This window comes from Pseudomonas sp. GW821-FHT09C10 (assembly GCF_059418085.1).
In genome coordinates, this window is the sequence record NZ_JBWKPE010000009.1 from 57,268 (window position 1) to 104,332 (window position 47,065).

Genomic DNA, 47,065 nt, shown 5'->3' on the forward strand with positions numbered 1-47,065 from the left:
AGCGCAAACAGCGGTGCATCCGCCGCCACCAGCGCCGGCAACTGCACCGAACTGCTGAGCATCACCGGATCGCCCGCCGCCGAAATCATCGCCCAGCCCAGCAGCGGCAATACCAACATCAACCCATACAAGACCAGATGGGACGCCTTGGCTGCCAGCACCTGCCACAGCGGCAAGTCAGACGGCAACGGCGGCTGGCGGGTGGAGAAGCGCACCGCCAGGCGCACGATCACCAGCACCAGGATCGCGATCCCCAGCGGCTTGTGCAGGTGGATCAACCACTCATGCCGCTCCGACACTGACGCCGCCAGGCCTGCGCCGATAAACAACATGGCGATGACCATCAGCGCCATCAACCAGTGCAGCAGGCGCGCCAGGGGCGTAAAAAACCGTGGTTGGGCATTCATGGCTTCGACTCCGCTGGGGCACTGTGCAAGGGGCTGACTTCACCGGCACGGCGCAGGTACGAACTGGCATACGCCGCCGAACGTGCAGCCAGCAGCGGATCATTGGAGGCTTCGATGCCGCTGGGCAAAATCAACGGGTCGAAATTAATGTCGCGACAATCACCGTCGGCCTGGGGCTGGCTGCTTTGCAGCACCAGGGTGCCGGCATTCAACACCTTGTGCTCACCGCTCCAGGGTTTGCTCGCGTCCTCCAGCGGGTCGCCGGGGTTGGCCAGGGTCATGTTCAATTGCCAACGCAACGGCCCTGAGGCCAGGCGTTGCACCAGGTCTTTCTCTAGAAAGTCGCTGCCCGCCGGTGCGGTCTCCCCCGCTGCATCCTGACTCTGGGGCACTACGCCCCAGCGCACGGCCTGGCGCTTGCCCTCGGCACTCACCAGGTAAAACGCGTTGATACCGTTATAGGTTTCGGTCGCATAACTGGCCGATGGCCTGGCCGTCTTGACCCACGCCAGGAATGGCGCCGCCTCAGGGTGAGCGGCAAAAAACGCCGGCATATTCGCCGGGTTCGGCTTGCCGGTGGCCGGGTCCGGCGCGCCGGCCTTGAGCAACTGGTAGAACGCCTCGGGCGTGCCCACCGGGAATACCGGCATGCTGTTCATGCCGGTGCGCCATTGCTGGCCGTTGTCCAGGCTGAACTGCACGGCAAAGCTGCGGATCGGCACACTGCTGTCCGGCGCATAGGGGTTGCCGCTGGGCAGGGCGAAGCGGCCGATCAACGGCGTCCTGGCCGCGCTGAACACCTCGGCGCGGGAGTAGGCACGCGCCTCGGCACTGCTTTCGAAATACCCGGCCACGCACACGCCCTTGGCATGGTTACGCCGGAATCCCGGGTGCACGCCGTTGTTGGTTTCCAGGGCATTGACCAGGGTTTTCGGGCGCAGGCGTTGTGGGTCGAGGCTGCCGTTGACGTAGGCAAATGCCCCGGCCATAACCGCAACCACGGCACCAATACCCGCAAGCCGCGCGATCAGGCTCGCCGTGCTTAACGGAGGACGTGGCGGTGATGAGTGATCTACCATGAACAGACTCCAGGGCCTGAAGGCCTTTGGGGGTAACCATAAGGTCGGAGCATTAAGACGAACGCCGATCCGCTCTATTCCCAGGCCCTGGATTTATTTTCCACGGCCGGGAATAACCGTTCACGCCGGACGTCTCTCTAGTCCCAGCGTAGTGACCAGCCAGACGCCCATGCATGAACTCGACGAACCGTTACGTGAACTCATCCCCAGGCTGCGGCGTTTCGCTGTGTCCCTGACCCGTAACGCCAGCAGTGCCGACGACCTGGTGCAGACGACCCTGGAGCGAGCGATCACCCGCTGGGCCGACAGGCGCGTCGAGGGCGATCTGCGCGCGTGGCTGTTCTCGATCCTCTACCGGCAGTTCCTCGATGCCCACCGCCGCACCCGGCGCTATGCACGCATGCTGGAATTCTTTACCGGCCGCGATGATGCGCAGCCGTCGGTGGAGCGCACCGTCATCGCCCAGGCGACCCTGCAAGCCTTCGACCAACTCAACACAGAACAACGTGCGCTGCTGTTGTGGGTGTCGGTGGAGGGTTTGAGCTACAAGGAAGTCGCGCAAATACTCGAGGTGCCGATCGGCACCGTGATGTCGCGCCTGTCCCGGGCGCGCCAAGCGTTGCGTCAACTCAGCGATGGCGACATCGCCAGCCCTTCCCTGCGGATACTCAAATGATCAGCCTGCCCCCCAGCGAACGCGACCTGCATGCCTACGTCGATCACCAACTCCTGGACAGTGATCGCCGTGTGCTCGAAACCTACCTGGCCGCCCACCCCGAGGTCGCGGCCCAAGTGCAGGCGTGGCAGCAGGACGCGCAATTGCTGCGCGCGTCCTTGAGCGGCGCCCTGCAACAGCCGGCCAACCCGGCGCTGGACCCGGCGCTGATTCGCCAGCGCCTTAAGCACCAGACGCGCCGCCACTTTGCCACCGCCGCGGTGCTGCTGATGGCCGTCAGCCTCGGTGGCCTCGGCGGCTGGCAGGCCCGTGAAGCCACGCAACCGCCGCTGCTGCCGATGGCCGATGCGATGCAAGCGTTCCGCCTGTTTGCCCAGGAGGGCATCATGCCCGCTGACTACAACGGCCAGGACCTCGGCACGATGCAGGCGTGGCTCGACCGCTACTTCAATCAAGCCCATCGCCTGCCGGACTTGAGCCAGGAGGGCTTCACACCCGTCAGCGGGCGACTGCTCACCACTGATCAAGGCGCCGCCGCCATGGTGCTGTACCAGGACGCACAAGGTCGGCGCATCAGCTTCTACATCCGCCCACCTGGCCCGGACAACGGTTTCCTGCCCCGTGGCGAGCGCACGGCGGATGGGTTGCAAGCGCAATACTGGTCCGGCGGCGGCTACAACTATGCGGTGGTCAGCCCGACGGACCAGCCGACGCCGCCCCTGCAGCCGTTCTAGATTGGTCAAATCGCCACGGGCGCCCTAAAGTAAGCGACCACCGCACTACAGAGTGACTCGCATTGGCCGTGCTCCCCCTTATCCGTCGTTTGCTCGGTAAAAAAACCGACACACTGGACGACACGCCCATCCAGACGTTCTTTCAGGACAAAGCCCGGCAACTGGGTTACACCCTCAGTGCAGGCCAAACCCAGGCCATCGCCGCGATGGCGCGCCAGACCCACCACCTGCTCGCCAGCCAGCCTACCCGCAGCCTGTACCTGCACGGCCCGGTGGGGCGCGGCAAAAGCTGGCTGCTGGACGGTTTCTTCCAGGCGCTGCCCATCGCCGAAAAGCAACGCGTGCATTTCCATGAGTTTTTCGCCCGACTGCACCGCGGTATGTTTACGCACCAGGCGACGGACGATGCCTTGGCCATGACCCTGGACGAACTGCTCGACGGCTGCCGCGTGCTGTGTTTCGACGAGTTCCACGTGCACGACATCGGCGATGCCATGCTGATTACCCGGTTGTTCAAGGCCCTGTTCCAGCGTGGCGTGTGGGTGCTGGTCACCTCCAATTATCCACCCGAAGGGCTGTTGCCCAACCCGCTGTACCACGAGCGTTTCAAGCCGGTGATCGACTTGATTGCCGCGCGTATGGACGTGCTGGAAGTCAGTTCGCCCGAGGACTTTCGCAGCCTGCCCCAGGCCCATGCCGCGCAACGCTTTACCACCGGTTGTTACCTGTGGCCGGGCACGCAGGCCCAGCGTACAGCGCTCGGCCTGCCGGTCAGCGGCGGCCCGCCGCAGACGCTGACGGTGGGCAACCGCACATTGATCTGCCGCCAGCATCACGCCCGCACCATCGTATTCACCTTCAACGACCTGTGCGAACAGCTGACGGCGGTGATGGACTACCTATTGCTGTGCGAGGCGTTCGATCGCTGGGTCATCGACGGCCTGCCCCGCCTGGCAGACTGCCCGATCGCCGTGCAGCAGCGGTTTATCAACTTGGTGGACGTGCTTTACGACAAGGACAAGCACCTGATCCTGATCGGCGAACAACCGCTGGCACAGGCCATGAGCGGCCAGGCCATCGACCTGGCGCGCACCGCCAGCCGCCTGAACCAATTGCAACAGGCCGACCCGCAACGGGTGCGCGACCCGGTATCATGAGCGCCATTTACGCCCCCTTGCCGAGTGACCGCGCCGTTCATGAATACCCTCGCCCAACTCAAGGCCGGCCACTTGGCCGGCATTACGCGCCTGGACCTGTCCTGCGGGCTCACCGAATTTCCTGAGGAAATCTTCGGGCTGGCCGACTCCCTGGAAATCCTCAACCTCAGCGGCAATGCCCTGAGCCGCCTGCCCGACGACCTGCACCGCCTGCCGCACCTGCGTGTGCTGTTCTGCTCGGACAACGCCTTTACCGAACTGCCGGAATGCCTGGGCCAATGCGCCAAACTGAGCATGATCGGCTTCAAGGCCAACCAGATCAGCCACGTGCCCGCCGCCGCGCTGCCACCGTTGCTGCGCTGGCTGATCCTCACAGACAACCGCATCAGCCAGTTACCCCGCGAGTTGGGCGAGCGGCCGCTGCTGCAGAAACTGATGCTCGCCGGGAACCAACTGACGCAGTTGCCGCAGAGCCTGGCCAACTGCAGCAACCTGGAGCTGATCCGCATTGCCTCCAACCGCCTCACGCGCCTGCCCGAGTGGCTGTTGACGCTGCCGAGCCTGACGTGGCTGGCCTATGCGGGCAACCCGGTGGAAATGGCCGTGGATGTGACGGTAGACGACACGACAGCGGCTATTCCCTGGACGGAACTGGAACTGGCCGAGGTGCTGGGCGAAGGTGCCTCGGGGGTTATCCGCAAGGCCCTGTGGACACCCACCGCCAAGCCCGTCGCCGTCAAGCTGTACAAAGGCACGATCACCAGCGACGGCTCGCCGCTGCACGAAATGCAGGCCTGCATCGCCGCCGGGTTGCACCCTAACCTGATCAAGGTGCAAGGCCGCGCGGTGGGTGCCCCCGAGGACCAGGCCGCATTGGTCATGGACCTGATCGACCCGAGCTACCGCAACCTCGCCGCCCTGCCGAGCCTGGCCTCCTGCACCCGCGACGTCTACGCCCCCGCCACCCGCTTCAGCCTCGACGTAGCCTTGCGCATGGCACGGGGCATCGCCTCCGTGGCGGCGCATCTGCACCGGCACGGCATCACCCATGGCGACCTATACGGGCACAATATCCTGTGGAATGAAGCGGGCGATTGTTTGCTCGGGGACTTTGGCGCGGCGTCGTTTCATACCAAGGCAGACACCTTGGAAACACGAGCCTTGCAACGCATTGAAGTGCGCGCGTTCGGGGTGCTGCTGGGGGAATTGCTGGAGCGGGTTGAGGCGGGGTTGATTGACGAGGCGCTGTTGGATTTGCAGAAAAGCTGTTGCCAGCCCGACGTGTTGGCACGGCCGAGCTTCGAAGAAATCAACGCCCTGCTGCAATCCATCCAACACCGCTAAACAAATGTGGGAGGGGCGGTGCGACGACTCGACTTGCCCCCTCCCACATTTGGATCGCGTTTCTTCAGTTGATAAATCAGACGGCCAGGCCGACGAACATGTCCTGCACGTCGTCGTGGTTGTCCAAGCCTTCGAGGAAGGCTTCGACTTCAGCCATCTGCTCATCGGTCAGGCCGCTTACCGGGTTCTTCGAGATGTAGCCCAACTTGGCCGACAGCACGGTGAAACCCTGTTCCGGCAGGGCCTTTTGCACGGCGTCCAGGTCGGTGGTCTCGGTGATGAACAGGGTGGTGCCTTCTTCTTCGCCGTCTTCAAAGTCCTGCGCACCGGCTTCGATCGCGGCCATTTCCGCATCGGCATCCGGGGTGTCCGGCGAGGCTTCGATCAGGCCGACATGGTTGAAATCCCAGGCCACGGAGCCGGAAGCACCCAGCTGCCCCTTGCGGAACGCCACGCGGATTTCCGCCACGGTGCGGTTGATGTTGTCGGTCACGCACTCGACGATCAGCGGTACCTGGTGCGGGGCGAACCCTTCGTAGGTCACGCGGTGGTATTGCACGGTTTCACCGAGCAGACCGGCGCCCTTCTTGATCGCGCGTTCCAGGGTTTCCTTGGGCATCGAGGCCTTTTTGGCCTGTTCCACCACCAGACGCAGGTGGGCGTTGGTCGCGGTGTCGGCACCGTTGCGGGCGGCGATGGTGATTTCTTTCACCAGCTTGCCGAAGATCTTGCCCTTGGCATTGGATGCCGCTTCTTTATGTTTGACTTTCCACTGTGCGCCCATGACTCACTCTCTTCTATACATCGCGCCGAAACGTCTACTGGCCGGCGCTTTGGGGGCAGAGTTTATAGGGCAAAAACGCTCTGATCCACCAAAAAACCGGCCATACCCCTCAGGTTCGCAAGGGTTTGATCGCCCCACGGCAGTCCGGCACGAAATCCCCGACCTGGGCCAGCACGGCCGGCCTGGCGTTCCAGTAGGGCATCAGCACCAGCGAGGAAAACAGCGCGGCACCGGCAAACACGATAAACACCGTCACCGTATCGAAGTAACCCGGCAGCAACCCGCCGAGGATCGCCCCCACCGAACCGCAACCGTTCACAAAGCCTGCGGCCGTCGCCCCCGCCTTGGCGGTGCCGAAGTCGATGGCGGCGGTGCTGCTGATCATCGAGTCCGGCCCGTAGAGGGTCAGGCCCATGACAAACAGCAACGCCATCACCAGCACCACGCTGCCGGTGTGCAGTGCGCCCATGAACAGCGCCAGGGCCACGGTCAGGGCCAGCAGGCTGAGCACGCAGGCCGGCATGCGGCGGGCGCCGAACAGTTTGTCGGACGCCAGCCCGATCAGCACTGGCCCCAGCAAACCGGCCAGTTCGAACGCCGTCGGCACGATGGCCGCGCCGACCTTGCCCACCGACGGCATCTGCTCATACACGATCACCGGCCCCCACAACAGGATTGCGTAGCGCGCCGGTTTCAGCAGGAAGTACGCCAGCCCCAGGGTCAAGACAGTGCGGTTACGCAAAATCGCCCGCAGCGGTTCCAGCACGCTGATGCGTTTCTCGGCGGCGGCCTCCTCGGCGCTCAACAGCGGCTCTGGTTCCACGGCCGGCAAGCCCACGTCCTGGGGCGTGTTGCGCTGGAAGAGAAAGAACAGCAGCGCCACACACGCCACCACCGCCGCACTGGAGATAAACGCCGCATGCCAGCTGCCGATCAGGGTGTAGGCCCACCACCCGGCAAAGGGCGACGCCACCAGGCCGCCGAAGGCGTAGCACGAACTCCATAGCCCCAACACTCGCCCGCGCTGCTGCGCCGGGAAGAAACTGCCGAGGTTCTTGCACAATCCCGACCAGCCGGTGGACTGCGCCAACCCCTGGATCAACATGCAGCTGATAAAGATCGGCAAGGTGGCGAACGTGCCCATCACCAGCGCCGCAGCGGCAGAAATCAGTAACCCGCCGAGCACCACGACACGCGGCCCGAAGCGATCAGCCAGCATGCCCCAGGTAAACTGCCCGACGGCATAGGCCGCCAGGTAAATGCCATCCAGGTTGGCCATCATCATTTTGTCGAGGGGGAAACTCGGGTCGTCGACGATCCCCAGCTTGGCCACGGAAAACGCTTTGCGAGTGAAATAGAACGCGGCGTACGCCAGCCAGGTGATGGCGAAAATCTGCACGCGCCAACGCTTGATGCTACCCATAGGGATATTCATGGTGGTTCTGACCTCAGGTGAGTGTGCCGGCAGAATCGAGAAGCGAATGCCTGTTGTTTTTATGGTTGAGCACTGCAATGCCGAGCCGTGGATGGCGCGGCATTGGTCAGATGGGTTCGGTATCCAGGAGCCCATGGCCCCGTAGGTTGTAGGACTCAACCTACGGGGGTTGAGGCGTATCAAAGCAATGGCTGACTAATAGGTAAAATCGATTTATCGTATTTCAAATATAAGTTCAGCTTGTAAGAGGATTCGCGATGTCGGTGTCCCACGCACAGCTCAAAGCGTTCCATGCCGTCGCCGTCCACGGCAGTTTCACCCAGGCCGCCGAACGGTTGTTCCTGACGCAACCGGCGATTTCCGACCAGGTGCGCAAACTCGAAGAGCGCTTCGGCGTGCTGTTGTTTCATCGCAACAAGCGCTCGGTGCGCCTGACCGACCTGGGCGAACGCCTGCTGAGCATCACCCAGCGCCTGTTTGTGATCGAAGCCGAAGCCGAGGAACTGTTGCAGGACTCCCGCGCGCTGCTCACCGGCACCCTCACCCTCGCCGTGGATGCCCCGGTGCATGTGCTGCCGCAGATCGCGCGCTTTTGCCAGCTGTACCCGGGGATCAGCGTGAAGATCGAAACCGGCAACACCGATGAATCGCTGTCTCGCCTGTACAACTACCAGGCCGACCTGGCCTTGCTGGGCCGCGACGTCGACGATGAGCGCCTACTGTCGCTGCCGTTGCCCGACGACCAATTGCTCGCCTTTGTCGCGCGCAACCACCCGTGGGCCGGACGCGCGTCCATCTGCCTGGCCGACCTGGACGACACGCCGCTGGTATTGCGCGAAATCGGCTCGGTCACCCGCCAGACCCTGGAGCAGGAAATGAGCCAGGCAGGCTTGCGCATTCGCCCGGCGATCCAGGTGGAGGGCCGCGAGGCCGCCCGTGAAGCGGTGGTGGTGGGCATCGGCGTGGGCGTGGTCTCGGCGGCGGAGTTCGGCGCCGACTCGCGGGTATACGCCATGCCGATCCGCGATTGCAGCCAGCGCATGAAAGAAACCCTGGTGTGCCTCAAGGAACAGAGTTCACGCCGGGTGGTGGCGACATTCCTGGAGATCGTGCGCGACAGCCTTCAGCCCGGCGCCAACTCGAAGAACGCCTGAATCAGGCGCAACGAGCGCCGCCGCTCCATGCAACCGAGCAGGTGCCGGTTGACCAGCCCCTCGCCCTGAATCGGCACCGCCTGCACCCGTGGGTCGGGGCTGACTTCCATGGACGAGACCACGCCCACTCCCAGCTCAGCGGCGACGGCTTCGGTCACCGCCTCGCGGCTGTCCAGCTCCAGCAGCACCTTGGGCTGCACATTCGCGGCCATGCAGGCCTCATCGAAGGTACGCCGGGTGATGGAACTGGGCTCGCGCAGCACCATGATCACCTCGTTGAGTTGCTCAAGGCGAATACCCTCGGGTTGCTGCGCCCACGCATGGCTGGCCGGCACCAATGCGCACATCCGCGACTCGCTCAACGGTTGCAGGTGCAGACCGTTGCGCGGTTCCACTTCGGTGAGTACCGCCACATCCGCATGTTCAGACAAGAGTGCGGCAAGGGTTTCCTGGGCATTGCCCAGGCGCAGGTTGACGGTAATCCCGGGGTAGCGCGCGCGCAGGCTGGCAATCATCGGCATCACCAGGTGCGGGCCGTCCGCCGCGACTTCCAGGCGCCCGGTCAGCAGTTGGCGGTTGGCCTCCAGCATCGTCTGGGCTTCGTCCACCAGGCCAAAGATCGCCCGCGTGATCGCCGCCAGCCGCGCGCCCTCTTCGGTCAACTCCACCCGTCGGGCGGTGCGGCGCAGCAATGGGATCTGGTAGTGCTCCTCCAAGGCCTTGATATGCCCGGTCACCGCCGGTTGGCTGATGAACAGCCGCGCGGCAGCACGGGTAAAGCTGCCCTCGCGGGCCACGGCATCGAATGCGCGCAGTTGGAACAGGTTCATGGTTATCGGTCTCACTGATAGCTCGCATAACAACAAACAATTTGATTGATGACAAGCCAAACTGCAATTTAGGCGCCGTAGCTTCAACCCCGATGTCTTGCGAGGACTTGAAATGACCACTGCCGCGCCGATCCTGCTGACCCCTGGCCCCCTGACCACTTCCAACCGCACCCGTCAGGCGATGATGGTGGACTGGGGTTCATGGGATGACCGTTTCAACCAACTCACCGCCAGCGTCTGCGAGCAATTGCTGGCGATCCTCCACGGCGAAGGCAGCCACCATTGCGTGCCGTTGCAAGGCAGCGGCACCTTTGCGGTCGAAGCCGCCATCGGCACCCTGGTCCCGCGTGACGGCAAGGTACTGGTGCTGATCAACGGCGCCTACGGCAAGCGCCTGGCCAAGATCTGCGAAGTGCTCGGCCGTGATTTCAGCACCTTTGAAACCGCCGAGGACGAGCCCACCACCGCCGCCGACGTGGACCGCCTGCTGGCGGCAGACAGCGCCATCACCCACGTTGCGTTGATCCATTGCGAAACCAGCACCGGCATCATCAACCCGCTGCCGCAGATCGCCCAGGTCGTGAAAAACCATGGCAAGCGCCTGATCGTCGACGCCATGAGCTCCTTCGGCGCGCTGCCGATCGATGCCCGCGAGGTGCCGTTCGACGCACTGATCGCTGCCTCGGGCAAGTGCCTGGAAGGCGTGCCGGGCATGGGCTTCGTCTTTGCCGACAAACAGGCGCTGGCCGCCGCCCAGGGCAACTGCCACTCCCTGGCGATGGACCTGTTCGACCAGCACAGCTACATGCTCAAGACCGGCCAATGGCGCTTTACCCCGCCAACCCATGTGGTCGCCGCCCTGCACGAAGCGCTGCTGCAATACCAGGAAGAAGGCGGCCTGCCCGCGCGCCACCGACGCTATGCCGACAACTGCCAGGCATTGCTCGACGGCATGGCCGCACTGGGCCTGCGCAGCTTCCTGCCGGCGGCGATCCAGGCCCCGATCATCGTGACCTTTCACGCACCGCAGGACCCGCGCTACCAGTTCAAGGACTTCTACGAACGGGTCAAGGCCAAGGGTTTCATTCTGTACCCCGGCAAATTGACCCAGGTGGAGACGTTCCGCGTGGGCTGCATCGGCCATGTCGATGCGCAAGGGATGCGCGCAGCGGTCAAGGCGATCGCCGAGGTGCTGGAAGAAATGGAAGTGTCGGACATCTGATTGCCCCTTACCCACAGGATCTGAACCATGAACTATCAAAACCCCAACACCCTCCAGGCCGTCATCCTCGACTGGGCCGGCACCGTGGTCGACTTCGGCTCTTTCGCCCCCACGCAGATTTTCGTCGAGGCCTTCGCCGAATTCGATGTGCAGGTTTCCATCGAAGAAGCCCGTGGCCCGATGGGCATGGGCAAGTGGGACCATATCCGCACCCTGTGCGACCAGCCGCAAGTCGCCGAGCGCTACCGCCAGGCGTTCGGCCGCACGCCCACCGATGACGACGTGACCGCCATCTACCAGCGCTTCATGCCGTTGCAGATCGAGAAAATCGCCGAGCACTCGGCGCTGATCCCCGGTGCCCTCGAGACCATCGGCCAGCTGCGCGGGCAAGGCATCAAGATCGGCTCCTGCTCGGGCTATCCCAAGCAAGTCATGGATAAGGTGGTCGCCCTGGCCGCCACCAACGGCTACGTCGCCGACCACGTGGTCGCCACCGACGAAGTGCCCAACGGCCGCCCATGGCCAGCCCAGGCACTCGCCAACGTGATCGCCCTGGGCATCGACGATGTGGCGGCGTGCGTCAAGGTCGACGACACCGTGCCGGGCATCCTCGAAGGCCGTCGCGCCGGGATGTGGACCGTGGCCCTGACCTGCTCCGGCAACGCCCTGGGCCTGACCTACGCGCAGTTTCGCGCCCTCGACGCCGCGACGCTGGCCAGCGAACGCACGCGTATCGAAGCGATGTTCGCAGGCTCCCGCCCCCACTACCTGATCGACACCATTACCGACCTCCCGGCCGTCATCGCCGACATCAACCAGCGCCTGGCCCGCGGCGAAATGCCGCAAAGCGACTGATAGAGGTCAAGACAACGACATCGCACCGGGCAAACCGCGCAAAACAGGCTTACAGTAAAAGGACTTCGTCGCCAAAGAACGAAGGTTCGCCCTGATGAGTGAGGAACCCAGCGATGCCGTGGAAAAATTCCGATACGCGCTACAGCACCATGTCGATTGCGCTGCACTGGTTGATGGTGGTGCTGCTGGCGGTGGTCTACGCCTGCATTGAGTTACGCGGCCAGTTCCCCAAAGGCAGCGGTGCACGGACGTTGATCGTCGAGATGCACTTCATGTTCGGCCTCACCGTGTTTGTGCTGGTGTGGCTGCGCCTGTTCGCGCGCAGCCTGGGGGTTGCCCCCAAGATCGTCCCCGCCCCGCCGCAATGGCAAAGCCTGCTGGCCACGCTGATGCACGTCGCGCTGTACGCCTTGATGATCGGCATGCCGATTGCCGGTTGGCTGATCGTCAGTGCCGAGGGGCATTCGGTGATGTTTTACGGGATCGAGTTGCCGCCGCTGATCGCTGAAAACAAGGCGCTGGCCAAAGAGATTGAAGGCTGGCATGTGTGGTTCGGCAAGGTCGGTTACTGGCTGATTGGCCTACATGCGTTGGCGGGGATCTTTCATCATTATGTGATGCGTGATAACACGGCGCTGCGGATGATGCCGGGCAGGCGTGGCGGATCCTTCACCCAGTCGGCTGACTGATCCTTTAGCAAATAGCCAAAGCCCGCAGGGCCTTCCATGCGGGCTGCGGATGCGCCGCGGTCTATAACAAAGCAATTGACTCACGGCTGACTGCGCGTGCCTGTTCGTCCTTGTCCAGAATATCCTCCAGTGAATCAAGCGTTGTCGCAGTAACGCGCTGCAAGGTACGGCGAATAACCCTTTCGATATCCGTAAAACGAATGCGTGAAGACAAAAAGGCGTCCACCGCTACTTCATTGGAAGCATTTAATATAACGCTGGCCTCTGGATGCTCATTAATCACCGCCATTGCCAACTCAAGACAGGGAAACCGTTGCAGATCAGGCTCTTCAAACGTCAACCCGGATAATTGGGTCAAATCCAACGAGGGCACGCCAGACAGCACGCGATGGGGATAGCCCAATGCATGGGCAATGGGAGTGCGCATATCCGGGCGACCCAACTGAGCCAACACGGACTGATCTCGAAATACCACCATGGAGTGAACGATACTCTGGGGGTGTATCAAGGCTTCTATGCGGGATGGCGCAATGTCAAACAGCCAACGAGCCTCAATGATCTCCAGGCCTTTGTTAATCATCGTCGCCGAATCAACGGAAATCTTACGGCCCATCACCCAATTGGGATGCGCACAGGCTTCTTTTGGCGTGACGTCCTTCAGAGAGGCAACGGAGCGCGTCCTGAACGGGCCTCCCGACGCCGTGAGGATCAAACGATCCACCCCGACCAGGCCATCACGGCTGCCTTGCAGGCATTGGAAAATTGCATTGTGTTCGCTGTCGATTGGCAAGATAAGCGCGCCTGACTCACGGGACGTGTCCATGAACAATGCGCCTGACATAACCAGCGCTTCCTTGTTCGCCAGCAGTATTTTTTTACCGGCCCTGGCCGCACTCAACGTGGGCAGGAGCCCGGCCGCCCCGACAATCGCAGCGACCACCGTATCGCACTCTCCGGCGCTGGCGGCACATAAGGCGTCCAGGCCACATCCGACCTCTGTGGGCAATTGCGCCGCTTGAAGATGGGCCTGAAGCTCAATGGCGTGATGCGGCTCACTGACAATTGCCAGCGCGGGCTTATACCTCAAACACTGCTTAAACAACTTTTCGATATTACGATGCGCACTTAACGCATACACGACAAATGCATCCGGATTACCTGCGACTACCGCTAAAGTACTGTCGCCAATGGCCCCGGTAGAACCGAGAATACAAAGGCGCTGCAACATAGCTCCACCCTCTAGCTTCTTTACACGCAAAACTTACCCTTTCGATTTTGGCACCTGCACCTTAACCGCCTATAAAATTTAGCTATATATTTTCATATAAAAAACAATAAACCCGTCACTCAACGCGCACAACACCATATATAACAACTCGCAATTACTTAAGAAAAACACAGCAAATCCATTCTAAAAAAATGCTTGAAAAGTAAAACCCCACCCACTAAGTTTCGCCCTACCCGTGTACATGTCTGCTGTTCACTACATTATCTTTCTCGCCGTAACCCTGTAGCGAAGACACAATGGATGGAGCCTTCGTTATGAGCGAGTTACTGATTCTGGTCGATCGACACGACCGTAAAAAAGGCTGTGCCTCCAAATTGGAGGCACATCGCACAGGCCAACTGCATCGAGCGTTTTCGGTGTTCATCTTCGATGACGCGGGCCGTTTATTACTGCAACAACGGGCATTCGGCAAATACCACTCTCAAGGCTTGTGGACCAACACCTGCTGCGGTCACCCCCGCCCCGGCGAACGGACCAAGACGGCGGCAGAACGCCGCCTGCGGGAAGAGATGGGAATAACCTGCTCCCTGCGCAAAGTCTCCACCCTGCTTTATCGCGAGCCGGTTTCAAACCAGCTCATTGAGCATGAGTTCGATCACATCTTCGTTGGCGTCAACCCTGGCGATCCAATTGCCAATCCCAACGAAGCCCATGCGTGGCAATGGACGACGCTTACACAGATCCATGCACGCATCAACGCCGCTCCCGGCACCTTCACTGTCTGGTTCCGACGGATATTCGAGTCCATTGGACTGGCGGGCGTGCACGCCTGGAAAGAGCTGGCGCCCGCCAATCGTTAGGGCTAACTGGCGCCAACCGGAGTGTTCACCATGTTCGAACTACTCAATACCATCGACATACCCGAAGATTTACGGGCACTGCACCCCAATGCGCTTGGGCCTCTGGCCGATGAGCTGCGGGCCTTCATACTGCATAGCGTTGCAAAGACCGGCGGCCATCTGTCCGCGAATCTGGGCACCGTCGAATTGAGCATCGCCTTGCATTATGTGTTCGACACCCCCACGGACCGGCTTGTATGGGATGTGGGGCATCAGGCCTACGCGCATAAAATCCTCACCGGTCGCCGTGAAGCCATGGCGGGCATCCGTCAGTCGGGTGGTATCTCGGGGTTCCCGAGGCGCAGCGAATCGCGCTATGACGCCTTTGGCACCGCACATTCCAGCACTTCGATTTCGGCGACCCTGGGCATGGCATTGGCCGCCCACCTCAAAGGCGAGCGTCACCACTGCATTGCGGTGATCGGCGATGGCGCCCTGTCGGGCGGCATGGCGTTCGAAGCCATGAACAATGCCGGGCTGTACAGGGACTTGCCGTTACTGGTGATCCTCAATGACAACGCCATGTCGATTTCACCTGCCGTCGGCGCCCTGTGTTCTCACCTGGGCCAACTCCGGTTCAACCGCTGCGCCATCAAGCTCGAAGGGCTCGCTGCTCCGGCACCGATGTTCGAGGCGCTGGGATTCCAGTATCACGGTCCCATCAACGGGCATGATCTGGACGAATTGCTGCCCGCCCTGTCAGCCATGCGTAACCTGCGCGGGCCGCAACTGCTGCATATCATCACGGAAAAGGGCCACGGCTATTCACCGGCCGCCACTGACCCGGTGCTCTATCACGGCCCCGGAAAGTTCGAACCGGCTCAAGGCATCCTTCCCGGCACGCCAGGCAGCCCCACCTATACACAGGTATTTGGCCAATGGCTGTGTGACGAGGCGCAAAACGATCCGCGCGTCGTCGCCATTACTCCCGCCATGCGCGAAGGTTCGGGGCTGGTTGAATTTGAACGACGTTTCCCGGATCGCTACTTCGATGTCGGCATCGCCGAGCAACACGCCCTGACCTTCGCCGCCGGGCTTGCTGCCGAAGGCATGAAGCCAGTAGTCGCGATCTACTCGACCTTCCTGCAACGCGCCTATGACCAGTTGATTCACGACATCGCCATTCAAAATCTGCCGGTGGTATTCGCCATCGACCGGGCAGGTATCGTCGGTGCCGACGGCGCCACCCACAACGGGGCCTTTGATATTGCTTATCTGCGCTGTGTGCCCAACCTGACGATCATGGCGCCTGCCGATGAAAATGAATGTCGACAGATGTTGCATACCGCGTTGCTCCTGAAGGGGCCGAGTGCTGTGCGCTATCCACGAGGAACAGGTTGCGGTGCGACTGCGGCAATAGCACTGCAGACAGTGCCGGTGGGGAAAGGTGAGATCCGCAGAACATCCACTCAACCAGAGGGGTACCGCATCGCTTTCCTGACGTTCGGCTCACTGTTGTCGCCGGCTCTTGAAGCCGCCGATACGTTCGATGCGACGGTGGCCAACATGCGTTTTATCAAGCCCATTGACACTGACCTGATTAAACGCCTGGCGTTTACCCATGACTGGCTTGTAACCCTTGAAGAAGGTTGCGTGACAGGGGGGGCCGGCTCGGCGTGTATTGAGCAATGGGTGAGCGCGGGCCACTCACCCCCCGTGCTGCAATTAGGGCTCCACGATCACTTCATCGAGCATGGCCCCCCCGAAAAAGTGCTTGGCCTATGCGGACTGGATACGCCCGGAATCATCCATGCGGTAGAGGCGTTTCTGAAGCCGCACGGAATAGCGTTTTCCAACAACCGCGCGATAACAGGCGACGTTTCAGTCTTGGCAACAGCCTGAACGCCTGCCCCAAGGAGGCACCCTGTGAACAAGCACACAGCAAGTACCCTAGCCGAGGCTGAGCGCCCTTATAAAATCATACGGGGCCCCAGTATCAATCCCTATCAAGAGCGAGTCGTACGCGCCTATGGCGACAGTCCTGATGATTGGCGCAAGGCGATTGGCAATGCCTTGTGGTTCCAGTTTGGCGTCTACGATGACACATGTTCCGCGCCACCTCTTACGCTTGATGAGTCAGGCAAACGGTACTTCGAAAGACAATTGAAACTGGCCGGCCTTGCACCAACTGAAAAACCGACTATCAACCGTATTCTCGATGTTGGCTGCGGCTGGGGTACTGCTTTGAGGTATATGGCTGAACACTTCCCCGATTGCCAGCACTTGGACGGCGTCAATATCAGCGGGCGCCAGCTGCAGCACAGTGCCAAACTGCATACAAAACAGGGATTATCCAAGCGTATTCATTTATATCAATGCAACGCACATGACATCGATTTATTACCCGATTTGGATAGCCTCTATGACGTGGTGATTATGCGTGGTGTTATCTCTCACTTCCCCAATGATTTATACGAAACCGTCATGAAAAAGTTATGGCAGCGCATGGCCACGGGTGGCACGATCATTATTTCCGACAACCTCTACAACGTAGCATTGGATAAATATACCTCTGACATACCTGATCTGGTTGACAGGCTCGCCTGCCAACACCGCAAAACAGCTGATTATTTTTCGAGCGTACTGGAGCGCAGCAAATTCACCATCCAGGACATACGCGTACTGCCCAGCAATGCTGACGCCGTACATTGGCTGCTCGATATAAAGTCAAATATCGAACAGCACTTTCCGAACGGAATCACCGGTGCGCTGGAAGAGCTACACGTGATGTGCGAGAGCCTGGCGGTTGCCCTCGTCAAAAACAAACTTTCAATCTATAGCACGATCGCAAAGCGGTTCTAGTACAGCCATATCACCCAACAACGGCTATAGAGGAGTGAATCATGCAGCGCTCGCCCAACTTCGTATCCCACTTAGCCAACCTCCCGAAACTGGGAGACACCCTTTATCACCCTGACTTCAACTTAACCCTCAAGCCTATGTGGCATCCGGCTCATGCGGAAACGGATAGGCTGGTCGCCCTCACAGATAGCCCCTATATGCTGGCCCACTACGGTAGCCAGAAAGCCGTTGACCACTATTTATCTATGGAAATGACGGCCTATGGCGGTCTCGCGTACCCGCATACTAAAAACGACAGGATCTATAATCTGGAAAGAATGATGAGTATCACCACACTCATCGACGACACGACCACACGGCCTGAAATCCTTGGTAACCATGCACTGCAAGCTGAACTTCGCCAACATTACTTCGACGCAATTGCCGGCATTAAGCCTCCCGCAAAATTTCCTATCGCTCAACTGCTGTATGAGGGGCTGATCCCCATCAAGAAACAGCTGTTATCCAAACCACAAGTATGGAAACGCATGGAGGACTCGCTCAATACCCTCATTAGCCGACAGACCCACTCGCTGGCGTTAGAGATGAACACACTCACCTTCGAACGTTATCTGGAACTACGACGCGTTGATAATTATGGTGAGTGGGCAGCCATGATGACTGAATATGCTATCGACGTAGACATGACCGAAGCATTGGCAATCGATGAATCACTCGTTACGGTAAAAACAGCCGCTATCGACTCGATCACACTGGTGAACGACCCCTATTCGTTCCGCAAAGAATTACACATCACGGACTCTGTCAATTCCGTCTGGTTGTTCATGCACCTTGAGGGGCTCACGCTTCAGCAAGCGATCGACAAACTGGCTGGCATTGTTCAGGACAATGAGAAGAAACTCATTGCAGCTCGCGACAAGGTGCTTGCCGGGCCGCTCGGCAATCGCAGCGACGTACGAGAATACCTCACGGAACTGGAGCATCTGGCCTCGGGCAATGCTGAGTTCCATGCAGTCAGCACGCGTTACCACGGGAGCGATTTCAAAGGAAAACGATTTATCTGCGGGCAAGTGACCATCAGGCCGCTTCCCTCTACCGATGAAATCGCCGCTGCAGATATTGCAGAACAACAGGCCAATCGTACGAAACAGTGACGTCAATGCTTGGGCGGGAAAGTTGGGCTCCGCCGGAAGCGGATCGACTCGCTGCGGGCAGCGCCCCATTGTCCACGCCTTGTAACCCACTGGTGACCAAGGTGCACAATCACGGCCTTCAATACGCCGCCCAGGGCAACCCGCAGATCGTCGGTCCCGATACCCGGGACATCTGTTATGCCGTACAGAATCGCCAGAGGAGCCGAATCGATGAACAGTGCACGCCCCCGACGCCGCACTACACAAGTCACTGTAGGCCCGGTGACACTGGGCAGCGATAACCCGATCGTCGTGCAAGCCATGACCAATACCGACACCGCAGACGCCCAAGCTACAGCGCGTCAGGTCGAGAACCTGGCGTTGGCCGGTGCCGAAATGGTGCGGATCACGGTCAACAGTCATGACGCCGCCGCTCAGGTAGCAAACATTCGAGAGCTGCTAGACCGCCGCAACGTCAGCGTACCGCTGGTGGGTGACTTCCACTTCAATGGTCATCGCCTGCTCGCAGCCTACCCTGAATGCGCCGAAGCATTGGGCAAGTACCGAATCAACCCGGGCAATGTCGGCAAAGGCGCCAAGCGCGACGAGCAGTTTTGCCAGATGATCGAGATCGCCTGCCGCTACGACAAACCCGTAAGGATCGGGGTCAACTGGGGCAGTCTCGATCCCGACTTGCTGGCGCGCATGATGGACGCCAACGCGGCGCTCGCCCACCCCCTGAGCGCCGGCGCGGTGATGCGCGAGGCTTTGGTGGAATCGGCATTGGAAAGCGCCCGGCGCGCGATTGAAGTCGGCCTGCCGGCAAATCACATCGTGTTGTCGGCCAAGGTCAGTCAGGTGCAGGACTTGATCACGGTGTATCGCGACCTGGCCGGCCGCTGCGAGTTTCCGCTGCATCTGGGGCTGACCGAAGCAGGCATGGGCTCCAAGGGTATCGTCGCCTCTTCCACCGCATTGGCGGTACTGTTGCAGGAGGGTATCGGGGACACACTGCGCATATCCCTTACCCCAGAACCCAACGGTGAGCGCACACGGGAAGTGCTGGTTGCACAACACATCCTGCAGGCCATGGGCTTGCGGGCGTTCACTCCGACGGTAGTCGCATGCCCTGGCTGCGGGCGTACAACGAGCAGCTTCTTTCAGACGCTGGCGCAAGACATCGAGGGCTTTATTCTGACTCGAATGCCGGACTGGAAAGCCCGGTTTCCCGGCGCGGAGCACCTGCATGTCGCCGTCATGGGGTGTGTTGTGAATGGGCCAGGCGAGAGCCGCCTCGCCGACATCGGCATCTCGCTTCCGGGCGCGGGAGAACACCCCAGCGCCCCGGTCTATATCGACGGCGAGCGGGTAGCGACGCTAAAGGGCAACAGCATTGCCGCGGAATTCACTCATCTCCTTGAGGTGTATGTCGCGACGCGATACGGTGAGAATCCCCAAGATAGATCCAAACTGCTGGAGCTGTTGAGGCCATCCGATTTGATCAAGCACGATTAAAAACCTCGGCGGCCCTGCAAGCCGCCGGTATGCACGAAGATCAGGCGAGTGCCGGGCACGAACCGCCCGGCCTCGATCTGCTGCTTCAACGCCAGCAGCGCCTTGCCGGTATAGAGCGGCTCCAGCGGTACACCGCAGGCCTGTTCGGTGGTGTCGATAAACTCGAGCAACAGCGAATCAACCTTTCCAAAGCCACCCCGGCTGGCGTCCAGCAATTCATAACCGCCCTGCACCAGGGCACTCACGTTCTGCGCCACGCCATGATCATCCGGTACCGCCATGGCGCCATACACCGGATGTGCGCCCGCCTCTGCCAGGACCAAACCCGCCAACGTCGTACCGGTACCTGCCGCCAACCACCATGCGTCGTAATCGGCCCAGCCCACGGTGTTCAGTTGCCGGCGTGCCTGCTCGACCAAGACCCCGCAACCCAACGCCCCGGCCATCCCGCCGCCGCCTTCGGGCACGGGGTAAAAATCGGGATAGTGCGCGCGCCACGGCAGCCAGAAATCCTCCGCGTGGCGCGCGCGGTAGCCGGCATAGCCCAGCCAATGCAACTGCATGCCAAAAGCTTTCAGGTCGAGGACGGTGGGGGTGTCTTGAGGGTGACCACGCAACAGGCCGACAGTGGGGAAACCAAAACGCTTGCCCGCCGCTGCCAACGCGTGCAGATGGTTGGAGTACGCCCCGCCAAGGCTGATGACGCCGCTGGCACCGGCCTGTCGTGCCTGGGCCAAATGTTCGGTGAGCTTGAACCACTTGTTGCCGCTGATCAGCGGGTCGATGCGGTCCAGGCGCAGCACGGCCAGTTCGACGCCATTGAGCCAATCGAGCCGCATGGCTTCAAGGGGCGCGTGGGGAAGCCAGTCAAAGGGACCCATCGGGCGGCATCTGCATGGAAAAAGGGGCGGTAGTCTAACACCGCCCCTTGCGTCGTCTTACAGCTCGGCGGCGAGGCGCGAGCCTTGGTTGATGGCGCGCTTGGCATCCAGCTCGGCCGCCACATCGGCGCCGCCGATCAGGTGCACGTTCTGCCCTGCGGCGACCAGGCCGTCCTGCAACTCGCGCAGCGGGTCTTGCCCGGCGCAGATGACGATGTTGTCCACGGCCAGCAGCTGCGGCTCACCCTCGGCGCCGATGCGGATATGCACGCCGTCATCGTCGATCTTCAGGTACTCGACGCTGTTAAGCATCTGCACGCGCTTGTTCTTCAAGCCGGTACGGTGGATCCAGCCGGTGGTCTTGCCCAGGCCGTCGCCGACCTTGGAGGTCTTGCGTTGCAGCAGGAACACCTCACGCGCCGGTGCATGGGGTTGCGGCTTGATCCCGGCCACGCCGCCACGGGCTTGCAACTGGGTATCGATGCCCCATTCCTTCCAGAACGCTTCGCGGTCGAGGCTGGTGGACACGCCTTCGTGCACAAGGAATTCCGACACGTCAAAACCAATGCCGCCGGCGCCGATCACCGCGACGCGCTTGCCCACCGGCTTGCGCTCGAGGATCACGTCCAGGTAGCTCAGCACCTTGGGGTTTTCAACGCCCGGAATCGCCGGCGTGCGCGGCGCAATGCCGGTGGCCAGGATGATCTCGTCGTAACCGCCCGCCACCAGCTGTGCGGTGTCGACCCGGGTGTTGAGGCACAGCTCGACGTGGGTGGTCTGCAACTTGCGATTGAAGTAGCGCAGGGTCTCGAAAAACTCTTCCTTGCCCGGTACGCGCTTGGCGATATTGAATTGGCCGCCGATCTCACTGGCCGAATCGAACAAGGTCACCTGGTGGCCACGCTCAGCCGCCACGGTGGCGGCGGCCAGGCCTGCGGGGCCGGCACCGACCACGGCGATTTTCTTGATCTGCTTGACCGGTAGGTAGTTGAGTTCGGTTTCATAGCAGGCCCGCGGGTTGACCAGGCAGGTGGTCAACTTGCCGCCAAAGGTGTGGTCCAGGCAGGCCTGGTTGCAGCCGATGCAGGTGTTGATTTCATCGGCGCGGCCGGCGGCGGCCTTGTTGACGAACTCGGGGTCGGCGAGGAAAGGCCGCGCCATCGAGACCATGTCGGCATCGCCTTCGGCGAGGATCTGCTCGGCAATCTCCGGGGTGTTGATGCGGTTGGTGGTGATCAGCGGGATCTGCACCGCACCGCGCAATTTGGCCGTGACTTTGCTGAACGCGCCACGGGGTACTTTGGTGGCGATGGTCGGGATACGCGCTTCGTGCCAGCCGATGCCAGTGTTGATGATAGTTGCGCCGGCCTGCTCGATGGCCTTGGCCAGTTGCACGATTTCTTCCCAGGTGCTACCGCCTTCCACCAGGTCGAGCATCGACAGGCGGAAGATAATGATGAAGTTCGGGCCAACGGCTTCGCGCACCCGGCGCACGATTTCCACCGCCAGGCGCATGCGGTTTTCGTAGCTGCCGCCCCAACGGTCGGTGCGGTGGTTGGTGTGGGCGGCGAGGAACTGGTTGATGAAGTAACCTTCGGAGCCCATGATTTCCACGCCGTCGTACTCGGCGACCTGGGCCAGCAGCGAGCAGGTGACGAAATCCTGGATCTGCTTCTCGATGCCCTCCTCGTTCAGCTCCTTGGGCTTGAACGGGTTGATCGGCGCCTGGATCGCACTCGGCGCGACCTGTTTGGGGCTGTAGGCGTAACGGCCGGCGTGGAGGATCTGCATGCAGATCTTGCCGCCCGCCTCATGCACGGCCTGCGTGACGATCCTGTGCTTCTGCGCTTCCTCTTCGGTGGTGAGCTTGGCCGCGCCGGAATACACCCCGCCTTCATCATTCGGGCCAATGCCGCCGGTGACCATCAGGCCCACGCCGCCACGGGCGCGCTCGGCAAAGTACGCCGCCATGCGTTCGAAACCACCGGGCTTTTCTTCCAGACCCGTGTGCATCGAGCCCATCAGGGTGCGGTTGCGCAAGGTGGTAAAACCCAGGTCCAACGGGGCCAGCAGGTGCGGGTAGGCAGCAGCGGTCATGGTACAGCTCCACAACGGATCATCACGGGACGTGAGGGGCTCGAATGGCACCTCATCGGTTTATGTCCCACAGACTAAGAGGCGGTGGACGACGGCTCAATGACTGAAACTGACAAGTTATTGATCCAAATGCACAGCGCCCCTTGGCAAGCCGTTGCAGGGGCCCTACCCTAGTCGCGAACCCTGCACCCGGTCTGTTGTCTGTTGCCCCATGCGTAAACTTCTCGCTTTTACCGTCTCCATGGCCCTGGTTGCCGCCGTCGCCGCGTATCTGGTCTGGACCCAGGAGCGCCCTGTGGCGCATTACCTGTCGGACCTGCGCATCACCCTCGCCGTCAACGAAGGCCTGCCCGCCGATCGCGGCAACCTGCTGGGCATCCAGCCGGAGCTGTTTCCCGCCGATTACCAGAGCCTGGAACGCCTGCACCTGAAGCTCGCGGCCTACCTGCAAAAGGCCCGGGACCAGGGATTGATCAACGAAAAAACCATTGTGGTGCTGCCCGAACATATCGGCACCTGGCTGATGTTGACCGGCGAAAAAAACGAGGTGTACCAGGCGCTGCACGTGAAGGATGCGATGAACTGGCTGTCGGTCAGCAACCCGCTGCTGTTTGCCCGTGCCTGGATCAGCGCAACCGGCGATAACCGCACCGATGACGCCTACCTGCGCATGAAAGCCTCCGGCATGGCGCGGGACTATCAGGTGCTGTTCGGCGGCCTGGCCAAGGAGTTTGGCGTCACGCTGGTGGCCGGCTCCATCACGCTGCCGAACCCGAGTGTCAGCCAGGGCCAATTGCAGGTCGGCCATGGCGCCTTGTACAACGCCAGCGTGGTGTTCGCGGCGGACGGCCTGCCCCTCGGCGATCCCCAGCGCCAGCTTTATCCGATCTACGATGAACGCGGTTTTATCGAACCCGGTGACGAAAACATCGTCAGCGTGGTCGACACCCCGGCCGGGCGTCTCGGCGTGTTGGTCGGCAGTGACAGCTGGTACCCGGACAACTATCGCAAGCTCAACGAGCAAGGTGCGCAATTGATTGCGGTGCCGGCTTTTGTGCTCGGTCGCGATACCTGGGATCGCCCATGGCGCGGCTTCAAGAGCGTGTCCACGCCGCCGGAAATCAGCCTCAAGCCTGAAGAGCTCAGCGAAGGTGAGGCCTGGCGACGCCTGACGCTGATCAGCCAGCAACCCGTCAGCCAGGCAACCGCGGGCATGAGCGTATTCCTGCGTGGGCAGTTCTGGGACCTGGGCACGGCCGGGCACAGTTTTCTCAGCAGCAACGGGCAGATCAGCGCCGACGGCGACGCCCGTGGCGCGCGCCTGCTGAATATCTGGCTGTAACCCCGTGAAGCCGGTGCGCCTGGGTGATTTGTCGGTGGGCTTCGTGCACACCCTGGCCGACGCGATCCACAGCCACGGCCTCGACCCGCAACCGCTGCTGCTGCAATACGGCCTCGACCCCGCGCGCCTCGCCGAAGCGGGTGCACGCTTGTCGATCCCCCGTTATATGCGCCTGGGCCATGCGGCCATCCAACTCACCGGCGACCCCGGCCTGGGCCTGCGCATGGGCCAGCTCAGCCGCCTGAGCCAGGCCGGGCTGGCCGGGGTCACCGCCGCCCAGGCGCCCAACGTACGTGAGGCGGCGCGCACCCTGACCCGCTTCGAAGCGCTGTACGGCTCCAATTATCGTGGGCAATCGAGTTTCCACGAGGACGCCGAAGGCGCCTGGCTGCGGTTCTATTCCATCAGCCCCTATAACGCCTACAACCGCTTCGTGGTGGACTCGATCATCGCCGGCTGGCTGCAGCAACTGTCGAGCCTGGCCCAGCAACCGGTGCAGGCGCAGCGGATTGAAATCGAATTTGCAGCGCCGGACTACAGCGAACAGTACGCGGTGCTGGGCGATGGCCCGATCCAGTTCGGCGCCGACGCCAATCAACTGCGCCTGAGCCAGCAAACCCTGGCCCTGCGCAACCCGCAGCATTGTCCGAGTACCTGGCAGCTGTTGCTGCAACTGTGTGAACGGGAACTGGAGCAGTTGACCCGCACCCGCAGCCTGCGCGAGCGCATTACCCGGTTGCTCGGGCCGATGCTCAATGGCGGCCGGGAACCCGACCTGGAAGAAGTGGCGGCGCGCTTGAAGCTGCCGACCTGGACACTGCGCCGCAAACTGGCCGAAGAAGGCACACAGTTTCGCGCGATTCTCAACGATACCCGCCGCGACCTGGCCATGACCTACATTCGCGATACGGAATTGGCATTCGGCGAAATCGCCTACTTGCTCGGTTTTGCCTCGGCCCAGGCGTTTCAACGGGCGTTCAGGCGATGGAACAACCAGACCCCAGGGGAATTTCGCCGCAGTCAGCGGCATTCCGCCTGAAGTCGGTCTTACAGCTCGGTGGCGTCATCGGCCGGATCCAGAGGATCCAGTTCAAAGGCCTGGTACTCCAGCAGTTCTTCCTGATATTCGTCCATGGTGGGCTCCTTGTTTTGAATTAAAAGCGGCTGCAGATAAATGACCTGCACAGCCAGCCTAAAGTGCCGTGATGACGAAAAAATGTCGACGTCATGACGTTCCTGCACTCCAGGATTAAACGTAGCAGCGTAATGCGGATTTAGCACCGGGGTTTTGAGGCGCGATTGCAATCAGGGATGCACTGAAATGGGCGGGAATGCATTCCATTGTGGGAGGGGGCTTGCCCCAATGCCAGTCAGTTAAGGAGGAACACTGTAACTGTGGTGAGCGGGCTTGCCCCGCGTTGGGCTGCGCAGCAGCCCCAATAAGAGCACTGCAGTGTGCCAGACAGCTCCGGGGCTATGTTTTGGGGCTGCTTCGCAGCCCAACGCGGGCGGTGCGACGATTCGACAAGCCCGCTCGCCATAGGTGACGGGTTGCCCGTTCTGTCCCTTAACTGACCGGCATTGGGGCTTGCCCCCGATAGCTGGGTGTCAGTCAACACATCTGTCACTGACCCACCGCTATCGGGAGCAAGCCCCCTCCCACATTCGATCTGCATCAAGTTTCAGACCTGCGTCGACCACGGGTTTGGACACCCGCCTCCACCGCCATCCCGGCGGTACGCTCCAACGCCTCGGCAAACGCCTGGCGCTGCTGCGGTTCGATCTGCGACAGGAACAACTCGTCCACCGTACTTTCGTAGATCTTCCACATTTTTTTACGCAACGCCCGGCCGGCATCGGTGATAGATGCAAAGGCCGCGCGGCCATCGCCGTCGGAGCGTGAACGCAGCACCAGGCCGTCCTTTTCCAGGCGGTCTACCAGGCGCGTGAGGTTATAGCGCTCGATGGCCAGTACATCGGCCAATTCGTGCATGCGGCGGGTGCCTTCGGGGCCGCTTTCCAGGCCCCATAAAGCGTCGTACCAGGCGTAAGGCGGCAAGTCGGCGGCCGCCAGGCGGCGCTCGATTTCGCGGATGACCGTCCTGTGGGCCCTGACAAAACGGAACCATACATCGGGCTCTTTCGACGACATGCAACACCATCCGGCGGATTTCAAGAAGGTTGCAATAGTAGCTCATCCCGCGCTAGATTCGGCCATGTAGTTGCAATTGCAACAACTTTGACGACGCTCCCACAAGGAGCCCGTCACTTGAAATCCGCCTACCCTGGAGCCTCACATGACCTCGAATAACGCAGTCGGACGCGACGTCGATCCACAGGAAACCCGCGAGTGGCTGGAGTCCATCGAATCGGTGCTGTCCACCGAAGGCCGCCCGCGCGCCCATTACCTGATCGATCAGTTGCTGGATTTCGACGTGGCGCGGCATGGCGACTTCTACGGGCGGGTGACCACGCCTTACGTCAACACCATCCCGGTGGAACGTCAGTTGCCCTACCCCGGCAACCTGGCCATCGAACGCCGTATCAACGCGTTTATCCGCTGGAACGCCATGGCCATGGTATTGCGTGCAGGCAAACACTCCGGTGTGGGTGGGCATATCGCCACTTATGCGTCAGCCGCTGTGCTGTACGACGTAGGTTTCGACCACTTCTTCCGTGGCCGCACCGACAGTTTCGACGGCGACCTGGTGTACATCCAGGGCCACTCCTCGCCAGGCATCTACGGCCGTGCCTACCTCGAAGGCCGCATCAGCGAAGCACACCTGGATAACTTCCGCCGCGAAGCCGGTGGCGAGGGCATTTCGTCCTACCCCCACCCACGGCTGATGCCGGACTTCTGGCAATTCCCCACCGTGTCCATGGGACTCGGGCCGATCACGGCGGCCTACCAGGCGCGCTTTATGCGCTACCTGGAGTTTCGTGACCTCAAGCAACACCAGGGCCGCAAGGTCTGGGCATTCCTCGGTGATGGCGAAATGGACCAACCGGAATCCCTGGCCGCCATTTCCCTGGCCGGACGCGAGAAACTCGACAACCTGATCTTCGTGGTCAACTGCAACCTGCAACGCCTGGACGGCCCGGTACGCGGCAATGCCAAGGTGATCCAGGAGTTCGAAAGCCTGTACCGCGCCGCTGGCTGGAATGTGATCAAAGTGATCTGGGGCGGTGGCTGGGATGCACTGCTGGAAAAAGACACCAGCGGCCTGCTGCGCCAACGCATGATGGAGTGCGTGGACGGTGACTACCAGAACTACAAATCCCAGAACGGCGCCTACGTGCGCGAACATTTCTTCGGCAAATACCCGGAGTTGCTGGCACTGGTTGCAGACCTGTCCGACGACGATATCTGGAAACTCTCACGGGGCGGCCATGACCCGGACAAGGTCTACAACGCCTATGCCGCCGCCGTGCGCCACAGCGGCCAACCGACGGTGATCCTGGCAAAAACCGTCAAGGGCTTTGGCATGGGCGAAGCCGGCGAAGGCCAGAACATCAACCACCAATTGAAGAAGATGGGCGCCGACGCCGTCAAAGCCTTCCGCGACCGCTTCGGCCTGGAAGTGCCCGATGAGCAACTCGCTGAAATTCCGTACCTCAAGCCCACCGCCGACAGCGAAGAAGCCCGTTACTTCGCCGCGCGTCGCCAGGCCCTGGGCGGCTATGTACCCGCGCGCCACACGGCGGTCGAACCGTTGCAGATCCCCGAACTGAGCGCCTTCGCCACTCAGCTCAAGGACACTGGCGAGCGCGCGATATCAACCACCATGGCCTTCGTGCGCATCCTCGGCACCCTGCTGAAAGACCCGCACCTGGGCAAGCTGATCGTACCCATCGTGCCGGACGAATCACGCACCTTCGGCATGGAGAGCCTGTTCCGTCAGATCGGCATCCACTCCGCCGTCGGCCAGCTCTACACCCCACAGGACTCCGGGCAACTGAGCTATTACAAGGAGAGCAAGGACGGACAGATCATGCAGGAAGGCCTGAATGAATCCGGGGCCATTTCCTCGTGGATAGCGGCGAGTACGTCCTACAGCAATCACGGCCTGATGACCGTGCCGTTCTACATCTTCTATTCGATGTTCGGCTTCCAGCGTGTCGGCGACCTGGCCTGGGCGGCGGGCGATGCACGGGCGCGTGGTTTCCTGCTGGGTGCCACGGCCGGGCGCACCACGCTGATGGGCGAAGGCCTGCAGCATGACGATGGCCATAGCCATATCCTGTCGTCGGTGATTCCGTGCTGCGTGTCCTATGACCCGACCTTTGCCTACGAACTGGCGGTGATTATTCGCGAGGGCATGCGGCGGATGTACGTGGAGCAAGAGGACATCTACTACTACATCACCCTGCTCAACGAAAACTACCCGCACCCGGCGATGCCCGAAGGCGTGGAAGACGGCATTCTCAAGGGTATATACCGGCTCAGCGCCAACCCTCAGGCACAAGTGCAATTGATGGGCAGTGGTTCGATCCTGCGAGAAGTGATCGCCGCCGCTGAACTGCTGGCCACCGACTTCGGCGTGCACAGCAACGTGTGGAGCGTGACCAGCCTCACCGAGTTGCGCCGTGACGGGCATGCAGCCGAACGCTGGAACCTGCTGCACCCGGAAAGCGAGCCTCGCGTGAGTTATGTAGAGCAATGCCTGGCCGGGCAAACCGGGCCAGTGGTGGTGGCGACGGACTACGTGAAGCTGTTCGCCGATCAGATCCGTCCGTTTGTGCCGGGCCGACGCTTTATCGCACTGGGCACTGATGGGTTCGGGCAATCAGACACCCGGGAAGCCTTGCGCGCGTTCTTTGAGGTGGATCGCCACTTCATCGCCCTGGCTGCCCTGAAGGCACTGGCGGATGACGGCGTTATTGGCCGTGACAAGGTCAGTGAAGCGATCAAACGCTACGGGATCAACGTCGACAAGGCCGACCCCGTAGCGGTTTGATTTACTGCGCAGGCGTCGGCAGGGGCGGAATCGCTTCTGTCGGCGGCGGCAGGTCCGGCGTGGTGGCAGCGGGTGCGGGTTCGGCCTGCGGCGCAATCGGTGCAGCCTCAGGCGCGGGCACAACCGGCTCCGAGGCAGCCGGTGCGGCAGGCTCTTCCTTCGGCGCCTCGACTTTCTCTGCAGCCGGTGCGGCCTTCGGCTCCGGCACACCCAGATCGGCCTTGGGCTGCTCGGGGATATGCTCGGCCTTCTTTACTTCCTGTGGCAGGAACACATCCACCAACGCAAAGTAACGGTCGTAGAACTTCGGCGCGGACACCGTCTCACTGGCCACCTTCACCATCGAATCATCGGTGGAGCCGATCGGCATCGACACCGACCCCAGCACGCCCACGCCCAGGCTCGCGGAGTTGTTGACCTTCTTCAGCGCATAACGATCCTGCAGGGCATTGGCGAACATCGTCGAGTGGTTCTTGCCTTTGCCATCATCGGCGCACACCACGTTGAAGCTGATCTGCAGGTGCGTTTCGCCGGTCTGCTGGAAGCTCTTGTTACCCACGACCAGTTTCGGATCGCTGCTGGTGATGATGTAGCCCTGGCTCAGCAAGGCACGCCGCGCGGCCTCGCACGCCGCTACATCGCTAACCGGGTAATCCCGGGAAAATGTACCGGAGTCGTCGAAGTTCTCATGTTCATAAATAGCGGTCTTGGGTGACGAGCAGCCCGCGGCGCCCGCCAGCACCAGCGCCAGCCCGAAGCTACGCAAGTGGAATGATGTCGACATTGAAAATCCTGAGGAAAACGGTCTGGGCGGTATTGTGCAACAGAACGAGGCCTTGGCGCGCGCATTCCTGTCGGTAAAACGTCACAGGGCTACGCACCGGAGCCTGCCGGGAAAAGCCCGGCGCACATATGATCAATAAATACGCGGAGCTTGGCCGATGTATGGCGACCGGGCCACAACATCCAGAAACTGCCCCGATGCTCCAGGTATTCATCCAGCACCCGTTGCAAGCGCCCCTCGTCCACGGCCTGGTTGACCATGTAGTCCGGCAGGCAGGCAATGCCCAAGCCCTCGAGCACCACATGGTTCAGAGACTCGATGGTGGTACTGACCAACGGCGTACGTAACAGCGGTTCCGCAGCCCCCGGGGCAAGGCGCAACGGCCAGGGCTCGAGCTTGCCCGTGGCGCAGAACTTGTGGCGCAGGCAGGCGTGGCCATTGAGGTCCTGTGGTTGCTGCGGCGTGCCGTGTTGGGCGAAGTAGCCCGGTGTGGCGACGAGTACCAACTGGTAGTGGCCCAGATGACGCGCCATCAAACGCGAATCTTCCGGTTTGCCGGTGCGAATCACCGCATCGAAACCTTCCTCGATCACGTCCACCATGCGGTCGGAAAAATCCACGTCCAACTCGATCTCCGGGTAGGTGCGCATAAAGTCACTGAGCACCGGCATCAACAAGCCCCGCACCTGCGGCACACTGATGCGCAACTTGCCCCGTGGCGTTGAAGCGGCGTCTGTCAGTTCCTGCTCGGCCGCTTCCACCTCAGCGAGAATCCGCCGCGAGCGCTCAAGGAACAGTGCACCTTCACTGGTCAAGGTGATACTGCGCGTGCTGCGGTGAAACAGCCGCACGCCCAGGCGCTCTTCCATCCGCGCAATGCTTTTGCCCACGGCCGACGACGACACCCCCAGCACGCGGCCGGCGGCGGTGAAGCTGAGCGTCTGCGCCACCTGCACAAATACCGACAGGCTGCCCAAGCTGTCCATGATCTGCCTCCAGCGATTGCGGACACCGGCGTCCGATAAGTTCGGAACCTTAGCCTGTTTTTCCGTCAGTCACAGCCCCCTACTCTGCCTGCTTGCCCTTTTACCTGGATAAACCCTCATGAGCAGCAGCCCTTCAATCAGCACATCAGCCCAGCGGGACTCATTGCCCCTGGGCGGTCTACTGGCCCTGGCCAGCGCCGGCTTTATCACCATCCTCACCGAAGCCATGCCCGCCGGGCTTCTGCCGCAGATGGGCGAAGGCCTGGGCGTGTCGCCCGCCTTGGTCGGCCAATTGGTTACCCTCTACGCCCTTGGCTCGTTGCTGGCTGCCATCCCCCTGACGCTGCTGACCCGCGGCTGGCGCAGGCGGCCCTTGCTGCTGCTGGCCATTGGCGGGTTTGCCTTGGTCAACAGCGTAACCGCGCTGTCCAGCCATTACGGGTTGACCCTGGTGGCGCGCTTTTTTGCCGGGGTCTTCGCCGGGTTGCTGTGGGCGTTGCTGGCGGGGTACGCGAGCCGAATGGTGGCGCCACACCTGCAAGGTCGCGCCATTGCCGTGGCGATGCTGGGTGCACCGCTGGCGCTGTCGCTGGGTGTACCCGCGGGTACCTTCCTCGGCACCGCCGTTGGCTGGCGCTTGAGCTTTGCGATCATGACCGGGCTGACCCTTATACTGCTCGTCTGGGCACGCTGGCAACTGCCGGACTTTGCCGGCGAACGCGCGGATAAACGCCTGGGGCTGCGCCAGGTGCTGAACCTGCCGGGCGTTCGTCCGGTGCTATGGGTGACGTTTACCTACGTGCTGGCCCATAACATTCTGTACACCTACATCGCCCCGTTGCTGGTGCCCGCCGGGGTTGAGGCAGACGTTGACCGAGTGCTGCTGGTGTTCGGCCTCTCGGCGGTGCTGAGCATCTGGCTGGCAGGTGTATTGATTGACCGGTGGCTGCGCGCCTTGCTGCTGATCAGCTGTGCGCTGTTTGGCCTGATCGCCCTGGCGCTGGCGTTGTGGATCAATGTGCCGGCAGTCATCTATATCGCCGTGGCGTTATGGGGCCTGGCGTTCGGCGGTTTGCCGGCATTGCTGCAAACCGCACTGGCCCAATCGGCGGGCGAGTCGGCGGATGCCGCACAATCGATGCTGGTGACCGTGTGGAACCTGGGGATAGCCGGCGGCGGCCTGGCGGGTGGTGTATTGCTTCAAGGTTGGGGCGTTGCGGCCTTTCCATGGGCGGTTGTGCTTCTGATGCTATTGGCGTGGGCCGGCGCATTGCAGACGGCCGCGCAGGCTTCAGCCACTTGCGCCACTCGCCGGAGCGACGCCGACCAGGGCTCAGTGCCCCATTGATGGTTATTGCCCGTGCCGACTAACCAAGTGATTACCTCGTCGAACACCTGCAGCACGGCAGGAACATCCGCCACACTGGCAAAGTCATCCGGTAGCGCCTGGAAAAATGTCCCGTGGCTCATGTGAGGGCGGGATCACATCCATTCATATAACTACCCCCCCAACTCCGGAACCTCCTCACCTCAGTAGCCACCCAACTAGACCTCTGCTCAAAACACCCTCTTAGGCAACACGAGAAGTCTAGGCCATGAGAAGCATCGACACCCTACGCAATATTGCTCCACAAACTGCTGCTGCCGCATTGCGAGAGATGCGGCAGGAGGAAACAGACTCTCGGCATGCCTCGGAGGCGAACGATCTGACGCCCCGCGCCCAAGCCGACAGAGACCTTGCCATCACTTACGCCACAGCACTGCGCAAATACGCAAACGAACTGCCCGTCGCGATCTCCAGCAGTGACTCTATCGACAATATTTCCACCGACTCGCTGTACGGCCAATGGCGCGCTCATCTGAATAAGCTATTGCAACTTCCGGCGCTAAAGGTGTGGGCGCTTGCCAATGGTATCGATCTGACAAAAGGTATCAGCATTGATCCATCAAAAAACGCCATAGGGCAGGTTAAGGCGGACGGAACAATCAAGAGCCTCTCGGCCTTTGAAGCGATGAAAACGGTTCCGGATGAGTGGCGTCTGCTGATGAATGCGGCCCAAGTACTGGCGAGCGACAGTGGAGCTATCAGCGCTGGGCACACGACGGTCGGAGTGCTTGAAATATCCCGGTTTTTTCGTGATCACGGGACATTAGCATCAACCAAAGCGGCGTTCGAACAGCGTGCCCTTGAACTGGACAACAATCAGGGCGCGCTCAATCTTGACCTTTCCGACCCACGAAGTGAGGATCAACTCAACACCCAGAAGCAAGCGTTGGAAACGTTCATCAAGCGCAAAGCTATCACTCTCGACGAAACTCAAAGCCCCGACTTATCCCCCCCTGCGGTTAGCCCCCGTAGCGCCGGGGACGCCGCACTGGCCGTGCTCTTTCACCAGAAACTGTTAAGTTATCGCCATTATCCTGGCTTTCAACCACTTGAAAACATCCCGAAAGATTCATTACTCGGACAATGGCGAGCGCACTTCAGAAAGATCCTCGATAGCACGGACGTCAAAGAGTGGGCCTCCAAGGAGGGGATCGACCTCAAGCATTTTCGGGTCCACGTCACACCATCCGGCGGCCTAGGTGCGATCTCGTACCCAAAAAATGGCGATACGGAGCAGATTACCTACCATCAAAATCCTCCACAGTGGTGGTCTTTGTTAATAAGCGCAGCTAAAGCACTGGGAGCCCCTTATTATCAGATGGATGATGACTGGGAAAGCACAACCCCCCTGCATGACGTAGCTAGGTTTTATCGTCACGACATCGAAAAAACGGGCGACTTTCATGCTTTGGATACTCACTTGAGTAGTACCAACGGCGCATTGACACTGAGCCCTACCGATCCACGCAGCGAGGAAACCCTGGCGACGGCCAAGACCACTCTTGGCAACGTAGCCAATCGACGAGAATTGATCAAAGCACTCGACTCCATTGCCTCCCTTCTGAGCCCTGACGCTGGATCAACTCATTCTCTCGAATCGCAGTTGATCGGGCCGACGGCACAACGTATTCCTATCGATCCAGACAGCACGTATAGCCAATGGACGGCGAATGCTGGCGAGACCGCAAGTGTCGGAGATTTCATCAAAGCTCACGGGTGGCCCCTTCCAGTCGACAGAGAAGCCGTTGTCGCGTTGTCCGAGCGGTTAGGCTCCATCAAGATGGTTGACGGCACTGCGCAGGAAATCGGTGACAGCGAGTTGGCACAGCTTTACGCAAATGAGCTGGACGAATACGCAGCGAGTACCCCCCCTGCTGATCTTCGTAAACTCGTTATCAAAAACATTCCACGGCACTCGACGCTCGGGCAATGGAAGGCTCACCTTCACTCGCTGCTCAACAATGCCGAGCTTAAAAGCTGGGCAGGCCTCAACGGGGTGGACCTGTCGAAGCCATTCGAGATCACCGATGACGGCGGGCTGAAATGCTACGTCAACGGCAATTCTAAAGTGTTTAGCGGGCAAGACTTAGAGTCGTTGCCTCTGACCTGGCCGCTGATCCTCGCGGCCGCCGCCCAAGTACCGACTCCGGACGCCTTGCTGTCCGACAGCCCCGAAGACGCCACTCTCGAAGACATCGCGGCGTTTTACGATGAGCCATCTGTGTGGTCAAAGACCACCTTGGAGCAGCGGGTTGCGATACTTCGCAAGACCAATGCCTTCCCCGCTCAGCAAAACCTCTCTTCGCGTGCAGCCTCCCCATCAAAGTCGCTAGCAACCATTGAAGTGGCACAGAGGCGCTTGGGGGCCATTCTGAATGAACACTCCCTGGCCACTCAGCTGAGTGCCATCGGCGATGCTCAGACTGAGCTGGCCAATGCACTGAAAACCACCAGGATCACACTTGCACCCGGTTCGTTCCTGGCATCAGAGGAGGATTTGGCTGAGAAATCCGTCACCCTGGAAGAATTCATCCGTATGAACGGTTGGTTTCAACCGAAAAATACTGAAGAACTGATCAATCTGATCGGTCATCTCAAGCGCCAACCGTTGACCTCTGCGCGGCATGGCAATTTAGGCGGTGCCCTGTCCTGGCCCATCCCTCTAGACGATAAGGCTCGCGCAAGTCTGGTAACCTCCCTGAGATTATCCAAGGATTACGACACCTCGAAAGGATTGCTGGGCAGCCTGGGCTCAACTGTCAGCCTCTCCGCCTATGAGGGCGGTCCCGAGATAACACTGGACAATGCCCGACAGTGGCTCGGTAAAGTGCTCAACACACCTCGCGCCAAGGCGCTGGGAGTAACACTTCAAAATGAATATCAAGGCATCGCCTCCGCGTCGACTGCCAATGACTTGGTCCTGGCGGCGCTCAGTGCCGAGCTTGAGCATCAGGCCAGCCCGCTTAACCCCGCCTCCCCGGCGAGAACAACCATTGCAGGTTTTGACCTGACCAAGAGTCAGTACTGGCACACGCCTCCTTCTGTCGTGGTCAAGGACTTGACCGATCACTTGGTCAAAAACGCTAGAGTCCCTCGGAACATGGCCTGCGCAGCGGCGCTCTTGTTATTGTCACACAAGGCCCCGGCTCTACTGGTCAAAGATATTCCCGAAACCGTGACCATGGGCTCACATACCTGGGTCACCTTTACAACAGCCGTCGCCCGTGTCGAGGCACAAGCGCCGGGTGCCTCGGCGAAAATGACGTTTGCCCAAATCATGGCCTACGCAGACCTGGCCCCAATTACCCAGTCGGCACAAGGTATCGAGCAAGCTGCCAGAAAATCGGCATTGAAAGATTGGGGAATTGCCCAGGGACTTCTTAAGGTTAACGCTCGGGACGCGTATAGCGATCAGCAACTGAACACCGTTCTCGAAGCGTTTAACAACCAAATCACCGAATTGAAAGCCGCATCTACAGCCTTGCATGTCGACATGCCGAACCGAAAGGCAATGGCATTGGCCGAACTGAAAAGGGTCTTCGGTGAACAGATCCCTTTCGAAGAAAAATGCATCAATGTGGCCTCACCTCATCGGGACTATAAGGGGCCTTACTCGTTTCTGGATCTGTATATGGCGGACAAACTGGGGACGCCCGCCGGTATTCTCAAACCTACGGAAACTGTTGTAAACGGGACGCTTGGCACAGGGTCCGGCACGAGCAATCGATTGAAGCTTAACTACTGGGTATCTTCCAACAGCAAGGTCGACCTCCGCAGCCTGCTCGCCAGGCAAGGGGAACTTCCCGATATAACCAGTAAATTCGAGCAAGCCTTTTCTGCTTACAGGCCCAAGCTAAAACAACACTTGCCGACTGTCGTCAAACACCTGATTTCAAAAATGCCCCTGGAGGACCGCAAGCACTTGGAGTTAGGGAAGCTGGAGCTATTTAAAGTAATAGATGCCAAAAAAAAAGGGGCTCTTGGCATCTCATCCGCGCCGACCTATGCCTATACGCCAAACCCGGACCGTCTCATCATAAAAACCACGCTTGGGGGAGATCCCAAGACCTTTGAGTTTGACTTGAAAGAGGCCAGCGTTCGCCATCGGAGTGATCTTGATAATGTCAAGGCCGGGATTGTCAGCGAGTCCCAGATCGACACTGAGTACATGCAACCCCTTACTCCCTCGAATACACAGCAGCACCTGCTCCAGGAGCAAGCCGACACCGACACCACGCCCAAAAGTTACTTCAGCGACAGAACGACCCTTATTGCCGGTGCCGCGATCCAGGACGCTGCCATCGACAGACTGCAAGCCCAGGCAAAAGGTGTGACAACCTTCGAGACCGAATTCAACACCGATAAGTTCTTACATGAAGTAGTGATGAACCTCATTCCCCTCAGGTCAGCGATTGTCAATTTCCAACAAGGCAAGATTGGCGCAGGTCTCGTCGACTTGGGCTTAGATATCCTGGGCGTTGTGATGGCGTTTGCGACTGGAGGTGCTTCTGCCGGCCTAAAAGCCGCAGCTTCCGGCGCCTCGACAGCCGCTCGCGTGCTCCAGGGGGCAAGGGTCATCGGTCGACTGACACTCAGTGCCCTCAACCCGGCGAGCGGTATTGATGATCTGGGTCGACTGATTGTAAACGGTGGTCAAAGGCTGATCCATGCAGGAGGCCATTTGGCCTCGAAACTGGGAGGAACCATCGGCGACCTGGCAGGTACCAGACGATTGCTTGGGTCAATGAATAGTTTTGATCTGGTGGCAGCCAGCAAGCGCTTCGATGCTGCCGCCACCGGTACGTTCAAGATCATGGACGAGGTCTTCGAAGGGACTGCAGTTTTCTTCAAGGGCAAATGGTACCCCTATAGCCTGACGAACAACGCTCCCTATGGAAAACCGCTGGCTTTTTTTAATCCAAATAGCATCGCGATGGGCGGCGAGATTAAAAACGTCAGGGTGTTGGATGAAGGGCTTGTTTTATTTGAGGACATTCATGGCGGAGCCAAACGGCTCACTCTGGATGCTCATGGCGTCGTGAATCCAATGGATGGTTCCACCAGTATATTAGTGAACGGTGAGCACCTGGCGCCCAGAGAGTTCCTCGACCATTTAAAACGTACTAGGGTAAAGATTGAGGACTATGACGAAATTCGCCTGACTGTATGCAATTCTGCTAACGGCGGTGCCAATTCATTCGCTGCGCAGTTTGCAAAACTCACGAAAAAACCGGTGAAAGGCTATGAAGGAACAATGTACGTGCAGCCTAATGTGGAATCCATGCATCTGAATAACTTTCCCCACAGGGCTGCTCGCAGGGATTATCTGGATGACCGGTTTCTGGGCGTTAAACGACAAGTAGAAAACAAATATGTTGAGATAGGCCAGTTGGATAACGGCGTCATGAAGTACTACCCTGACCCAAGCTACAAACCCGTGAAATTTTCTGCCCAAGGGGTTGCTCAACCCTCTACCCCAAAAACTCCGCGACCAATGACACAGGCTGAAATTGAACAACACAACAAACGGGTCGCGGATGCCCAACGTGCCCAAGATGATGCCACCCACAACAATGCCGATTTGAGTGATTACGAAGATTTTACCTAGGCCCTGTATGAAACCATCTGCAACTCATGGGAACCCAGTGAGCATAGGGACTTATTACAGTCCGCTCCATCAACGGCGCGCTCTGCTGAGGCTTCCTCTGGAACCATAAAAAAGCCCCCGGTCTTTTCAGGCCGGGGGCTTCTTGTTCAAACCGTCATCAGTACTTCTTGATGTCGGCCTTGGTTTCCAACTGCTTGCGGTACGCGGCGAAGTCCTGCTGGCCAACACGGGAAGCGAGGAAGCGGCGGTACTGCGCCTTTTCTTCGTCCGTTGGGGCAGCCGCCTCGTTGACGCCGTTCAAGCGCACGATCACCAGGCTGCCATCAGCCAGTGCCACGGTGGTGAAGGTCGGCTTGTCCTTGGCCGCAGGCTTGGGCATGCGGAACAGGGCTTGCAGCACGGCCGGGTCAATCGCTTCCTGGCTACGGGTAGCCGCTTCAGTGACTTTCCAGGCCTGGCCGTCGACCGGCTGGTTCAGCGGGGTCTTGCCATCACGCAGGCTGGCGATCAGCTCATCAGCGTGAGTCTTGGCAGCCGCGCTGGCGCGCTCCTTGGCCATCTGTGTGCGGATCGCTGCTGCAACGCTTTCCAGCGGCAATTGCGCCGGTTTGCGGTGCTCTTTGGCACGCAGCACGATGATGGTTTCCGGGTCCAGCTCGATGGCGCTGCTGTTGGCCCCCTCATCCAGCACTTCCGGGCTGAACGCAGCGGTGACCACGGCGCGGTTGGCCGCAACACCGTCACCGCCCTCACGGCCAAACGGCGCGGAGGTGTGTACGGTCAGTTTCAGGTCAGACGCCGGTTGAGCCAGATCGGAGGCTTCGAATGCCGCATCTTCCAATTGCTTGGTTGCTTCGACAAAACGCTGCTCAACCTGCTGGGTCTTGAGCTCGCGGGTCAGCTTGTCTTTCAGGCTGGCGAACGTCGGCACTTGCGGTGCCTCAACGCCCAACAGCTTGATCAAGTGCCAACCGAAGGTACTGCGCACCGGTGCAGATACCTGGTCCTTGTTCAAGGCGTACAAGGCGGTTTCGAAGTCCGGGTCGTAGACGCCAGGGCCGGCAAAGCCGAGGTCACCGCCATTGTTGGCCGAACCTGGATCCTGGGAGAACTCCTTGGCCAGGGCCTCGAACTTCTCACCCTTGGCCAGGCGCGCCTGGATTTCTTCGATCTTGGCCTTGGCTTGCGCGTCGGTGACCTTGTCGTTGACTTCAATCAGGATGTGCGCTGCACGACGCTGTTCAGCGAGATTGGCGGTTTCTTTCTGATAGGCCGCCTGCAGTTCATCGTCCTTGACGCTGACCTGGTCGAAGAAGGAAGACTTCTTCAGTTCCAGATAGTCGATGACCACCTGGTCCGGGGTCATGAACTCCTTGGCGTGCTGGTCGTAGTAGGCCTTGACCTCGTCGTCGGTGAGTTTCACCGCCGCAGGGTTGGCCTTGATATTGACGGTGGCGAAATCGCGGGTCTGCTTTTCCAGACGGGCGAATGCCAGCACTTCGGCGTCGGTCACGAAACCGCTGCCGGCGATGCCTGCGCGAACCTGGCCGATCAGCATTTCCTGGGTCAGCATCTGACGGAACTGCAGACGGCTGTAGCCCAACTGACGGATCACCTGGTCAAAGCGTTCGGCGTTGAACTTGCCGTCCACCTGGAATTCCGGCGTCTGCAGGATCACCTGGTCCAGCGCAGCCTCAGAGAAGCCAAACTTGGAGTCCGCGGCGCCTTGCAGCAGCAGTTTGCGATCGATCAGGCCCTTGAGGGCTGCTTCGCGCAGCAATTTTTCGTCCAGCAGTGAAGCATCGAAATCCTTGCCCAGCTGTTGCATCAGCTGGCGACGTTGCATATCGACGGCCTGGCTCAGTTCAGTCTGGGTGATTTCTTCACCGTTGACCTTGGCCACGTCCTGCTTGGTGTTGGTCGAAGCCTGGAAAATGGCCTCGATACCGGTGAACGCCATCAATGCGACGATGATCCCGATAATGGTCTTGGCAATCCAGCCTTGTGAATTGTCCCTGATATTTTGCAGCATGCGTCCCCCAGAAACGGTTGAACTTCAAAAATTGGCAACCGTGGAGCGTGGGTAGAGTCCGGATAGAAGAAAGGCGCATCCGAGGATGCGCCTTCTCGTAACTGGCGGAGCGGACGGGGGGTTGAATCTACACCCCGGCTTGGCGACCCGATGGATACTTGGGTCAGCTGTCGCTCCGCTGCCAGGCCAGACCTGCGTCCGACCCGGGTAGCAAAGGCTTGATCGAAGCTTAGTTAACCGCTTCTTTCAGGGCTTTACCGGCTTTGAAACCTGGTTTCTTGGCAGCAGCGATTTGCAGTGCTTTGCCAGTCTGTGGGTTACGGCCAGTGCGAGCTGGGCGGTCAGTCACAGAGAAAGTACCGAAGCCTACCAGTACCACGGAGTCGCCGGCCTTCAGAGCGCCAGTGACGGATTCGATTACTGCATCCAGCGCACGGCCGGCAGCAGCTTTCGGGATATCAGCGGATGCAGCGATAGCATCAATCAGTTCCGACTTGTTCACTCTAAGTCCCCTTATATATCTATTGAGTATGATTCTAAGTTTTTTGGTAAACAGCAAAAACCAGTGCTGAATGGCCTACAGACACTTAAGAGCCGCTTTATAACAAGGGCTCTAAAAAGCTGTCAAGGAAGCCCCCAGGCTTATTCACATTAATGCGTGCTAATTCTTTCCTTGGAATCAGACTCTCGCTTTTCGTCCTTTGCGACTATCTCCGGAGCCACATCCGGCAAGGGCTCCGGCGCGTATTGCAGCGCAATTTGCAGGACCTCGTCAATCCATTTAACCGGTTTAATCTGAAGATCCTGCTTGATATTGTCAGGAATTTCCTTCAAGTCGCGAACATTCTCTTCAGGAATGATCACGGTCTTGATGCCACCGCGGTGTGCCGCCAGCAATTTCTCTTTAAGGCCGCCAATGGCCAATACCTGGCCACGCAGGGTGATTTCCCCGGTCATCGCGACATCGGCGCGCACCGGTATGCCGGTCAATGCCGAAACCAGGGCCGTGCACATGCCTACGCCAGCGCTGGGGCCATCCTTCGGTGTAGCCCCTTCCGGCATGTGGATGTGGGTGTCGTGCTTCTCGTGGAAGTCCAGGGGGATCCCCAGGCTCCTGGCGCGGCTGCGCACCACGGTCTGCGCGGCGGTAATGGATTCGACCATCACGTCACCGAGGGAGCCGGTCTTGATCAACTGGCCCTTGCCGGGGATCACCGCAGCTTCGATGGTCAGCAATTCGCCGCCCACCTGAGTCCACGCCAGGCCAGTCACCTGCCCTACCTGATCCTGCTGTTCTGCCAGGCCGTAACGGAATTTACGCACACCCAGGAAGTGCTCAAGAGCGTCGGCCGTGACCTTCACCGAGAAGCGTTTTTCCAGCGCGTGCTCCTTGACCGCCTTGCGGCAAATCTTCGCGATCTGGCGCTCAAGGCCCCGGACACCGGCCTCGCGAGTGTAATAGCGCACGATGTCGCGGATCGACTCGACGTCGAATTCGATCTCGCCCTTCTTCAGGCCATTGGCCGAAATCTGCTTGGGCGCGAGGTATTTGACGGCGATATTGATCTTCTCGTCTTCGGTGTAACCCGGCAGACGAATCACCTCCATCCGGTCCAGCAATGCCGGCGGAATGTTCATGGAGTTGGAAGTGCACAGGAACATTACGTCGGACAGGTCGTAGTCGACCTCCAGGTAATGGTCGTTGAAATTGTGGTTCTGCTCAGGGTCGAGCACCTCCAGCAAGGCCGATGCCGGATCGCCACGCATATCGCTGCCCATTTTGTCGATTTCATCGAGCAGGAACAGCGGGTTGCGCACACCCACCTTTGTCATTTTTTGAATCAATCTTCCTGGCATCGAACCGATGTAAGTCCGGCGATGACCACGAATTTCCGCCTCATCACGCACGCCACCGAGGGCCATGCGCACGAATTTACGGTTGGTGGCATTGGCGATGGACTCGGCCAGGGAGGTTTTACCTACCCCAGGCGGGCCAACCAGGCACAACACCGGGCCACGAATCTTCTTAACGCGCTTCTGCACGGCGAGGTATTCGAGGATGCGTTCTTTGACTTCTTCAAGGCCATAATGGTCGGCATCGAGAATGTCTTCAGCGCGCGCCAGATCCAGGCGCACCTTGGTCTGAGCCTTCCACGGCACCTGCACCAGCCAGTCGATGTACGAGCGCACCACGGTGGCTTCAGCCGACATCGGCGACATCTGCTTGAGCTTGTTCAACTCGGCGGTGGCTTTGGTCAGGGCGTCTTTCGGCAGGCCGGCAGCATCGATGCGCTTTTTCAGCTCTTCGATTTCGTTGTGGCCTTCCTCGCTGTCGCCGAGTTCCTTCTGAATGGCCTTCATCTGCTCATTCAGGTAGTACTCGCGCTGGCTGCGCTCCATTTGTTTTTTGACCCGACCACGGATGCGCTTCTCGACCTGGAGCAGATCGATTTCAGCGTCCAGCAATGCCAGCACGTGTTCGACACGGGCCGACAGGTCGATGATTTCGAGGATGTCCTGCTTCTGCTCGATCTTCAGCGCCATGTGTGCGGCCATGGTGTCGACCAGGCGGCTTGGCTCATCGATGCTATTGAGGGAAGACAACACTTCAGCCGGGACTTTCTTGCCCAACTGCACGTACTGCTCAAACTGCGAGAGCAGGCTGCGCACAAACACCTCGGACTCGCGCTCAGGGGCCTCGACTTCGTCGATCAGCACCACTTCAGCGCGCAGGTGGCCGTCCACCTCCATGAAACGCTCTACCGCACCGCGCTGCTCGCCTTCCACGAGCACCTTGACGGTGCCATCGGGCAGCTTGAGCAGTTGCAGGACAGTGGCAATGGTGCCGACGCGATACAAGGCATCTTCGCCCGGATCATCATCGGCAGGATTTTTCTGGGCCAACAGCAGGATCTGCTTGTCGCCCGTCATCGCGGCCTCGAGGGCTTCGATAGACTTCTCGCGCCCCACGAACAGCGGGATAACCATGTGCGGATAGACGACGACATCACGCAACGGCAGGAGAGGCAATTCGATGGTTGTCTTCATGATTTCGCCTCTATGACAGTTGAAAAATAAGCTTGAAACCAAGATGGGGGCTGCGTGTAAAAAAAACAAGCTCAATGCTGGCAGTTACACGCAGTAAAAATCCTTATGAAAAACAAAGGAGCCCCTAGAGGCCCCTTTGTGTGTACCAAAACTGCGAAACGCTTACGCGTCTGGCGCAGCCTTGGCAGTCGGCTCACTGTTTTCGTAGATATACAGTGGCTTGGACTTACCTTCTATAACGCTTTCGTCGATCACCACTTTACTCACCTCGGACTGCGAGGGGATTTCATACATGGTGTCGAGCAATACACCTTCGAGGATCGAACGCAGGCCACGTGCACCGGTCTTGCGCTCCAGTGCCCGCTTGGCCACCGATTTGAGCGCGTCGGTACGGAACTCGAGGTCCACACCTTCCATCTCGAACAGCTTTGCGTATTGCTTGGTCAGGGCGTTTTTCGGTTCGGTGAGGATCTGAATCAGAGCCGCCTCATCCAACTCGTCCAACGTGGCCAGGACCGGCAAACGGCCAACGAATTCCGGGATCAGACCGAACTTGACCAGATCGTCAGGCTCGACTTCACGCAGGGACTCGCCCACCTTCTTGCCTTCTTCCTTGCTGCGCACTTCTGCACTGAAACCGATGCCGCCACGGGTAGACCGTTGCTGAATAACCTTCTCCAGGCCGGAGAATGCACCGCCACAGATAAACAGGATGTTGCGCGTATCAACCTGAAGGAATTCCTGCTGCGGATGCTTGCGGCCGCCTTGTGGCGGTACGGAAGCGACCGTGCCTTCGATCAGTTTCAACAGGGCCTGCTGCACGCCTTCACCGGAAACGTCCCGGGTGATCGACGGGTTGTCGGACTTGCGCGAGATCTTGTCGATTTCGTCGATGTAGACAATACCCATCTGGGCCTTCTCTACGTCGTAGTCGCACTTCTGCAGCAATTTCTGAATGATGTTCTCGACATCTTCGCCCACGTAGCCAGCCTCGGTGAGGGTGGTGGCGTCGGCGATGGTGAACGGAACGTTCAGCAGGCGAGCGAGGGTCTCTGCAAGCAGGGTCTTACCCGAGCCTGTAGGACCAATCAGCAAGATGTTGCTCTTGCCGAGTTCGACTTCGTCGCCTTTCTTGTCACGCTGGTTCAAGCGCTTGTAGTGGTTGTATACCGCTACGGCCAGAACCTTCTTTGCACGCTCTTGACCAATCACATACTGATCAAGGATGCCGCTGATTTCTTTAGGCGAAGGCAATTTATGCGCGCTGCTTTCGGCCTGGGCTTCCTGCACCTCCTCACGGATGATGTCATTGCACAGGTCGACGCACTCGTCGCAGATAAAGACCGAGGGGCCGGCAATCAATTTGCGCACTTCATGCTGGCTTTTGCCACAGAAGGAGCAATAGAGCAGCTTGCCGTTGTCCTCGCCGTTGCGGGTGTCAGTCATTCGTTCGATCCAAATCCGATAGGCTTGCAACACAAGATGAAGGCTTATGCGGGCTTTTTCAAGCCCGCAGGTGATCGGGAAACCCAACCAGCCCTATTTTGAGCGGCTTATATTAAGCGGGGCGCTTTTCGATCACTGCGTCGATCAACCCATATTCACGTGCAGCTTCGGCGCTCATGAAGTTGTCACGGTTGGTGTCGCGCTCGATTTCTTCCAGGGTGTGCCCGCTGTGCTTGGCCATCAGCGTGTTGAGACGTTCGCGGATGAAGAGGATTTCCTTGGCGTGAATTTCGATGTCCGACGCCTGGCCCTGGAAACCGCCCAGTGGCTGGTGAATCATCACGCGCGAGTTCGGCAGGCAGTAACGCTTGCCCTCGGCACCTGCGGTCAGCAGGAACGCGCCCATGCTGCAGGCCTGGCCAATGCAGGTAGTGGATACGTTCGGCTTGATGAACTGCATGGTGTCGTAGATCGACATGCCCGCAGTCACCGAACCGCCCGGTGAGTTGATGTAGAGATGGATGTCCTTGTCCGGGTTTTCCGCTTCAAGGAACAGCAGTTGCGCACAGATCAGGTTGGCCATGTAGTCCTCTACCGGGCCCACCAGAAAGATCACTCGCTCCTTGAGCAGGCGCGAGTAGATGTCGTAGGCGCGTTCGCCACGAGCGGACTGCTCGACAACCATCGGGACCAGGCCGCCTGCGGCCTGGATATCAGAGTTCTGCTGAATATAGGAATTACGGAACATGCTCTGCAGTTACTCCCAAATAGTCATGTCTTGAAAACGCATAAGCCAGCGCGAGGCTGGCTTATGGTTGAATTTCCAACGAGTTGGACAATCAGTCGGCTTGTGCTGCTTCCGCCGGCTTGACTGCTTCTTCGTAAGAGACCGCTTTATCGGTCACCTTAGCCTTCTGCAGAACAGTATCCACAACTTGTTCTTCCAGCACAACCGAACGTACTTCGTTCAGCTGCTGGTCGTTCTTGTAGTACCAAGCCACGACCTGCTCAGGCTCCTGGTAGGCCGAGGCCATTTCCTGGATCATTTCGCGGACGCGATCTTCGTCAGGCTTGAGGTCGAACTGCTTGACCACTTCAGCCACGATCAGGCCCAGCACCACACGGCGCTTGGCTTGCTCTTCGAACAGCTCGGCCGGCAGTTGGTCTGGCTTGATGTTGCCGCCGAACTGCTGGACAGCCTGTACGCGCAGGCGATCCACTTCGTTGGACAGCAGGGCCTTAGGCACTTCGATCGGGTTGGAGGCCAGCAGACCGTCCATGACCTGGTTCTTGACCTTGGACTTGATAGCCTGGCGCAGCTCGCGCTCCATGTTCTTGCGAACTTCGGTGCGGAAGCCTTCGATGCCGGTTTCCTTGATGCCGAACTGATTGAAGAATTCTTCGTTCAGTTCTGGCAGCTTAGGCTCGGAAACGCTGTTGACGGTCACGGTGAACTCGGCGGCTTTGCCAGCCAGGTCCAGGTTCTGGTAGTCAGCAGGGAATTCCAGGTTCAGGACACGCTCTTCGCCGGCCTTGGCGCCAACCAGGCCGTCCTCGAAGCCAGGAATCATGCGGTTGGAACCCAGCACCAGCTGAGTACCCTTGGCGGAGCCGCCAGCGAATGCTTCGCCGTCAACCTTGCCAACGAAATCGATGTTCAGCTGGTCTTCGTTCTGGGCAGCACGGTCGACCACTTCGAAACGGGTGTTCTGCTTGCGCAGGATTTCCAGCATGTTGTCCAGGTCCGAATCAGCCACTTCGGCGCTCAGGCGCTCGATAGCGATACCGTCGAAACCGGCCACTTCGAACTCGGGGAACACTTCGAATACGGCAACGTATTCCAGATCCTTGCCCGCTTCCAGGGACTTGGGCTCGATCGAAGGCGAACCAGCCGGGTTCAGCTTTTGCTCAACCACTGCTTCGTAGAAAGAAGCCTGGATCACGTCACCGACGGCTTCATTGCGTGCATCAGCACCAAAACGGCGCTTGATTTCGCTCATTGGCACTTTGCCTGGACGGAAACCAGCGATCTTGGCCTTTTGGGCAGTCTGCTGCAGACGCTTGTTGACCGCAGTCTCGATGCGCTCAGCCGGCACGGTGATGCTCATGCGGCGCTCGAGAGCAGTAGTATTTTCAACAGAAACTTGCATGGATATTCCTCGTTGCACAGACGTTAGCCGGCCATTTCCGACCCCAATCAAGGGCATGCATTCTAGTGGGTCAAACTCAAGAAGTCACCCTACTGGAAATACGCCCGTAAACAGCCGGCAATTTATCGGTACGGAGGCACTGTCGCGCCCCGCCCCGGTGACAAATAAAGCCAATCACGCCAGGGCTCTGCGCCGCCCCTCTATATATAGAAGGGATCGTCGCCCATCTCCCTGACGGCCTACCTCGCAATGAAGGCAGATAACAATGCAGTATCATCGAGACACATAAATACGATGAAACGCATCGCCATCGCGACCCACAACCCGCAGCCACGAAAAACCGAACCGCCAAAACCAAAAAAGGCGCCAGACTGTTAAATCTGGCGCCTTTCGAATATGGGGT

At 59.7% G+C, this 47,065-nt stretch carries 36 protein-coding genes (1 of these 36 cut by a window edge); 18 read left to right on the forward strand and 18 right to left on the reverse strand.

Annotated elements, in window-relative coordinates:
- Both AC07OT_RS17990 and AC07OT_RS17995 read right to left on the reverse strand, forming a co-directional pair.
- On the reverse strand, positions 1-407 hold the 5' portion of the coding sequence (locus tag AC07OT_RS17990) for a cytochrome b (protein WP_495108653.1). Its footprint begins 133 nt before the window's first position; the window shows 407 of its 540 coding nt (coding positions 1-407); the start codon lies at positions 405-407; the stop codon falls past the left edge of the window.
- Complete coding sequence (locus AC07OT_RS17995; RefSeq protein WP_495108654.1) at positions 404-1,486, reverse strand: catalase family peroxidase; 1,083 nt, start codon at positions 1,484-1,486, stop codon at positions 404-406. The genes AC07OT_RS17990 and AC07OT_RS17995 overlap by 4 nt, the downstream gene beginning before the upstream one ends.
- Before the next feature lie 169 nt (positions 1,487-1,655).
- On the opposite strand from AC07OT_RS17995, the gene AC07OT_RS18000 reads away from it, so the two are divergent.
- The 4 genes from AC07OT_RS18000 to AC07OT_RS18015 all read left to right on the forward strand — a co-directional run bounded on the left by AC07OT_RS18000 (position 1,656) and on the right by AC07OT_RS18015 (position 5,397).
- The gene (locus AC07OT_RS18000; RefSeq protein WP_495108655.1) at positions 1,656-2,162 is read left to right on the forward strand and encodes an RNA polymerase sigma factor; all 507 of its coding nucleotides are present in this window, start codon (positions 1,656-1,658) and stop codon (positions 2,160-2,162) included.
- Entirely contained in the window at positions 2,159-2,896 is a 738-nt protein-coding gene (locus AC07OT_RS18005) for an anti-sigma factor family protein (protein WP_495108656.1), read from the forward strand. The genes AC07OT_RS18000 and AC07OT_RS18005 overlap by 4 nt, the downstream gene beginning before the upstream one ends.
- Before the next feature lie 62 nt (positions 2,897-2,958).
- On the forward strand, positions 2,959-4,053 hold the full coding sequence (gene zapE / locus AC07OT_RS18010) for a cell division protein ZapE (RefSeq protein WP_495108657.1): 1,095 nt from the start codon (positions 2,959-2,961) through the stop codon (positions 4,051-4,053).
- 39 nt (positions 4,054-4,092) lie between these two features.
- On the forward strand, positions 4,093-5,397 hold the full coding sequence (locus AC07OT_RS18015) for a protein kinase (RefSeq protein ID WP_495108658.1): 1,305 nt from the start codon (positions 4,093-4,095) through the stop codon (positions 5,395-5,397).
- Positions 5,398-5,473: 76 nt separating this feature from the next.
- On the opposite strand, the gene AC07OT_RS18020 is transcribed toward AC07OT_RS18015, so the two are convergent.
- A complete protein-coding gene (locus AC07OT_RS18020; protein WP_115488513.1) occupies positions 5,474-6,181 on the reverse strand; it encodes a YebC/PmpR family DNA-binding transcriptional regulator in 708 nt (235 codons plus the stop codon).
- 109 nt (positions 6,182-6,290) lie between these two features.
- Positions 6,291-7,616, reverse strand: coding sequence for an MFS transporter (locus tag AC07OT_RS18025; RefSeq protein ID WP_141155415.1), 1,326 nt, complete (start codon positions 7,614-7,616; stop codon positions 6,291-6,293).
- Between the two features lie 257 nt (positions 7,617-7,873).
- Between AC07OT_RS18025 and AC07OT_RS18030 the strand changes: the two genes are divergently transcribed.
- Positions 7,874-8,770: a LysR substrate-binding domain-containing protein gene (locus AC07OT_RS18030; RefSeq protein WP_495108659.1), complete on the forward strand. Its 897-nt coding sequence runs from the start codon at positions 7,874-7,876 to the stop codon at positions 8,768-8,770.
- On the opposite strand, the gene AC07OT_RS18035 is transcribed toward AC07OT_RS18030, so the two are convergent.
- Positions 8,740-9,600, reverse strand: a complete 861-nt coding sequence (locus AC07OT_RS18035; protein WP_495108660.1) for a LysR substrate-binding domain-containing protein — start codon at positions 9,598-9,600, stop codon at positions 8,740-8,742. The two genes, AC07OT_RS18030 and AC07OT_RS18035, sit on opposite strands and share 31 nt — an antisense overlap.
- Before the next feature lie 112 nt (positions 9,601-9,712).
- Between AC07OT_RS18035 and AC07OT_RS18040 the strand changes: the two genes are divergently transcribed.
- The 3 genes from AC07OT_RS18040 (at position 9,713) to AC07OT_RS18050 (ending at position 12,366) form a co-directional block, all read left to right on the forward strand.
- Positions 9,713-10,822: a 2-aminoethylphosphonate--pyruvate transaminase gene (locus AC07OT_RS18040; RefSeq protein ID WP_495108661.1), complete on the forward strand. Its 1,110-nt coding sequence runs from the start codon at positions 9,713-9,715 to the stop codon at positions 10,820-10,822.
- A 27-nt stretch (positions 10,823-10,849) separates the two neighbouring features.
- Positions 10,850-11,677 (forward strand): phosphonoacetaldehyde hydrolase, encoded by an 828-nt coding sequence (phnX, locus tag AC07OT_RS18045; protein WP_495108662.1) that lies wholly within the window; start codon positions 10,850-10,852, stop codon positions 11,675-11,677.
- 113 nt (positions 11,678-11,790) lie between these two features.
- Positions 11,791-12,366 carry a cytochrome b gene (locus AC07OT_RS18050; RefSeq protein ID WP_495108663.1) on the forward strand — a complete coding sequence of 192 codons (576 nt, stop codon included), beginning with the start codon at positions 11,791-11,793 and terminating at the stop codon, positions 12,364-12,366.
- A 61-nt stretch (positions 12,367-12,427) separates the two neighbouring features.
- On the opposite strand, the gene ispC is transcribed toward AC07OT_RS18050, so the two are convergent.
- A complete protein-coding gene (gene ispC, locus AC07OT_RS18055) occupies positions 12,428-13,594 on the reverse strand; it encodes a 1-deoxy-D-xylulose-5-phosphate reductoisomerase (RefSeq protein WP_495108664.1) in 1,167 nt (388 codons plus the stop codon).
- A gap of 314 nt (positions 13,595-13,908) precedes the next feature.
- Here ispC and idi point away from each other — a divergent pair, with 314 nt between their 5' ends.
- From idi to ispG, 5 genes are all read left to right on the forward strand, one after another.
- On the forward strand, positions 13,909-14,454 hold the full coding sequence (gene idi / locus AC07OT_RS18060; RefSeq protein WP_495108665.1) for an isopentenyl-diphosphate Delta-isomerase: 546 nt from the start codon (positions 13,909-13,911) through the stop codon (positions 14,452-14,454).
- 30 nt (positions 14,455-14,484) lie between these two features.
- Positions 14,485-16,335 carry a 1-deoxy-D-xylulose-5-phosphate synthase gene (dxs, locus tag AC07OT_RS18065; RefSeq protein ID WP_495108666.1) on the forward strand — a complete coding sequence of 617 codons (1,851 nt, stop codon included), beginning with the start codon at positions 14,485-14,487 and terminating at the stop codon, positions 16,333-16,335.
- Positions 16,336-16,359: 24 nt separating this feature from the next.
- Positions 16,360-17,295 (forward strand): SAM-dependent methyltransferase, encoded by a 936-nt coding sequence (locus AC07OT_RS18070; RefSeq protein WP_495108667.1) that lies wholly within the window; start codon positions 16,360-16,362, stop codon positions 17,293-17,295.
- A gap of 41 nt (positions 17,296-17,336) precedes the next feature.
- The gene (locus AC07OT_RS18075) at positions 17,337-18,449 is read left to right on the forward strand and encodes a terpene synthase family protein (protein ID WP_495108668.1); all 1,113 of its coding nucleotides are present in this window, start codon (positions 17,337-17,339) and stop codon (positions 18,447-18,449) included.
- A gap of 210 nt (positions 18,450-18,659) precedes the next feature.
- Complete coding sequence (ispG, locus tag AC07OT_RS18080; RefSeq protein ID WP_495108669.1) at positions 18,660-19,943, forward strand: flavodoxin-dependent (E)-4-hydroxy-3-methylbut-2-enyl-diphosphate synthase; 1,284 nt, start codon at positions 18,660-18,662, stop codon at positions 19,941-19,943.
- On the opposite strand, the gene AC07OT_RS18085 is transcribed toward ispG, so the two are convergent.
- A complete protein-coding gene (locus AC07OT_RS18085) occupies positions 19,940-20,824 on the reverse strand; it encodes a 1-aminocyclopropane-1-carboxylate deaminase/D-cysteine desulfhydrase (protein ID WP_495108670.1) in 885 nt (294 codons plus the stop codon). The two genes, ispG and AC07OT_RS18085, sit on opposite strands and share 4 nt — an antisense overlap.
- Before the next feature lie 57 nt (positions 20,825-20,881).
- Complete coding sequence (locus tag AC07OT_RS18090; RefSeq protein WP_495108671.1) at positions 20,882-22,921, reverse strand: oxidoreductase; 2,040 nt, start codon at positions 22,919-22,921, stop codon at positions 20,882-20,884.
- Positions 22,922-23,132: 211 nt separating this feature from the next.
- Between AC07OT_RS18090 and AC07OT_RS18095 the strand changes: the two genes are divergently transcribed.
- Both AC07OT_RS18095 and AC07OT_RS18100 read left to right on the forward strand, forming a co-directional pair.
- Complete coding sequence (locus AC07OT_RS18095) at positions 23,133-24,263, forward strand: carbon-nitrogen hydrolase family protein (protein ID WP_065940143.1); 1,131 nt, start codon at positions 23,133-23,135, stop codon at positions 24,261-24,263.
- 4 nt (positions 24,264-24,267) lie between these two features.
- Positions 24,268-25,302, forward strand: a complete 1,035-nt coding sequence (locus AC07OT_RS18100; protein ID WP_065940144.1) for an AraC family transcriptional regulator — start codon at positions 24,268-24,270, stop codon at positions 25,300-25,302.
- Between the two features lie 8 nt (positions 25,303-25,310).
- Here AC07OT_RS18100 and AC07OT_RS18105 read toward each other — a convergent pair whose 3' ends face one another.
- Together AC07OT_RS18105 and AC07OT_RS18110 are read right to left on the reverse strand one after the other, a co-directional pair.
- Positions 25,311-25,568 carry a hypothetical protein gene (locus AC07OT_RS18105; protein ID WP_139237758.1) on the reverse strand — a complete coding sequence of 86 codons (258 nt, stop codon included), beginning with the start codon at positions 25,566-25,568 and terminating at the stop codon, positions 25,311-25,313.
- A 370-nt stretch (positions 25,569-25,938) separates the two neighbouring features.
- Entirely contained in the window at positions 25,939-26,415 is a 477-nt protein-coding gene (locus AC07OT_RS18110) for a MarR family winged helix-turn-helix transcriptional regulator (protein ID WP_495108672.1), read from the reverse strand.
- Positions 26,416-26,560: 145 nt separating this feature from the next.
- On the opposite strand from AC07OT_RS18110, the gene aceE reads away from it, so the two are divergent.
- Positions 26,561-29,221, forward strand: a complete 2,661-nt coding sequence (aceE, locus tag AC07OT_RS18115) for a pyruvate dehydrogenase (acetyl-transferring), homodimeric type (protein WP_495108673.1) — start codon at positions 26,561-26,563, stop codon at positions 29,219-29,221.
- Between the two features lies 1 nt (position 29,222).
- Here aceE and AC07OT_RS18120 read toward each other — a convergent pair whose 3' ends face one another.
- Together AC07OT_RS18120 and AC07OT_RS18125 are read right to left on the reverse strand one after the other, a co-directional pair.
- Entirely contained in the window at positions 29,223-30,005 is a 783-nt protein-coding gene (locus AC07OT_RS18120) for a DUF2242 domain-containing protein (protein ID WP_495108674.1), read from the reverse strand.
- 89 nt (positions 30,006-30,094) lie between these two features.
- Entirely contained in the window at positions 30,095-30,991 is an 897-nt protein-coding gene (locus AC07OT_RS18125; RefSeq protein ID WP_495108675.1) for a LysR family transcriptional regulator, read from the reverse strand.
- A 118-nt stretch (positions 30,992-31,109) separates the two neighbouring features.
- Between AC07OT_RS18125 and AC07OT_RS18130 the strand changes: the two genes are divergently transcribed.
- Both AC07OT_RS18130 and AC07OT_RS18135 read left to right on the forward strand, forming a co-directional pair.
- Entirely contained in the window at positions 31,110-32,339 is a 1,230-nt protein-coding gene (locus AC07OT_RS18130; protein WP_495108676.1) for an MFS transporter, read from the forward strand.
- Between the two features lie 247 nt (positions 32,340-32,586).
- Complete coding sequence (locus AC07OT_RS18135; RefSeq protein WP_495108677.1) at positions 32,587-37,986, forward strand: hypothetical protein; 5,400 nt, start codon at positions 32,587-32,589, stop codon at positions 37,984-37,986.
- Between the two features lie 157 nt (positions 37,987-38,143).
- Here the strand turns inward: AC07OT_RS18135 and AC07OT_RS18140 are convergent, their stop codons facing one another.
- The 6 genes from AC07OT_RS18140 to tig form a co-directional block, all read right to left on the reverse strand.
- Positions 38,144-40,018 (reverse strand): SurA N-terminal domain-containing protein, encoded by a 1,875-nt coding sequence (locus tag AC07OT_RS18140; protein WP_065940150.1) that lies wholly within the window; start codon positions 40,016-40,018, stop codon positions 38,144-38,146.
- 229 nt (positions 40,019-40,247) lie between these two features.
- Positions 40,248-40,520: an HU family DNA-binding protein gene (locus tag AC07OT_RS18145; protein ID WP_003174819.1), complete on the reverse strand. Its 273-nt coding sequence runs from the start codon at positions 40,518-40,520 to the stop codon at positions 40,248-40,250.
- Between the two features lie 149 nt (positions 40,521-40,669).
- Positions 40,670-43,066: an endopeptidase La gene (gene lon, locus AC07OT_RS18150; protein WP_065940151.1), complete on the reverse strand. Its 2,397-nt coding sequence runs from the start codon at positions 43,064-43,066 to the stop codon at positions 40,670-40,672.
- A 162-nt stretch (positions 43,067-43,228) separates the two neighbouring features.
- Positions 43,229-44,512 carry an ATP-dependent Clp protease ATP-binding subunit ClpX gene (gene clpX / locus AC07OT_RS18155; RefSeq protein ID WP_003238279.1) on the reverse strand — a complete coding sequence of 428 codons (1,284 nt, stop codon included), beginning with the start codon at positions 44,510-44,512 and terminating at the stop codon, positions 43,229-43,231.
- 112 nt (positions 44,513-44,624) lie between these two features.
- Positions 44,625-45,260 (reverse strand): ATP-dependent Clp endopeptidase proteolytic subunit ClpP, encoded by a 636-nt coding sequence (gene clpP / locus AC07OT_RS18160; protein ID WP_003174822.1) that lies wholly within the window; start codon positions 45,258-45,260, stop codon positions 44,625-44,627.
- Between the two features lie 91 nt (positions 45,261-45,351).
- Positions 45,352-46,662 (reverse strand): trigger factor, encoded by a 1,311-nt coding sequence (gene tig, locus AC07OT_RS18165; RefSeq protein ID WP_027606242.1) that lies wholly within the window; start codon positions 46,660-46,662, stop codon positions 45,352-45,354.
- Between the last annotated feature and the right edge of the window lie 403 nt (positions 46,663-47,065).

Coding starts and splice junctions, on each gene's coding strand:
- AC07OT_RS17995 (WP_495108654.1), bottom strand. CDS start 1,486: ATGGTAGATCACTCATCACCGCCACGTCCTCCGTTAAGCACGGCGAGC.
- AC07OT_RS18000 (WP_495108655.1), top strand. CDS start 1,656: ATGCATGAACTCGACGAACCGTTACGTGAACTCATCCCCAGGCTGCGG.
- AC07OT_RS18005 (WP_495108656.1), top strand. CDS start 2,159: ATGATCAGCCTGCCCCCCAGCGAACGCGACCTGCATGCCTACGTCGAT.
- AC07OT_RS18015 (WP_495108658.1), top strand. CDS start 4,093: ATGAATACCCTCGCCCAACTCAAGGCCGGCCACTTGGCCGGCATTACG.
- AC07OT_RS18020 (WP_115488513.1), bottom strand. CDS start 6,181: ATGGGCGCACAGTGGAAAGTCAAACATAAAGAAGCGGCATCCAATGCC.
- AC07OT_RS18025 (WP_141155415.1), bottom strand. CDS start 7,616: ATGAATATCCCTATGGGTAGCATCAAGCGTTGGCGCGTGCAGATTTTC.
- AC07OT_RS18030 (WP_495108659.1), top strand. CDS start 7,874: ATGTCGGTGTCCCACGCACAGCTCAAAGCGTTCCATGCCGTCGCCGTC.
- AC07OT_RS18035 (WP_495108660.1), bottom strand. CDS start 9,600: ATGAACCTGTTCCAACTGCGCGCATTCGATGCCGTGGCCCGCGAGGGC.
- AC07OT_RS18040 (WP_495108661.1), top strand. CDS start 9,713: ATGACCACTGCCGCGCCGATCCTGCTGACCCCTGGCCCCCTGACCACT.
- phnX (WP_495108662.1), top strand. CDS start 10,850: ATGAACTATCAAAACCCCAACACCCTCCAGGCCGTCATCCTCGACTGG.
- AC07OT_RS18050 (WP_495108663.1), top strand. CDS start 11,791: ATGCCGTGGAAAAATTCCGATACGCGCTACAGCACCATGTCGATTGCG.
- ispC (WP_495108664.1), bottom strand. CDS start 13,594: ATGTTGCAGCGCCTTTGTATTCTCGGTTCTACCGGGGCCATTGGCGAC.
- idi (WP_495108665.1), top strand. CDS start 13,909: ATGAGCGAGTTACTGATTCTGGTCGATCGACACGACCGTAAAAAAGGC.
- dxs (WP_495108666.1), top strand. CDS start 14,485: ATGTTCGAACTACTCAATACCATCGACATACCCGAAGATTTACGGGCA.
- AC07OT_RS18075 (WP_495108668.1), top strand. CDS start 17,337: ATGCAGCGCTCGCCCAACTTCGTATCCCACTTAGCCAACCTCCCGAAA.
- ispG (WP_495108669.1), top strand. CDS start 18,660: ATGAACAGTGCACGCCCCCGACGCCGCACTACACAAGTCACTGTAGGC.
- AC07OT_RS18085 (WP_495108670.1), bottom strand. CDS start 20,824: ATGGGTCCCTTTGACTGGCTTCCCCACGCGCCCCTTGAAGCCATGCGG.
- AC07OT_RS18090 (WP_495108671.1), bottom strand. CDS start 22,921: ATGACCGCTGCTGCCTACCCGCACCTGCTGGCCCCGTTGGACCTGGGT.
- AC07OT_RS18095 (WP_065940143.1), top strand. CDS start 23,133: ATGCGTAAACTTCTCGCTTTTACCGTCTCCATGGCCCTGGTTGCCGCC.
- AC07OT_RS18110 (WP_495108672.1), bottom strand. CDS start 26,415: ATGTCGTCGAAAGAGCCCGATGTATGGTTCCGTTTTGTCAGGGCCCAC.
- aceE (WP_495108673.1), top strand. CDS start 26,561: ATGACCTCGAATAACGCAGTCGGACGCGACGTCGATCCACAGGAAACC.
- AC07OT_RS18120 (WP_495108674.1), bottom strand. CDS start 30,005: ATGTCGACATCATTCCACTTGCGTAGCTTCGGGCTGGCGCTGGTGCTG.
- AC07OT_RS18125 (WP_495108675.1), bottom strand. CDS start 30,991: ATGGACAGCTTGGGCAGCCTGTCGGTATTTGTGCAGGTGGCGCAGACG.
- AC07OT_RS18130 (WP_495108676.1), top strand. CDS start 31,110: ATGAGCAGCAGCCCTTCAATCAGCACATCAGCCCAGCGGGACTCATTG.
- AC07OT_RS18135 (WP_495108677.1), top strand. CDS start 32,587: ATGAGAAGCATCGACACCCTACGCAATATTGCTCCACAAACTGCTGCT.
- AC07OT_RS18140 (WP_065940150.1), bottom strand. CDS start 40,018: ATGCTGCAAAATATCAGGGACAATTCACAAGGCTGGATTGCCAAGACC.
- lon (WP_065940151.1), bottom strand. CDS start 43,066: ATGAAGACAACCATCGAATTGCCTCTCCTGCCGTTGCGTGATGTCGTC.
- clpX (WP_003238279.1), bottom strand. CDS start 44,512: ATGACTGACACCCGCAACGGCGAGGACAACGGCAAGCTGCTCTATTGC.
- clpP (WP_003174822.1), bottom strand. CDS start 45,260: ATGTTCCGTAATTCCTATATTCAGCAGAACTCTGATATCCAGGCCGCA.
- tig (WP_027606242.1), bottom strand. CDS start 46,662: ATGCAAGTTTCTGTTGAAAATACTACTGCTCTCGAGCGCCGCATGAGC.